47 protein-coding genes are annotated in these 54,039 nt (G+C 72.0%); 31 read left to right on the top strand and 16 right to left on the bottom strand.

Features of this window, described 5'->3' with window-relative positions:
* The first annotated feature begins 229 nt into the window (after nucleotides 1-229).
* From AB4091_RS21255 to AB4091_RS21270, 4 genes are read left to right on the top strand one after another with little or no spacing between them, the layout of a single operon-like run.
* A complete protein-coding gene (locus tag AB4091_RS21255; RefSeq protein ID WP_442294780.1) occupies nucleotides 230-982 on the top strand; it encodes a dienelactone hydrolase family protein in 753 nt (250 codons plus the stop codon).
* Between the two features lie 48 nt (nucleotides 983-1,030).
* Entirely contained in the window at nucleotides 1,031-2,728 is a 1,698-nt protein-coding gene (locus AB4091_RS21260) for an alkaline phosphatase D family protein (protein ID WP_442294782.1), read from the top strand.
* Nucleotides 2,725-3,573 carry a hypothetical protein gene (locus AB4091_RS21265; protein ID WP_442294784.1) on the top strand — a complete coding sequence of 283 codons (849 nt, stop codon included), beginning with the start codon at nucleotides 2,725-2,727 and terminating at the stop codon, nucleotides 3,571-3,573. Before AB4091_RS21260 ends, AB4091_RS21265 begins: the two co-directional genes overlap by 4 nt.
* A gap of 19 nt (nucleotides 3,574-3,592) precedes the next feature.
* The gene (locus tag AB4091_RS21270) at nucleotides 3,593-4,012 is read left to right on the top strand and encodes a PPOX class F420-dependent oxidoreductase (RefSeq protein WP_442294786.1); all 420 of its coding nucleotides are present in this window, start codon (nucleotides 3,593-3,595) and stop codon (nucleotides 4,010-4,012) included.
* A gap of 41 nt (nucleotides 4,013-4,053) precedes the next feature.
* Here AB4091_RS21270 and AB4091_RS21275 read toward each other — a convergent pair whose 3' ends face one another.
* A complete protein-coding gene (locus AB4091_RS21275) occupies nucleotides 4,054-5,346 on the bottom strand; it encodes a PQQ-dependent sugar dehydrogenase (RefSeq protein ID WP_442294788.1) in 1,293 nt (430 codons plus the stop codon).
* Between the two features lie 226 nt (nucleotides 5,347-5,572).
* On the opposite strand from AB4091_RS21275, the gene dnaK reads away from it, so the two are divergent.
* From dnaK to AB4091_RS21300, 5 genes are all read left to right on the top strand, one after another.
* Nucleotides 5,573-7,483, top strand: a complete 1,911-nt coding sequence (gene dnaK / locus AB4091_RS21280) for a molecular chaperone DnaK (protein ID WP_442294790.1) — start codon at nucleotides 5,573-5,575, stop codon at nucleotides 7,481-7,483.
* Complete coding sequence (locus tag AB4091_RS21285) at nucleotides 7,480-8,199, top strand: nucleotide exchange factor GrpE (protein WP_442294792.1); 720 nt, start codon at nucleotides 7,480-7,482, stop codon at nucleotides 8,197-8,199. Before dnaK ends, AB4091_RS21285 begins: the two co-directional genes overlap by 4 nt.
* Nucleotides 8,200-8,288: 89 nt before the next feature.
* Nucleotides 8,289-9,305, top strand: a complete 1,017-nt coding sequence (locus AB4091_RS21290) for a DnaJ C-terminal domain-containing protein (protein ID WP_442294794.1) — start codon at nucleotides 8,289-8,291, stop codon at nucleotides 9,303-9,305.
* 73 nt (nucleotides 9,306-9,378) lie between these two features.
* Nucleotides 9,379-9,840, top strand: coding sequence for a heat shock protein transcriptional repressor HspR (locus AB4091_RS21295; protein ID WP_442294796.1), 462 nt, complete (start codon nucleotides 9,379-9,381; stop codon nucleotides 9,838-9,840).
* 183 nt (nucleotides 9,841-10,023) lie between these two features.
* Nucleotides 10,024-13,161, top strand: a complete 3,138-nt coding sequence (locus AB4091_RS21300; RefSeq protein WP_442294798.1) for an ATP-binding protein — start codon at nucleotides 10,024-10,026, stop codon at nucleotides 13,159-13,161.
* 24 nt (nucleotides 13,162-13,185) lie between these two features.
* Here the strand turns inward: AB4091_RS21300 and AB4091_RS21305 are convergent, their stop codons facing one another.
* Entirely contained in the window at nucleotides 13,186-13,581 is a 396-nt protein-coding gene (locus AB4091_RS21305) for a DivIVA domain-containing protein (protein ID WP_442294800.1), read from the bottom strand.
* A gap of 142 nt (nucleotides 13,582-13,723) precedes the next feature.
* Here AB4091_RS21305 and clpB point away from each other — a divergent pair, with 142 nt between their 5' ends.
* Complete coding sequence (gene clpB, locus AB4091_RS21310; protein WP_442294802.1) at nucleotides 13,724-16,285, top strand: ATP-dependent chaperone ClpB; 2,562 nt, start codon at nucleotides 13,724-13,726, stop codon at nucleotides 16,283-16,285.
* Here clpB and AB4091_RS21315 read toward each other — a convergent pair.
* Nucleotides 16,272-16,871 (bottom strand): HAD family hydrolase, encoded by a 600-nt coding sequence (locus AB4091_RS21315; protein WP_442294804.1) that lies wholly within the window; start codon nucleotides 16,869-16,871, stop codon nucleotides 16,272-16,274. The genes clpB and AB4091_RS21315 overlap by 14 nt on opposite strands.
* On the bottom strand, nucleotides 16,868-17,458 hold the full coding sequence (locus AB4091_RS21320; RefSeq protein WP_442294806.1) for a hypothetical protein: 591 nt from the start codon (nucleotides 17,456-17,458) through the stop codon (nucleotides 16,868-16,870). Before AB4091_RS21320 ends, AB4091_RS21315 begins: the two co-directional genes overlap by 4 nt.
* A 121-nt stretch (nucleotides 17,459-17,579) precedes the next feature.
* On the opposite strand from AB4091_RS21320, the gene AB4091_RS21325 reads away from it, so the two are divergent.
* Nucleotides 17,580-18,290, top strand: coding sequence for an LppX_LprAFG lipoprotein (locus AB4091_RS21325; protein ID WP_442294808.1), 711 nt, complete (start codon nucleotides 17,580-17,582; stop codon nucleotides 18,288-18,290).
* A gap of 4 nt (nucleotides 18,291-18,294) precedes the next feature.
* A complete protein-coding gene (locus AB4091_RS21330; RefSeq protein WP_442294810.1) occupies nucleotides 18,295-20,031 on the top strand; it encodes an MFS transporter in 1,737 nt (578 codons plus the stop codon).
* A 114-nt stretch (nucleotides 20,032-20,145) separates the two neighbouring features.
* Here AB4091_RS21330 and AB4091_RS21335 read toward each other — a convergent pair whose 3' ends face one another.
* Both AB4091_RS21335 and AB4091_RS21340 read right to left on the bottom strand, forming a co-directional pair.
* A complete protein-coding gene (locus tag AB4091_RS21335; RefSeq protein ID WP_442294812.1) occupies nucleotides 20,146-21,036 on the bottom strand; it encodes an alpha/beta fold hydrolase in 891 nt (296 codons plus the stop codon).
* Nucleotides 21,033-21,833 (bottom strand): exodeoxyribonuclease III, encoded by an 801-nt coding sequence (locus AB4091_RS21340; protein WP_442294814.1) that lies wholly within the window; start codon nucleotides 21,831-21,833, stop codon nucleotides 21,033-21,035. Before AB4091_RS21340 ends, AB4091_RS21335 begins: the two co-directional genes overlap by 4 nt.
* Before the next feature lie 52 nt (nucleotides 21,834-21,885).
* On the opposite strand from AB4091_RS21340, the gene AB4091_RS21345 reads away from it, so the two are divergent.
* The 4 genes from AB4091_RS21345 to pyrE are packed head-to-tail and all read left to right on the top strand — an operon-like array spanning nucleotide 21,886 to nucleotide 26,898.
* Complete coding sequence (locus tag AB4091_RS21345) at nucleotides 21,886-22,689, top strand: SDR family NAD(P)-dependent oxidoreductase (RefSeq protein WP_442294816.1); 804 nt, start codon at nucleotides 21,886-21,888, stop codon at nucleotides 22,687-22,689.
* Nucleotides 22,690-22,731: 42 nt separating this feature from the next.
* Nucleotides 22,732-24,879 carry a bifunctional lysylphosphatidylglycerol flippase/synthetase MprF gene (locus AB4091_RS21350; protein ID WP_442294818.1) on the top strand — a complete coding sequence of 716 codons (2,148 nt, stop codon included), beginning with the start codon at nucleotides 22,732-22,734 and terminating at the stop codon, nucleotides 24,877-24,879.
* Complete coding sequence (locus tag AB4091_RS21355) at nucleotides 24,876-26,315, top strand: alanine--tRNA ligase-related protein (RefSeq protein WP_442294820.1); 1,440 nt, start codon at nucleotides 24,876-24,878, stop codon at nucleotides 26,313-26,315. Before AB4091_RS21350 ends, AB4091_RS21355 begins: the two co-directional genes overlap by 4 nt.
* Nucleotide 26,316: 1 nt before the next feature.
* Nucleotides 26,317-26,898: an orotate phosphoribosyltransferase gene (gene pyrE, locus AB4091_RS21360; protein ID WP_442294870.1), complete on the top strand. Its 582-nt coding sequence runs from the start codon at nucleotides 26,317-26,319 to the stop codon at nucleotides 26,896-26,898.
* Here pyrE and AB4091_RS21365 read toward each other — a convergent pair.
* Together AB4091_RS21365 and AB4091_RS21370 are read right to left on the bottom strand one after the other, a co-directional pair.
* A complete protein-coding gene (locus AB4091_RS21365) occupies nucleotides 26,862-27,527 on the bottom strand; it encodes a hypothetical protein (protein WP_442294822.1) in 666 nt (221 codons plus the stop codon). The two genes, pyrE and AB4091_RS21365, sit on opposite strands and share 37 nt — an antisense overlap.
* The gene (locus AB4091_RS21370; RefSeq protein ID WP_442294824.1) at nucleotides 27,524-27,817 is read right to left on the bottom strand and encodes a DUF1905 domain-containing protein; all 294 of its coding nucleotides are present in this window, start codon (nucleotides 27,815-27,817) and stop codon (nucleotides 27,524-27,526) included. Before AB4091_RS21370 ends, AB4091_RS21365 begins: the two co-directional genes overlap by 4 nt.
* A gap of 227 nt (nucleotides 27,818-28,044) precedes the next feature.
* On the opposite strand from AB4091_RS21370, the gene AB4091_RS21375 reads away from it, so the two are divergent.
* Complete coding sequence (locus tag AB4091_RS21375) at nucleotides 28,045-28,794, top strand: LemA family protein (RefSeq protein ID WP_442294826.1); 750 nt, start codon at nucleotides 28,045-28,047, stop codon at nucleotides 28,792-28,794.
* A gap of 36 nt (nucleotides 28,795-28,830) precedes the next feature.
* On the opposite strand, the gene AB4091_RS21380 is transcribed toward AB4091_RS21375, so the two are convergent.
* Nucleotides 28,831-29,778: a TIGR03086 family metal-binding protein gene (locus tag AB4091_RS21380; protein WP_442294828.1), complete on the bottom strand. Its 948-nt coding sequence runs from the start codon at nucleotides 29,776-29,778 to the stop codon at nucleotides 28,831-28,833.
* Between the two features lie 83 nt (nucleotides 29,779-29,861).
* Nucleotides 29,862-30,587, bottom strand: a complete 726-nt coding sequence (locus AB4091_RS21385; RefSeq protein ID WP_442294830.1) for a DedA family protein — start codon at nucleotides 30,585-30,587, stop codon at nucleotides 29,862-29,864.
* Between the two features lie 293 nt (nucleotides 30,588-30,880).
* On the opposite strand from AB4091_RS21385, the gene AB4091_RS21390 reads away from it, so the two are divergent.
* Nucleotides 30,881-31,507 (top strand): TrmH family RNA methyltransferase, encoded by a 627-nt coding sequence (locus AB4091_RS21390; protein WP_442294832.1) that lies wholly within the window; start codon nucleotides 30,881-30,883, stop codon nucleotides 31,505-31,507.
* Between the two features lie 17 nt (nucleotides 31,508-31,524).
* Here AB4091_RS21390 and AB4091_RS21395 read toward each other — a convergent pair whose 3' ends face one another.
* Nucleotides 31,525-32,700: a citrate synthase gene (locus AB4091_RS21395; protein ID WP_442294872.1), complete on the bottom strand. Its 1,176-nt coding sequence runs from the start codon at nucleotides 32,698-32,700 to the stop codon at nucleotides 31,525-31,527.
* Nucleotides 32,701-32,803: 103 nt separating this feature from the next.
* Between AB4091_RS21395 and AB4091_RS21400 the strand changes: the two genes are divergently transcribed.
* The 4 genes from AB4091_RS21400 to AB4091_RS21415 all read left to right on the top strand — a co-directional run bounded on the left by AB4091_RS21400 (nucleotide 32,804) and on the right by AB4091_RS21415 (nucleotide 38,223).
* Nucleotides 32,804-33,961, top strand: a complete 1,158-nt coding sequence (locus AB4091_RS21400) for a citrate/2-methylcitrate synthase (RefSeq protein WP_442294834.1) — start codon at nucleotides 32,804-32,806, stop codon at nucleotides 33,959-33,961.
* A 337-nt stretch (nucleotides 33,962-34,298) separates the two neighbouring features.
* Nucleotides 34,299-35,051: a histidine phosphatase family protein gene (locus AB4091_RS21405; RefSeq protein WP_442294836.1), complete on the top strand. Its 753-nt coding sequence runs from the start codon at nucleotides 34,299-34,301 to the stop codon at nucleotides 35,049-35,051.
* Nucleotides 35,044-35,973: an NAD(P)H-hydrate dehydratase gene (locus tag AB4091_RS21410; RefSeq protein WP_442294838.1), complete on the top strand. Its 930-nt coding sequence runs from the start codon at nucleotides 35,044-35,046 to the stop codon at nucleotides 35,971-35,973. Before AB4091_RS21405 ends, AB4091_RS21410 begins: the two co-directional genes overlap by 8 nt.
* Nucleotides 35,974-36,111: 138 nt before the next feature.
* Entirely contained in the window at nucleotides 36,112-38,223 is a 2,112-nt protein-coding gene (locus AB4091_RS21415) for a catalase (protein ID WP_442294840.1), read from the top strand.
* An 18-nt stretch (nucleotides 38,224-38,241) separates the two neighbouring features.
* Here AB4091_RS21415 and AB4091_RS21420 read toward each other — a convergent pair whose 3' ends face one another.
* Genes AB4091_RS21420 through AB4091_RS21435 form a run of 4 tightly spaced genes read right to left on the bottom strand, consistent with a single transcriptional unit; the run spans nucleotide 38,242 to nucleotide 42,570 of the window.
* Nucleotides 38,242-39,480: an ABC transporter permease gene (locus AB4091_RS21420; protein ID WP_442294842.1), complete on the bottom strand. Its 1,239-nt coding sequence runs from the start codon at nucleotides 39,478-39,480 to the stop codon at nucleotides 38,242-38,244.
* Nucleotides 39,477-40,454, bottom strand: coding sequence for an ABC transporter ATP-binding protein (locus tag AB4091_RS21425; RefSeq protein WP_442294844.1), 978 nt, complete (start codon nucleotides 40,452-40,454; stop codon nucleotides 39,477-39,479). The genes AB4091_RS21420 and AB4091_RS21425 overlap by 4 nt, the downstream gene beginning before the upstream one ends.
* Before the next feature lie 35 nt (nucleotides 40,455-40,489).
* Entirely contained in the window at nucleotides 40,490-41,206 is a 717-nt protein-coding gene (locus AB4091_RS21430; RefSeq protein WP_442294846.1) for a response regulator, read from the bottom strand.
* Nucleotides 41,203-42,570, bottom strand: a complete 1,368-nt coding sequence (locus AB4091_RS21435) for a sensor histidine kinase (RefSeq protein ID WP_442294848.1) — start codon at nucleotides 42,568-42,570, stop codon at nucleotides 41,203-41,205. Before AB4091_RS21435 ends, AB4091_RS21430 begins: the two co-directional genes overlap by 4 nt.
* A gap of 82 nt (nucleotides 42,571-42,652) precedes the next feature.
* On the opposite strand from AB4091_RS21435, the gene AB4091_RS21440 reads away from it, so the two are divergent.
* Complete coding sequence (locus AB4091_RS21440; protein WP_442294850.1) at nucleotides 42,653-43,780, top strand: M24 family metallopeptidase; 1,128 nt, start codon at nucleotides 42,653-42,655, stop codon at nucleotides 43,778-43,780.
* Between the two features lie 32 nt (nucleotides 43,781-43,812).
* Here AB4091_RS21440 and AB4091_RS21445 read toward each other — a convergent pair whose 3' ends face one another.
* Nucleotides 43,813-45,225 carry an NAD(P)/FAD-dependent oxidoreductase gene (locus AB4091_RS21445; RefSeq protein ID WP_442294852.1) on the bottom strand — a complete coding sequence of 471 codons (1,413 nt, stop codon included), beginning with the start codon at nucleotides 45,223-45,225 and terminating at the stop codon, nucleotides 43,813-43,815.
* 106 nt (nucleotides 45,226-45,331) lie between these two features.
* Here AB4091_RS21445 and AB4091_RS21450 point away from each other — a divergent pair, with 106 nt between their 5' ends.
* From AB4091_RS21450 to lysS, 8 genes are all read left to right on the top strand, one after another.
* Nucleotides 45,332-46,135 (top strand): GNAT family N-acetyltransferase, encoded by an 804-nt coding sequence (locus tag AB4091_RS21450; protein WP_442294854.1) that lies wholly within the window; start codon nucleotides 45,332-45,334, stop codon nucleotides 46,133-46,135.
* 20 nt (nucleotides 46,136-46,155) lie between these two features.
* Entirely contained in the window at nucleotides 46,156-46,935 is a 780-nt protein-coding gene (locus AB4091_RS21455) for a hypothetical protein (protein ID WP_442294856.1), read from the top strand.
* 112 nt (nucleotides 46,936-47,047) lie between these two features.
* Entirely contained in the window at nucleotides 47,048-48,076 is a 1,029-nt protein-coding gene (gene fbaA / locus AB4091_RS21460) for a class II fructose-bisphosphate aldolase (RefSeq protein ID WP_442294858.1), read from the top strand.
* Nucleotides 48,073-48,480, top strand: coding sequence for a DUF3151 domain-containing protein (locus AB4091_RS21465; RefSeq protein ID WP_442294860.1), 408 nt, complete (start codon nucleotides 48,073-48,075; stop codon nucleotides 48,478-48,480). The genes fbaA and AB4091_RS21465 overlap by 4 nt, the downstream gene beginning before the upstream one ends.
* A 19-nt stretch (nucleotides 48,481-48,499) precedes the next feature.
* Nucleotides 48,500-49,303, top strand: a complete 804-nt coding sequence (locus tag AB4091_RS21470) for a Cof-type HAD-IIB family hydrolase (RefSeq protein ID WP_442294862.1) — start codon at nucleotides 48,500-48,502, stop codon at nucleotides 49,301-49,303.
* A gap of 204 nt (nucleotides 49,304-49,507) precedes the next feature.
* A complete protein-coding gene (locus AB4091_RS21475) occupies nucleotides 49,508-50,419 on the top strand; it encodes a type IV toxin-antitoxin system AbiEi family antitoxin domain-containing protein (RefSeq protein ID WP_442294864.1) in 912 nt (303 codons plus the stop codon).
* 195 nt (nucleotides 50,420-50,614) lie between these two features.
* Nucleotides 50,615-51,925 carry an adenylosuccinate synthase gene (locus AB4091_RS21480; protein ID WP_442294866.1) on the top strand — a complete coding sequence of 437 codons (1,311 nt, stop codon included), beginning with the start codon at nucleotides 50,615-50,617 and terminating at the stop codon, nucleotides 51,923-51,925.
* Between the two features lie 58 nt (nucleotides 51,926-51,983).
* On the top strand, nucleotides 51,984-53,789 hold the full coding sequence (gene lysS, locus AB4091_RS21485) for a lysine--tRNA ligase (RefSeq protein ID WP_442294868.1): 1,806 nt from the start codon (nucleotides 51,984-51,986) through the stop codon (nucleotides 53,787-53,789).
* Nucleotides 53,790-54,039 lie beyond the last annotated feature (250 nt).

Below are 54,039 nucleotides of genomic sequence, written 5' to 3' on the forward strand. Positions count from 1 at the left end.
GCCCTCCGGGTCCTGAAACGTCACCTCATCGACGTCATCTTCCACGCCATGACAGAGGACCACGTCCGCCATCACGCCAACCCCGACCACCCCCTGAAACCAGCAGCCGCCGCCTGACCATTGACATAGGAGCTTCAGTTCCCGACGTCGTGGACGCCGGCAGCCGGCATACGCGAGGCCGTGGGATGCGCTGCTGCCACGACGCCGGGTGAGGGAGTAGGACTGTGCCATGGGTACGATGACCGACTTCCCCGACCACGACCTCACCGCCTATCGCGCCGAGCCGCCGGGCCGGGCCCGCGGGGCCGTCGTCGTCATCCAGGAGATCTGGGGCCTGACCGACCACGTCAAGGACGTCACCGACCGCGTCGCCGCGCAGGGCTACGTGGCCGTCGCGCCGGACCTGCTGCGCCACGTCGGGCTGACCCCCGACGTCGGCGGCCGCCTCTTCGACCTCGTGACGCGAGGCACCGAGGAGGAGCGTCTCGCCGCCCAGCCGCAGCTGCGCGCGGCCACGACGCCGGCTCGCCAGCCGGAGTTCGCCGCGTGGGCGGTGCCGGCCCTGACGGCCGTCGTCGACGCGCTCGTGGACGAGCCGGGGGTCGAGGGCAGGGTCGCCGTGGTCGGCTTCTGCTTCGGCGGCACGTACGCCTTCGCCCTCGCGGCCGCCGACCGGCGGCTGCGCGCGGCGGTCCCCTTCTACGGCACCTTCCCCGAGCTCGCCGACCCCGCCACGATCGGCTGCCCCGTCCTCGCCTTCTATGGTGAGGACGACCACGGCATCACCGACGGCGTCCCCGACCTGGAGGCGCGGATGGCCGCCGCCGGCGTCGACTTCACGGCGCGGGTCTACCACGGGGTCGGGCACGCGTTCTTCAACGACGCCTCACCGTCGAAGTACAACGCCGAGGTGGCCGCCGACGCGTGGCAGCGCACCGTGGACTTCCTCGACGCGCACCTCGGCGGCCGCACAGCGACCTGACAGGCGATTCGTCCCACTGGCAGGCCCGGGTGCAGTAAGCCTTGGGGTATGACCGACCAAGAGCACCCCCTCGTCCTCGGCCCCATGCTGCGCTACGTCGGCGAGACCGACGCGACGGTGTGGGTCGAGACCGCGGCGCGGGGCCGGGTCTCCGTCGAGGCCGACGGCCGCACCTGGGCCGCGCCGACCTTCTCGGTCAAGGGTCACCACTACGCGCTCGTCGTCGTCGACGGCCTCGAGCCGGGCGGCAGCTGGGACTACTCGGTGACCGTCGACGGCGCTCTTGCGTGGCCCGAGCCCGACAGCCCGTTCCCGCCGTCGCGGATCCGCACCCTCGACCGTTCGCGGCCGACGCGGCTGCTCTTCGGCTCGTGCCGCACAAGCGTGCCGCACGACCGCGAGGGCCATCGCACCAACGGTGTGGATGCGCTGCGCACCCTCGCGCTCGCACTCTCCCGCGGCGAGGAGGAGTGGCCCGACCTCGTGGCCTTCCTCGGCGACCAGGTCTACGCCGACGAGACGTCCGACGCGATGCGCGAGTTCATCGCGAGCCGGCGCGACATCGAGCAGCCACCGGGCGAGGAGATCAAGGACTACGAGGAGTACGCCCACCTCTACTGGCTGGCCTGGAACGACGACGCGAACCGCTGGCTGCTCTCCACGGTGCCGAGCTGCATGATCTTCGACGACCACGACATCCGCGACGACTGGAACACCTCGTGGACCTGGCACGAGGAGATCAACCGGACGGCGTGGTGGCACGAGCGGCTGATGGGCGGGCTCACGTCCTACTGGGTCTACCAGCACATCGGCAACCTCTCACCGGGTCAGCTCGCCGACGACGAGATCTACGCGAAGGTCCTTGCGCAGTGGGCGAGCCCGGGCGACGTCGGTCCCGAGCTCGACCTCACCGACGCCGTCTTCGACCTCGCACGCCGCTCCGACCGACACCCCGAGGTCTACCGCTGGAGCTTCTGCCGCGACCTCGGCGACAGCCGTCTCGTCGTCGTCGACTCGAGGGCCGCGCGAGTGCTCGAGCCGCACCACCGGTCGATGCTCGACCCTGACGAGATGCGGTGGTTCGACGAGCAGCTCACCGGCGGCGTCGAGCACCTGCTCATCGGCACGTCCCTGCCGTTCATGCTGCCCCCGGGCCTGCACGACTTCGAGGCGATCGACGAGGTGCTCGCCATGGGAACGCACGGCCGGCTCGTCGCCCAGGTCGGTGAGAAGGCCCGGCAGTCGATCGACCTCGAGCACTGGGCGGCCTTCAACGACGGCTTCGTCGAGGTCTTCGAGTCGGTGATGGAGGTGGCGCGTGGTGAGCGCGGCAAGGCGCCGGCGACGATCGTGTTCCTGTCGGGCGACGTGCACAACTCCTACGTCGCCGAGGTCGTCGACGCCAAGGCTCGCCACGGCGCCCGGTCGCGCATCGTGCAGGCGGTCTGCTCGCCGATCCGCAACCCCATGCCGCGGGGGGTGCGCGTCATGATGTCGCTCTTCGCGCGCGGCCTCGTGCGGCCGATGCGGTTCGTGGCCGGCCACTCGAAGCACGTGCCCGACCCGGCCTACCCGTGGCGGGTCACCGACGGCCCGTGGTTCGACAACTGCCTCGCCGAGCTCACCGTCCAGGGCCGCGACCTCTCGATCGTGTGGCGCGGCGGCGCGGTGCGTGACGGTGACGATGCGCACCCCGTGCTGACGAAGGTGTCCAGTGTGCGCCTCCCGGGGCCCGCCTCGTCATGACCACGGCGCACGGCGGCGATGAGGTGACACGCCGGATCGACATAGCGCACAACGCAGTTCGGGCGTATGCCGCCAACGACCGTGTCGCGGCAGCGCTCGTCGCCGGGTCGGTCGCCCGGGGGCTCGCCGACGCGTCGTCCGACATCGAGCTCGACGTGTACTGGTCCTCGCCGCCGACGGCGGCCGACCGCGCGGCGGCCGTCGAGGGTGCCGGGTTCGAGCGCGTCTACGCCGAGGAGGACGAGCACGAGTGGGCAGACGGCCTGCTCGTCGACGGCGTGAAGATCGACGTCAGCGGCTTCGTCACCTCAACCATCGACACGTATGTCGACCGCGCGTTCGAGGGCGACACCGAGGCGGAGCTGCAGGTGCGCGTCACGGCGCTGCGCGACGGCATACCCCTGCACGGCGCAGCCGTCATCGACGCGTGGCGCTCGAGGTGCGCCGACTACCCCGAGGCGCTCGCCGTCGCGATGGTGCTCGAGGGGCTCGACCTCCGCAGCCGCGAGCGTCTCGAGATGCTGGCGGAGCGCGACGACGTGCTGCTCCTGCACCGCGACCTGCTCGACGGGGTGCAGGGCGTGCTCGACGCGCTCTTCGGGCTCAACCGGGTGTGGATGCCGCACCCGTTCCACAAGTGGCTCGACTGGGAGGAGTCGCTGCTGGCGCACCGGCCCGAACGGTTGGTCGCGCGCATCCGGTCGCTTCTCGTCACGCCACCGCAGGAGGCGGTCGAGATCCTCGTCGGGCTGGTCGACGAGACGTACGCCCTCGCGCGCACCCACGTCCCGGGCGCCGACGTGGCGCCTCTCCTTGAGGCCTTCGACCTGCGCCGGGTCCGGTGAACGGGCCTACGCTCGAGCGGTGACCACCATCCCTGACTCCTTGCGTGAGCTCGTCGAGAGCGGGCCGCTCGCCCACGTCGCCACGACCAACCCCGACGGCAGCCCCCAGCTGACCGTCGTGTGGGTCGGCTTCGACGGAGACCACCTCTACTCGGGGCACATGCACGAGTCGGTGAAGGTGCGGAACATGCGCCGTGACCCCCGCGTCGTCATCTCGATGCAGGGCCCGCGGGTGCGTGGCCGCTTCCTCGACGAGTACGCCGTCCTGAAGGTGCGCGCCACGGTGACCGAGGGCGGCGCCTGGGACGCGCTCGACCGGCTCGCGAAGACGTACGTCGGGCCCGACACCACCTTCCCGGCGCCGCGCGCGGAGGGCGGCTTCGTCGTGCGCTACGAGGTCGAGCGCATCGGCGGCGTCGGCCCTTGGGTGGCGGGCTGACCCTGCGGCCACGGCGCTGACCGAGACAGCAGCGCGTCGGCTCAGGTGACGCGCACGAGAAGGATGCGGTCGTCCCCGGCGCCGGGGCTCTGCCTGCCGTCGCGGTTGCTCGTCGTGACGAGCAGGGTGTCCGCACCCACCGCGAGCACGCTGCGCAGCCGCCCGTAGCGGCCGACGAGGAGGTCCTGGGGAGCCGCCGCCGTGGCGCTGCCGTCGAGCGGGATGCGCCACAGACGCTGACCGCGCAGCGCCGCCATCCACACCGTGCCCCGCGCGATGGCGATGCCGCTCGGCGAGTCCTCGGGCGGGCCCCACTGGGCGACCGGACCGGTCACGCCGGCACGGCTCGTGCGTCCCTCGGTCTGCGGCCACCCGTAGTTGCGGCCGGGGCGGATCAGGTTGAGCTCGTCCTCGCTGTGGTCGCCGAACTCGGAGGCCCAGAGACGCCCGGCAGCGTCCCAGGCGATGCCCTGGACGTTGCGGTGGCCGTACGACCAGACGAGGGTGTCGAACGGGTTGCCCGGCGCCGGGCGCCCGGCGGTCGTCATCCTCAGGATCTTGCCGCCGAGCGAGCCCTTGTCCTGGGCGAGCGACGGCTGCTGCGCCTCGCCGGTGGTGGCGTAGAGGTAGCCGTCGGGGCCGAAGGCGATGCGCCCGCCGTTGTGGTGCACGTTGTGCGGGATCCCCCTGACGAGCACCCGCGGGGTGCCGAGCTGGCGACCCGTCGGTGCGGACTGGTCCCACGGGATCGCCGCAATCCGGTTGTCGCCGGACGTGGAGTAGTACGCGTACACGAGGCGGTCGCGCGTGAACGCCGGTGACACGGCGATGCCGAGCAGACCCGCCTCGCCCTGCTGGGCGACGTTCGAGACGACGCCGGGCACGGTGCCCACGCGGGTGAGGCGACCCGCGGCGACGTCGAGGCGTGAGATCTGGTAGGTGTCGCGCGCCGAGACGAGGACGGTTCCGTCGGGCAGCCGGGCCAGGCCCCACGGCACGTCGATCCCGGTGGCCAGGGTGCGCAGGACCGTCGCCGTCCCCGTCGGCCGTCCCGGCGCCGACGTGGGTGGCGCGCTCGTCGGGGTGGTCGGCCTGCTCGAGGTCGCCGGGGGCGTACGCGTCGTTGCCCCGGTCTCGGAGGTGGTCACCGCGCTGGTGGTCGCGACCGTCGCGGCCGGCGGTGACGACGGTGACGACGTCGAGGACGGGCCCGCTGTCGTGGCGCCGGTGGTCGGTGGGGCTGACGAGCAGGCGGTCACCGCCCCACCGGTCAGGCCGAGGGCGATGGCCGCCGCGAGTGCGGTGCGTGCCGTGCGGGTCGTGTGCGTCGCCATGGGGCACCTCCGTTGTCGAAGGTAGCGACCGCGCCTGTGCATGCCGAGCCGCCGTCGTCGGGAACAATCCCTCCGAACCGAGAGTTGAGTCTGGTGAGCGCAAGATTTGCGAGTCCGGCTTTGACAATCACGGCCCGGTCGGAGCACATTGAGCGAGGGCCGGTTCCGGGGCAGTCAGCCCGGACCGGCATAGACCGGATCCACCCAGACCATCAAGGAGTCACCCATGGCACGTGCCGTCGGCATCGACCTCGGTACCACCAACTCGGCCGTCTCCGTCCTCGAGGGCGGCGAGCCGAGCATCATCGCGAACGCCGAGGGCGGGCGCACGACGCCGTCCGTCGTCGCGTTCTCCAAGAACGGCGAGGTGCTCGTCGGCGAGGTCGCCAAGCGCCAGGCCGTCACCAACGTCGACCGGACGATCCGCTCCGTCAAGCGCCACATGGGCACCGACTGGAAGTCGCCCGAGATCGACGGCAAGACCTACACCGCGCAGGAGATCAGCGCCCGCATCCTCCAGAAGCTCAAGCGTGACGCCGAGTCCTACCTCGGCGAGACCGTGACCGACGCCGTCATCACCGTCCCCGCGTACTTCGACGACGCCGAGCGCCAGGCCACCAAGGAGGCCGGCGAGATCGCGGGCCTCAACGTGCTGCGCATCGTCAACGAGCCCACCGCTGCGGCGCTCGCGTACGGCCTCGACAAGGGCAAGGAGGACGAGCTCATCCTCGTCTTCGACCTCGGCGGCGGCACGTTCGACGTGTCCCTCCTCGAGGTCGGCAAGGACGCCGAGGACGGCTTCGCCACGATCCAGGTGCGTGCCACCAACGGTGACAACCACCTCGGTGGTGACGACTGGGACGACGTCGTCGTCCAGCACCTCATCACCCAGGTCAAGAACAAGACGGGCCAGGACCTCTCCAAGGACAAGATCGCGATGCAGCGCCTCCGCGACGAGGCCGAGCGCGCCAAGAAGGAGCTCTCCACCGCGACGAGCACCAACATCTCGGCGCAGTACATCTCGATGACGCCCGAGGGCCCGATCCACCTCGACGAGAGCCTCACCCGTGCGCAGTTCGAGCAGATGACGAAGTCGCTCCTCGACCGCACCAAGGCGCCGTTCCACAAGGTCATCGAGGACGCCGGCATCAAGGTGGCCGACATCGACCACGTCGTGCTCGTCGGCGGTTCCACCCGTATGCCGGCCGTCACGAACCTCGTCACCGAGCTGACCGGCGGCAAGGCCCCCAACAAGGGCGTCAACCCCGACGAGGTCGTCGCCATGGGCGCGAGCCTGCAGGCCGGTGTCCTCAAGGGTGAGCGCAAGGACGTCCTGCTCATCGACGTCACGCCGCTCTCGCTCGGCATCGAGACCAAGGGTGGCCTGTTCACCAAGCTCATCGAGCGCAACACCGCCATCCCGACGAAGCGCTCGGAGATCTTCAGCACCGCCGACGACAACCAGCCGTCGGTCCTCATCCAGGTCTTCCAGGGTGAGCGCGAGATCGCCCAGCACAACAAGTCGCTCGGCACCTTCGAGCTGACCGGCATCGCGCCGGCGCCGCGCGGCGTGCCGAAGATCGAGGTCACCTTCGACATCGACGCCAACGGCATCGTCAACGTCAGTGCCAAGGACCAGGGCACCGGCAAGGAGCAGAAGATGACGATCACCGGCGGCTCGGCCCTGTCGAAGGAAGAGATCGACAAGATGGTCAAGGACGCCGAGGCGCACGCCGACGAGGACAGGAAGCGTCGCGAGGAGGCCGAGGTGCGCAACCAGGCCGAGCAGCTCGTCTTCTCGACCGAGTCGTTCCTCAAGGAGTCCGGCGACAAGGTCCCGGCCGACGTCAAGACGCCGGTCGAGGAGTCGCTCGCCGACCTCAAGGCCGCGATCGCCGAGGGTTCCGAGGCGAGCGCCGACGACATCAAGGCCAAGGTCGAGGACCTCAACACGAAGTCGCAGGCCATGGGCCAGGCGGTCTACGCGTCCGAGCAGGCGAACGCCGGTGCAGCGGGTTCCGCTGAGGCGCAGGACGGTTCGCACGCCGGCGGGTCGGCCGGCGAGTCCGCTGGCGCCGACGACGACGTGGTCGACGCCGAGGTCGTCGACGACGACGAGGCCAAGGAAGCCAAGTGACCGAGTCGACCGGGCCCGCGAGCAACGGCACGACGGGCGAGCAGCCCGACGTGACCGCCACGGGTGCGCAGGGTGCCGGCAGCGGTGACGCTGCCGGCACCCCGGCGCCCGGCACGCGCCCTGCTGCTTCCGAGCAGGGGCAAGCGCCGGCCGGTGACAAGCGCCACCACACGTACTACGAAGGGGGCGCCGGCGCCTCGTCGGAGCCGGGCGGCGAGGACGAGTACGACCACGCCCCAGACGGTTCCGCTGCATCGGCCGAGTCCGAAGGTGTCGCCCTCGCCGAGGAGGACACCATGGCCGCGACGCTGCTCGCCGACCTGCAGCGCCTGCAGGCCGAGTACGTCAACTACAAGAAGCGCGTCGACCGCGACCGTGAGGTCATTCGCCACTCGGCGGTCGGCAGCGTCGTCGAGTCGCTGCTGCCGGTGCTCGACGACATCCACATGGCCCGGCAGGCCGGCGACCTCTCCGGGGGTCCCTTCGCGGCCATCGCCGACAAGCTCGAGGCGACGCTCGGCCGCTACGGCGTCGAGCGCCTCGGCGAGGCCGGCCAGGAGTTCGACCCGAAGGTGCACGAGGCCCTCATGCACGTCGAGGCCGAGCTGCCCGAGGGGGCGACGGGCACCACCGTCGTCCAGGTGCTCCAGCCGGGCTACCGCATCGGTGACCGGCTCGTCCGCGCCGCGCGGGTGTCGGTTGCCGACCCGGCCTGACACGTCCGCCGCCGGGCTGCACGCGCAGCCCGGCGGCATACCCGATGATGGGAGCAGGGTGAAGCCCACCGAGACCAAGGAGGTGCGCCATGGCTAGCCAGGACTGGTTCGAGAAGGACTTCTACGGCATCCTCGGCGTGCCCCAGGACGCCGACGCGGCGACGATCAAGAAGACCTACCGCAAGCTCGCCCGCACGATGCACCCCGACCACAACGTCGGTGACGCCAAGGCGGAGGAGCGCTTCAAGGAGATCGGCGAGGCGTATGCCGTCCTGTCCGACCCCGAGCAGCGCCGCGAGTACGACGCCATCCGTGCCATGTCGCACGGCGGCGCCCGCTTCACGGCGGGTGGCCCCGGCGGCGGCGGCGCCGGCTTCGAGGACATCTTCTCCGCGTTCGGGGGTCCGGGCGGTCCCGGCGGACAGCGCGTGCGCTTCAACACCGGCGGTGCCGGCGGCCAGCCGAACCTCGAGGACATCCTCGGGCAGATGTTCGGTGGCGGAGCGGGCGCGCCCGGTGCGGGCTACGGCGGCTACGGCGCCCCCGCAGGGCCTCGTGCCGGTGCCGACGTGCAGGCCAGCACGCGCATCGGTTTCCGCGACGCGGTCGAGGGCTCGACCGTCTCGCTCAGCTCTCCCGATCTCGGCCGCGTCAACGCCCGCATCCCCGCCGGTGTCAAGGACGGCCAGCGGATCCGCCTGCGCGGCAAGGGCCGTCAGGGCGACCCCGGCGCTCCGGCCGGTGACCTCATCCTCACGGTGGCCGTCGACAAGCACCCCGTGTTCGGTCGCGACGGCGACAACCTGACGATCGACCTGCCGGTCACCTTCGCCGAGGCCGCCCTAGGCGCGACCGTGGCGGTGCCGACGCTGGACGGCGGCCAGGTCAAGGTGAAGGTGGCTGCGGGCACCCCGAGCGGCCGCGTGCTGCGGCTCAAGGGACGAGGCGTCAAGCGCGGCGACCACACCGGCGACCTGCTCGCCAAGGTGCAGGTCGTCGTGCCGCAGCGGCTCACCGACGAGGCCCGCGAGGCCGTCGAGAAGATGGCGGCGGCCGAGAGCGGCCACGACCCACGGGCCGAGCTGTTCGAGCGCGCCCGCGCCTGACGGCATACGCCCCGGGTGACCGTGGGCGACGACTGACGACCGACGACTGGCGACCGAGATGGAGGTGACGAGGATGGCTCGCAGGAGCGCCAGGCCCGGTGGGCACGACGACGACGCACCCGTCTTCGTCATCTCCGTCGCGGCCGAGCTGGCCGGCATGCACGCGCAGACCCTGCGCCAGTACGACCGGCTCGGCCTCGTCTCGCCCTCACGCACCCGCGGCGGCGGTCGGCGCTACAGCACGCGCGACGTCGCTCTGCTGCGCGAGGTCCAGCGGCTCTCCCACGAGGGTGTCTCGCTGGCCGGCATCCAGCGCATCCTCGACCTCGAGAACCACGTGAGCGCGCTCCAGTCCCGGGTCGACGAGCTCACCGCCGAGGTGTCCGCGACCCGGGCAGCGCTCGCGGCGGGGGTCTCGGGCACCCGGGTCTTCGCCGTCGGGCCCAGGGGTGAGGTCGTGGCGGTGCGCCCGGGTCAGCGGCCGCCGCGCACGCCGGCTTCGCAGGCGCTCGTGGTCTGGCGCCCGGAGCGCTAGGCGGGGCCCGACCGCCGGCCGCACGGCAGCCCGGCTCGAGGCCGCCGCGATGACGGTGCCGTGTGCAACACTGTGCCAGCCTCGAGCAGACGGGGTGTCATCACCGCTTGATGCCGCCGGAGGCAGTTGCGTGTTCCATTTTCCGGAGGTCGTGTGACCCCTCACCACCCTGACGGTGACGCCGTGGACGGTGTCACGGGGGCCGAGTTCGGCGTGCCCGTTTCGCGCTCGGCCGAGATGCAGGAGCTCTTCCTCCGCACCGACTGGTCCACCACGTCGCTGGGGCCGGTCGAGACCTGGCCCGCGAACCTCCGCTCCATCGCCGACATCTGCCTGTCGTCGGGCTTTCCCATGCTCGTGTGCTGGGGTCCCGAGCTGGCCATGGTCTACAACGACGGCTACCGCACCCTGCTCGGACGGAGCAAGCACCCTGCGGCCTTCGGCCGGCCCGTGGCACAGGTCTGGCCCGAGGTCTGGGACGTCATCGGCCCCATGTTCGACGGCGTCCTCGACGGCGGGCCGGCGACCTGGGTCGAGGACGAGCTGCTCGTCGTCGACCGCTCCGGCTTCCTCGAGGAGGCCTACTTCACGTGGTCCTACGGCGCCATCCACGACGCTGAGGGCAACGTCGCCGGCATCCTCAACGTCGCCGTCGAGACCACCGACAAGGTGTTGGCAGTGCGCCGGGCCGGTGCCGCGCTCGAGCTGTTCCAGTCGCTCACCAGCGGTCCGGCGCCGGAGACCCGGGAGCAGGTGCGCGACCGCGCCCTGGCGGTGCTCCGCGCGCGCACGGCGGACCACCTCGACGCCGACCTGGTCTGGACGGAGGGCGACGCCGGCGTCGCCGCCACGGAGCCGTCAGCGGTCGGTGCCGACCTCGTCGTCCACGTCGTCCCCGTCCTCGAACCCGGGTCGGCAGAACCCGCCGCGCTGCTGCGGCTGGACGCCAACCCACGCCGCCCCTGGGACGCGCAGCTGCAGGCATACGCCGAGCTCTGCGCCTCGCACGTCGCGATGGCCCTGAGCGGGGTCCGCCGACGCGCAGACGACCGGCAGCGCGAGGAGGCCCTCGCCGAGCTCGACGTCGCGAAGTCCGACTTCTTCGCCAACGTCAGCCACGAGCTGCGCACGCCGCTCGCCCTCATCGCCGGACCGGTCCAGGACGCCCTCGTCTCGGACGGCCTCGACCACGACACGCGTCGTCGGTTCGAGATGATCGCCCGCAACACCGACCGACTCACCGGCCTCGTCGACCGCATCCTCGACCTCACTCGTGTCGAGGCCGGCGCCGTCGAGCCGCACTGGGTCGCCGTCGACGTCATGACCGTGACCAGCGGCATCGCCGCCAACTTCCGTCCCGCGATCGAGCGGATGGGACTCGAGTTCGCCGTCGAGTGCGACGACCTCGGGCGTGAGGCGCACGTCGACCTCGACATGTTCGAACGCATCGTGCTCAACCTGCTGTCCAACGCGCTCAAGTTCACGCCACGCGGCCGCATCGGGCTGCGCCTCACGGGCGACAGCCGTGGCTACGAGGTGTCGGTGAGCGACACCGGCATCGGCATCCCCGAGAAGGACCGCGAGCACGTCTTCGACCGGTTCCGGCAGCTCGCCGGCAGCGACGACCGACGCTCGCGCGAGGGCGCCGGCATCGGGCTGTCCATCGTCCGCCAGCTCGTCGGGCTGCTCGGTGGCAGCATCAGCCTGCACTCCGCGGAGGGGCAGGGGAGCACCTTCTCGGTCCGTCTGCCGTGGGGGGTGCCCCCGACCCGCACCGCCAGCCGTCCCTCGATCACCCCGCGGACGGCACAGTCGTTCATCAGTGAGGCCGCGGCATGGGACGGGCCCGGTCCGGACGACGACGAGGCTGGGCCGCCCGAGCGGCACGAGGGGCCCGAGCAGGCCGCACGCGCCGGTGCCGGCGAGCCGGCCGTCGCGGTTCGCCCGACCCTCCTCGTGGTCGAGGACAACCCTGACATGCGCGAGCACGTCACCCGCCACCTCCGTGACGACTACGTGGTCGTCACGGCCCGCGACGGCGTCGAGGCCCTCGCGCTCATGCGCGCCCAGCCGCCCGCGATCGTGCTCGCCGACGTCATGATGCCGCGCATGGACGGCCTGGCGCTCGTGAAGGAGGTCCGCGACGACCCCGCGCTGCGCGACCTGCCGGTCGTCCTGCTCTCGGCCCGCGCGGGCGTCGAGGCGAGCACGATCGGGCTCACCATGGGCGCCGACGACTACGTCGTCAAGCCCTTCCACCCCGCCGAGCTACGGGCCCGGCTGGCCGCCAACCTCGCTCGCTCGAGGTCACGCTCGCGCGACGCCGCCTGGCTGCGGGCCATCATCGGCGCCATCCGTGAGCCGCTCATCGTCGCCGACGCCGAGGGCACCGTGGTCGAGCTCAACGACGCCTTCACGCGCGACTACGGCTGGTCGCTCGCCGACGGCCCGTTCTCACCGCCCTACCCGTGGTGGATCCCGGCCGGCGAGGCGCCCTCCGAGCACGAGGCGCATGCGCGGCGGGTCGAGCTGCTCCAGACCGGGCAGCCCTTCCTCGACGAGCACTACCGCATCCGCCGGCGGGGCGGAGGAGAGGCCTGGGTGCACACCCGGGCCGCCAGCGTTCCCGAGACGGCTGACCACGCCGGCTTCGTCCTCGGGGTGGCCCGCGACGAGACCCGCGAGCGCGAGGCCCGGATGCGCCGCGAGCTCGCAGGTCGGGTCGCCGTCGACCTCGCTGCCGCCGAGAGCCTCGACCAGGCCCTCGCCACCGCCGTCACCGGGTTCACGGTCCTCTTCGATGGCGAGGTGACGCTGCGAGTGGCCGACGACAAGGGGGCCGTCGTCGTGCTGTCCCCTCGAGGTCGGGTCCAGCCGTCGGACCTCGACGACGCCGTGCGCGCCGGTCTCGAGTCGGGGCCGCACGGCCACGACGCCCTCGTCGGCGACAAGCGTGAAGGCCTGCTGCTCCTGCCCACCTCGCAGGACTCCGAGTGTCGCGCGTGGGTGCAGTTCGACGAGCCACGCATCGTCGGCAGCGACGAGCTGATCGTCGGCGACCTGCTCGCCCAGACCCTGGGCCAGGCCGTCGACCGGGTCGTCAGTCGTCGGCAGCGGTCGGAGAAGGAGCACCAGCTCGAGCAGGCCATCGAGAGCCATCGGCTCATCGGGCACGCGGTCGGCGTGCTCATCGAGCGCCACCGCATCACGGCCAAGCAGGCGTTCGAGATGCTCCGGCAGGCCTCGCTCAGCCGCAACATCAAGCTGCGCGAGATCGCCGCTCGCGTCGTCGAGAGCGGACAGGACCCCGACTCCGCCTGACCGGCAGAAGCGGGCCGCCGAGCGTCAGCGCAGGGGCTGGTCGCCCCGCAGTGCCCCGAGCACCCGGGTGAGCAGCCCGGGTCGGGGGGCGTCGGGGACGGGCCGGCCGGGCTTCTGCTGCCCCCTGGCCGTCGAACGCCTCCGGGTGTCCGCGCCCGCGACGCCGCCCTCGAGGGTCGTGACCAGCGACTCGAGGGTCGCGTCGACGTCCGCGATGTCGTAGCCGCGCTGCAGCGACGTGGTCGTGAAGCGCACGTCACGCACCCGCGACGCGAGCCCTGCAGGGGAGGCCCCGGTCCGCAGCGCAACGACGACCTCGTCGATGAACCTGTCGACCTCGGCCATGTCGTAGCCCTGGCGGAGCTGGGTCGAGCCGAACCGGGCCTTGGTCAGCTCGGTCACGAGGCGGGCGGGGTCCATGGTCCCGAGCGTAAGGTCAGCAGCGTGCGCGGGTGCGCGTGACGGCATACGGCACCGGCGTGGCGCGCTCGAAGTTGAGCGGAATACACTCAACTTGCCACCGGTTGTCTCGAGTGATCCCCACCCCGCACGAGGAGAACGCATGGACCTACAGCTGACCAACAAGGCTCAGGAGGCCTTCGCCCAGGCCGCGACCACCGCGACCGGCAAGCACCACCCGAACATCGAGCCGGCTCACCTGCTGCTCGCGTTGGCAGCCCAGAGCGGCACCACCACTCCTGCCCTCCTGGCGGCGGGCGGCTCGAGCGTCGCCGCCGCCACCGCCGCGGCCGAGCGAGTGATGTCCTCCCTGCCCCAGGTGAGCGGCGTCGCCCAGCAGCCCCAGCTCTCCCCGGCGTCCCTGCGGGCGATCCAGCAGGCCCAGCAGTACATGACGTCGATGGGCGACTCGTACGTCTCCACCGACCACGTGCTCCTCGCCCTCGCGCGCACCGGCCAGTTCGAACTCGACGCCGACGCCGTCGAGAAGGCGATCCCCGGGCTGCGCGGCGGTCGCCCCGTCACCTCCGACAACCCCGAGGGCACGTTCGAGGCGCTCGCGAAGTACGGCACCGACCTCACGGCCCGCGCCCGCGACGGCAAGCTCGACCCCGTCATCGGCCGTGACGCCGAGATCCGGCGCGTCGTGCAGGTGCTCAGCCGCCGCACGAAGAACAACCCCGTGCTCATCGGCGAGCCCGGCGTCGGCAAGACGGCCGTCGTCGAGGGCCTCGCCCAGCGCATCGTCGAGGGCGACGTGCCCGAGAGCCTGCGCGACAAGACGCTCTACAGCCTCGACCTCGGCTCGATGCTCGCCGGCGCGAAGTACCGCGGCGAGTTCGAGGAGCGGCTCAAGGCCGTGCTCGAGGAGATCCAGGGCAGCGACGGGCAGATCGTTACCTTCATCGACGAGATCCACACCGTCGTCGGCGCGGGTGCCGGCGGCGAGGGCGCCATGGACGCCGGCAACATGCTCAAGCCCATGCTCGCCCGCGGTGAGCTGCGCCTCGTCGGCGCGACGACGCTCGACGAGTACCGCAAGCACATCGAGAAGGACGCCGCGCTCGAGCGCCGCTTCCAGCAGGTCTTCGTCGGCGAGCCGTCGGTCGAGGACACCATCGCCATCCTGCGCGGTCTCAAGGAGCGCTACGAGGCCCACCACAAGGTGACCATCGCCGACTCCGCCCTCGTTGCGGCCGCGAGCCTGTCCGACCGCTACATCTCGGGCCGCCAGCTGCCCGACAAGGCCATCGACCTGATCGACGAGGCCGCGTCGCGCCTGCGCATGGAGATCGACTCGAGCCCCGTCGAGATCGACGAGCTGCGCCGCGCCGTCGACCGCCTCAAGATGGAGGAGTTCGCGCTGGAGCAGGAGACCGACGCCGGGTCCCGCGAGCGCCTCGAGCGGCTGCGCAAGGACCTCGCCGACCGCAGCGAGGAGCTCGCGGCGCTCAATGCGCGGTGGGAGGCCGAGAAGTCGGGCCTCAACGCCGTCGGCGACCTCAAGGCCCGCGTCGACGACCTGCGCACCCAGGCCGACCGCCTGCAGCGCGAGGGAGACCTCGGGGCGGCCTCGAAGATCCTCTACGGCGACATCCCGACGCTCGAGAAGGAGCTCGCCTCCGCCCAGGAGCGCGAGGCGGCCGCGACGGCCTCCGACGAGGGGCCGATGGTCAAGGAGGAGGTCGGCGCCGACGACATCGCCGACGTCATCTCGGCCTGGACCGGCATCCCCGCCGGACGGCTCATGGAGGGCGAGTCCGAGAAGCTGCTGCACATGGAGCAGCACATCGGGGGCCGGCTCATCGGACAGGCCGACGCCGTGCGCGCCGTGTCCGACGCGGTGCGACGCACCCGTGCAGGCGTGTCCGACCCCGACCGCCCGACGGGCAGCTTCCTGTTCCTCGGCCCGACCGGCGTCGGCAAGACCGAGCTCGCCAAGAGCCTCGCCGACTTCCTCTTCGACGACGAGCGCGCCATGGTGCGCATCGACATGTCGGAGTACTCCGAGCGTCACTCGGTCGCGCGCCTCATCGGTGCCCCGCCGGGTTACGTGGGCTACGAGGAGGGTGGCCAGCTCACCGAGGCCGTACGCCGTCGGCCCTACTCGGTCATCCTGCTCGACGAGGTCGAGAAGGCCCACCCCGAGACCTTCGACATCCTGCTCCAGGTGCTCGACGACGGTCGTCTCACCGACGGTCAGGGCCGCACCGTCGACTTCCGCAACGTCATCCTCGTGCTGACCTCCAACCTCGGATCGCAGTTCCTCACCGACCCGACGCTGGGCCCCGAGGCGCGACGCGAGTCGGTCATGGGTGTCGTGCGGTCGGCGTTCAAGCCCGAGTTCCTCAACCGTCTCGACGAGGTCGTCGTCTTCGACGCCCTGAGCCGCGACGACCTCGCCCACATCGTCGACCTGCAGGTGCGCGCCTTCGGGGCGCGGCTGTCCGACCGCCGGATCACCCTCGAGGTGACCGACGCTGCCCGCCAGTGGCTCGCCGAGCGGGGCTACGACCCGGCCTACGGTGCCCGGCCCCTGCGTCGGCTCGTGCAGCGCGAGATCGGCGACCGGCTCGCACGCGGCCTGCTCTCGGGCGACGTGCGCGACGGGTCGACCGTCACGGTCGGTGTCGACGAGGCCGGCGAGCAGCTCACGCTCGGCTGAACACCTCTGCGGCCCAACCGAACTCGCGTGCCGCTTCCACGTTGTCCGCGCGGTCGTCGGTGAACCACACCTCGTGGCGGGCCAGCTCGCGCCCGAAGTCACCCTCGATCGCGCGGTGGGCGGCGGCATACGCGAGGGGGTCGGGCTTGGCGACGCCGAAGTCGGCGGTGTTGAGCAGCCCGTCGAAGAGCCGCGTCAGGCCGAGCAGCTCGAGCTCGGCGGGCACGTGGTCGGTGCCGTTGGTGAACACGTAGGTGCGGTGGCCCGCCGACCGCAGGGTCTCGAGCCGCTCGACGGTCTCGTCGATGACGGTGCCCCGGTTGGCGCGCCACCGCTCCATGTGGTCACGGACCCGATGGGGCTCGGCGGCGGCGTCCTCGAGCGCGGCGCAGATGGCGGCATACCAGTCGTCGAACGTCTGCCGCCCCGTGATCGTCGGCGTCAACAGGTCGCTGTGGAACGCCGTTGCCGCGACGTGGCCCGGGGGCAGGCTCAGCGCGGCCTCGATGGCCGCGCTGGGGTCGCCCGGCGCGAAGTCGCGCACGACACCGTCCAGGTCGAAGACGTATGCCGTGTGCCCGGTCACGCCGTCGTGTCGCGGTGCGCGCGCTCGTCGATGCGGTCGGTGCTGCCGGGCTTGTCGGACCCGGCGGTCGAGCGGCCGTCGTCCGCCCACGAGGCCGTGCCGTCGGCCACGCTGCCCTCGGCCCGACCGGTGACGACGTCGGCACGCGACGGCCCCTCGCGCTCGCGCCACTCGGCCTCACGACGCGCGAGCTCGGCCTCACGCGTGTCGAGGCCCTCGTGGCGTGCGGCCAGCTCGCTCTCGCGGCGACGCAGGTCGTCGTCGCGCAGGCCGGCCTCCTCGAAGCGGCGCTCGTGCTCGAGGCGGGCGGTCTCGGCGCTCTCCTCGACCTCACCGATGCGGGCCGAGGCACGCTCCTCACGGCGCAGGCGCGCACGCCGACGTGCCGAGGCGGACAGCAGGGCCCAGCCGAGTGCGAAGAGCAGCACGGCGATGGCGCCGTACAGCACGAGCTCGAGCGGCGAGGCGTCTCGAGACAACCCGAAGGCAGTGACCGTGACGGGACCGGCCGCCGCGCGGGTCGCCAGGTAGGCGGCGACGCCGGCTCCGGCGCCCGCCAGCAGCAGGATGACTCCGAGCAGGGCCATGGGTGGTGCTCCTTCGTCAAGGGGCGGGGTTCTCCCGCCGTGAACGTCCCCGACCCTAGCCATACCCACATTCGCCTGGCGGTCCGAGAACAGGACGGCGCGCTCGGTTAGCCTGACCCCCATGCGCTCCACGGGAAAGCTCGCCGCCGCCGTCCTCTCGGCGCTGTGCGCCGTCACCGTGGCGTCCTGCTCGAGCAACGGCGGCGACGCGGCGCCGGGGCAGACCCAGCTCTCGCCGGCCCAGCGACTCGCGGCCGCCAAGGCCAAGGTCGACGCCGCGACCTCCGTGCACCTCAAGCTCGCCAGCGCCAACGTGCCGCAGGGCGCGAGCGGCGTCGTGTCGGCCGACGGCTGGGGCAAGCACCCGCCGGCGTTCAAGGGCACCTTCAAGGTGACGCTCAAGGGCATCCAGGCCGACGCCGACATCACCTCGGTCGACGGCAAGGTCTACGCGAAGCTGCCGCTCATCCCCGGCACCAACGAGATCGACCCCAAACAGTTCAACCTGCCCGACCCCGCGGTGCTCTTCTCCACCGACAAGGGCCTCACCACCCTGCTCACCGCCACCAGCGCGCCCACGGCCGGCGCGCAGGTGCGCCAGGGCTCCGAGGTGCTGACGACGATCAAGGGCACGGTGCCGGGCAAGGCCGTGACCGACCTCTTCCTCATCGGCGACAGCAGCGGGTCGTTCACGGCAACCTACGGCCTCACCGACTCCCAGGAGCTGCGCCAGGTCGCGATCGCGGGCCCGTTCTTCGGCGCCGGCTCGTCGTCGACCTACACCCTCACGCTCGACCAGTACGGCCAGCCCGTCACGATCACCAAGCCCTGACGCGGTGACGCAGCCCGCCGGCACCCACCGGCTCGCCCTCCTCTCGGCCGCTGCCGCGGCCGTGGCCCTCGCCGCGGCCGACACCTACGTCGTCGTCCTCGCGCTGACCGACATGATGGCCGGGGTGGGCATCGGCATCGACGCCCTCCAGCGTGCGACGCCGATCATCTCCGGCTTCCTGCTCGGCTACATCGCGGTGCTGCCCCTCATCGGCCGGCTCTCCGACCTGCTCGACCGTCGCCGCATCCTGCTCGGGTGTCTCGTCGTGTTCGTGCTCGGCTCGGCGGTCACCGCGCTCGCGGTCGAGATGCCGGTACTCGTGACCGGGCGCGTGCTCCAGGGCATCGGGGGCGGAGGGCTCGTGCCCGCCACGCTCGCGCTCGTGGCCGACCTGTGGCCCCCCGACAGGCGCGGCACCCCGCTCGGGGTCGTGGGTGCCGTGCAGGAGCTCGGCTCGGTGCTAGGGCCCGTGCTCGGCGCGATCGTGCTCGCGTGGTCCGGATGGCGGGCGATCTTCTGGCTCAACGTCGCCGCCGCCCTCATCCTGTATGCCGTCATCCACCTCCTCGGGGCACGTGGGCACTCGCCCGGGGCCGTAGAGGAGGGGCCTGCTCGGGCCCGGGGTGGGCTCGCACGGGCCCGCACTGCGGTGGCCGCGGTGCTGGCAGTGCTCGGTCTCGGCGTGACCGGGCTGGCGCTCGCGGCGCCCGAGTCACTCGTCACCGACGTCGCCCTCGGCGGTCCGTTCGTCCCGTTCGCGGGCCAGTCGCGGGTGCTGACGCCGATCGGGGTCACCGGTCTCGGGCTGCTCGTCGTCGTGGCCGTCCTGACCGCGCCGCGCTGGTGGGCGGTGTTGCGCCGGGCCGACCTCTTCGGGGCGCTGCTCGTCGCCGTCGCGCTGGGCAGCCTCGTGCTGACGTTCGCGTCGTCCGACCCCGAGAAGGAGGTCGTCGGCCCGCTCGGCTACACCCTGCTGCCGCTGGGGGCTCTCGCTCTCGTCGTCCTCGCGTGGTGGCACCGCACGGCCGCGGACCCCATCGTGCCCCGGGGCATCGTCGGGGGGCGTGGCCTGCGCTCCCTCGCGGTCAGCCTCCTCGTCGGCGCCGCCCTCGTCGCCGTCGTGGTCGACGTGCCGCTGCTGGCCCGCCTCACCGACAGCTACGACGAGACCGGCGCCGCCCTCGTCCTCGTCCGGTTCCTGCTCGCGGTCCCGGTCGGGGCGCTGCTCGGCGGCTGGTCGCTGCACCGGCTCGGCGACGGCTCCGCCTCCGCCGCCGGGCTCCTGCTCGCGGGCGGCGGCATGCTCGTGATGTCGCGGTGGACCCTCGACTCGGTCGGTGACACCCTGCCCGCCACCGTGGTGCTCGTCGTCGTCGGCTTCGGCATGGGGCTGGCCCTGGCGCCCGTCAACAACGCAGCCCTGGCCGACTCGCCGGCCCACGCGCACGGGGTGGCGAGCTCGCTCGTCGTCGTGGCCCGCATGGTCGGCATGGTCGTCGGCCTGGCCCTGCTCACCTCCATCGGCCTCAGCCGCTACTACGACGCCGTGCGGCGGCTCCCCGACCCGCTCGACACCGACGCCCTCATCGGCGCCGGCGTGGTCCAGGTGCAGACGGTCTTCCTCGGCGGCGCCCTGGCCGCCCTCGCCGGCGCGGCGGTCGCCCTCACGCTCGGGGTGCGCCGCCGCGATCACCGCGAGGCACTGCGCGACGTCGACAGTCCCCGCTTCGTCGGTCTCTGACCGGAGCGTCCTGCGCGTCTGCCGGCTCGCGAACGCGGCCCCATCGTGCGCCCTGGGGCTCGTGCCCTGGGCTCGAGCGGTGGAGCTCACGCGGCGGAGCTCAGGCCGTGGAGCTCAGACGGTGGCGCGCCGGGCCTGGACCTCGGCGAGCAGCTCACGCACCTCGTCGGCGACGACGTCGGTCGCCTCCCACGGCAGCATGTGGCCGGCCGTGGGCAGCTCGGTGAAGGTCGCGTGCGGCAGGGCGACGCGCAGGGCCCGTGCCCGCGCCACCGGCATGAGCGGGTCGAGCCGTCCGGCGATGATCCCGACCCGGACCCGCGTGAGGGCGGCGAAGCCGGCCTGCTGGTCGGTGACGAGCAGCGCTCCGTAGAACGCGCCGAAGGTCGCGAGCTTCGTCGAGGCGACCTGCGCGCGAGCCGCCTCGACCGCCGTCGGGTCGGGGTCCTCACCGAAGAGGCCGCCCACGAGCGCCCGGATGCGACCCTGACCGCCGGGCGGCAGGGGCATCCCGCGGGCTGCGAGCCGCATGACGGCCGCCTCGCCGACGCGCTCGCCGAGGGCGACGCCCGAGGACGCGGTGCCGACGAGGAGCGCGGCCCTCACGCGGGACCCGAAGAGGTCGGGGCGCTGCTCGGCGAGGGCCATGACCGTCATGCCGCCCATCGAGTGCCCGGCGAGGACCACGGGGGAGGCAGGGGGCACGACGGCACGGAGCACGACGTCGAGGTCGCGGCCGGTGTGCTCCACCGACACCGACGCGATCTCGGCGCGACGCAGCCCGATCGTGGAGCGGCCGTGCCCGCGCTGGTCCCAGGCCACGACCCGCGCCGGCTCGTCGGCGAGCGCCTCGACGACCGGGAGCCAGCTCTCGTGGTTGACGGCCCAGCCGTGCGCCAGCACCACCGTCGGCGCGTCGGGCGCGAGGTCCGGGTCGGCCCAGCAGTGGACCGACAGCACTGCTCCGTCGGGGGTGACGATGCCGCGGAGGTCGTGGCGCCTCACGCCCGACCCTCCTCGACCTCGAAGACGACCGGCGCGTGGTCGGACGCGCCCTTGCCCTTGCGCTCCTCACGGTCGATGGCCGCCCCGACGACCCGGCCGGCGAGGGCGGGGGAGCAGAGAGCGAAGTCGATCCGCATGCCCTGCCGCTTCTGGAAGCGCAGCTGGGTGTAGTCCCAGTAGGTGAAGGTGCCGGGCTCGCTGGTGTGGGGACGCACCACGTCGCTGTACCCGGCGTCGACGACGGCCTGGAACGCTGCGCGCTCGCGCGGTGACGTGTGGGTCCGGCCCTCGTAGTAGGGCACGCTCCAGACGTCGGCGTCGGTCGGCGCGATGTTCCAGTCGCCGAGCAGGGCGACCTGCGCGTCGGGGTCGTCGGCCAGCCAGGTGCGGCCGGCGGCGGCGAGCGCGTCGAGCCAGCCGAGCTTGTAGTCGAGGTGCGGGTCGTCGAGCGCGCGGCCGTTGGGGATGTAGAGCGACCACACGCGTACGCCACCACAGACGGCCCCGATGGCACGGGCCTCGGGCCCAACGGGCTCACCCCAGCCGGGCATCCCGTCGAAGCCCACGCGTACGTCGTCGATGCCCACCCGCGAGGCGATGGCGACACCGTTCCACTGGCTCAGGCCGTGGTGGGCCACCTCGTAGCCGAGGGCCTCGAAACGGTCGAGAGGGAACTGGTCCGCGCGGGCCTTGGTCTCCTGGATCGCGAGCACGTCGACGTCGGTTCGCTCCAGCCAGGCGGCGACCCGGTCGATGCGGGAGCGGATGGAGTTGACGTTCCAGGTGGCGATTCGCACAGTCGGCCACCCTAGACCGCCCTGCCGACGCGGTGTGCCTAGGGTGAGCCGCATGCCTGCCGACCCGACGACGACCACCCGCACACGACCCACGGCCCTCGTGACAGGGGCCAGCGCCGGAATCGGCCGTGAGTTCGCGCGCCAGCTCGGGGCCACGCAGCACGACCTGGTGCTTGTCGCTCGGGACGCCGCCAGGCTCGAGGCCCTCGCCACCGACCTGCGCCGTGACCACGCCGTCGAGGTCGAGGTGCTGCCGGCCGACCTGTCCGACCGCGGCGCCCTCCAGCGCGTCGCCGACCGCCTTGCCGACCCGGGTCGTCCGGTCGACCTGCTCGTCAACAACGCCGGCTACGGCCTCAAACGGCGCTTCCTGCGCAACACCGTCGCCGTCGAGGAGGCCGCCTTCGACGTACTCACACGCGCGGTGCTGGTGCTCTCGCACGCGGGCGCCATGGGCATGGTCGAGCGTGGGCACGGCGCGATCGTCAACGTCTCCTCGGTCGCCGGCTACATCGCGTCGGGCACGTACTCCGCCGCGAAGTCGTGGGCCACCGTGTTCACCGAGGGGCTGGCCGTCGAGCTGGCCGGCACCGGTGTGACTGCCACCGCGCTCTGCCCGGGGTTCACCAACACCGAGTTCCAGCAGCGGGCCGGCATCAGCAAGCTGGGTCCCGACTTCATCTGGCTCGACGCCTCGAGGCTCGTCGGCGACTGCCTCGCCGACGTCGCGAAGGGTCGCGTCGTCTCGGTGCCGGGCTGGCAGTACAAGACGGCGGTCGGGCTGCTGCGAGTGCTGCCTCGACCGTTGCTGAGGCGCGGCCTCAGAGCGCCCCGGAGGCAGGCTTCTGCTCGCTAGCCTTGGGTGACCGGGCGGCATCGCGACCATCGAAGGGGCGGCATGGCAGTGCAGCAGGCGCCCACCGCCGCGGGACGCAGGTCCGTGGCCGACATCGCCCGACGCGTGCCGTTCACCGTCGTCGCCGTCGGGACCATGCTCGTGCTCGGCGTGCTCACGTCGTCGCTCTGGCAGTCGTTGCAGGACCGGTCGCTGTTCCAGGCCGTCGCCTACGGGCTGCCGGCGCTCGAGCAGGGCCGCGTCTGGACACCCGTCACCGGCGCCTTCTTCGCGCTGGTGCCGGCGCAGTACCTTCCCGTCGCCGGCGGCGCCCTCGTGCTCCTCGGCTGGTCCGAGTGGCGGCTCGGCACGCGACGCACCGTCGTGGCGGCCATCGGCTGCCACCTGGTCGGGGTGCTGGGGGCCTCCCTCTTCCTGCTCGCCTTCCGCACCGTCGGCTGGGACTGGGCCCAGCGCCTCTCCAAGACCCTCGACGTCGGCCTCAGCGCCGGGGCCCTCGGTGCCGTGGCGGCGGCGTCGGCCACCCTCACCCCGCCCTGGCGCGGCCGGCTTCGGCTCGTCCTCGGGCTCTACGGCGGCATCGCCCTGCTCTACATCGGACTGCTGTGGGACGTCGAGCACTTCCTGGCGATCGCGTTCGGGCTGGCCCTCGGCCCGTTCCTGCTCGGCTCCCGGCCCCGGTTGCGACCGCTGCGGCTCACCCGGCACGAGTGGAGGGTGGTCTCTTCGACGATCTTCGTCGTGTCGGCGGCGATCAACGCCGTCCTCTACTTCACGCCCTCCAACGGCCCGCTCGGGGCCACCACCGACGACTCCGACGCCGCGACCGTCTGGGTCAACGCGGCGATCTCGGTCGCCCTCGCGTGGGGGCTCAGCAGGGGCTCCCGCCGCACCTGGCAGGTCGCCTGCGGTCTCACCACGATCGCCGTCGTCGCCGGACTGCTCGTCCTGGGTCTGGAGGTCGCGGCGCCCGACCAGCTCGACCCGAGCGGGCAGGTCGTCTCGTCGGTGCCCGAGCTGGCCGTCGCGGCGCTGCTCTCGCTCGTCCAGCTCGCCGTGCTCGTCGCTGGCCGGTCGGCGTTCCAGGCGCGGTCGGCGCGGCATCGTCGCGCCACCCTCGCTGCCGGCGCGAGCGACCGCGACACGGCGGTCGCGCTGCTCGAGCAGCACGGCGGCACGACGACGGCGTGGATGGGGACGTGGCCCGACAACCACTGGCACGTCCTGCGCGACGCCTCGGGACGCCCCGCCGGCTACGTCGCCTTCCAGGTGCACCGCGGCATGGCCGTCGCACTGGGTGACCCGGTCGCAGCCGACCCGGCGACCCGGGCCCAGGCCCTGCAGGCCTTCGTCGACGAGCAGGAGACGCACGGCCACAAGGTCTGCTTCTTCTCCGTCTCGCGCGAGGTGGCGCAGTGGGGACGGGCGCACGGTCGTCGCGTGGTCCCCGTCGCCGAGGAGGCGGTCATCGACCTCGCGACGCTCGAGTTCCGGGGCAAGCCGTGGCAGGACGTTCGCACGGCGCTCAACCGGGCCACCAAGGAGGGCATCACCTACCGTGAGGGCCGCCTGGCCGAGATGCCCCGGGGCGTCGTGACGCAGGTGCGCGCCATCTCCGAGCTGTGGGTGTCCGACAAGGGGCTGCCCGAGATGGGCTTCACCCTCGGCGGAGTCGACGAGGCGCTCGACCCCGCCACGGTGGTCGGGCTCGCGGTCGACGGCGACCACACCGTGCACGGAGTCACGTCCTGGCTGCCCGTGCACGCTCCCGGTGGCGAGATCCGCGGCTGGACGCTCGACATGATGCGACGGCTGCCCGAGGGCTTCCGGCCGGTCACCGAGTTCCTCATCGCGAGCGCCTGCCTCTCGTTCAAGGAGGCCGGCGCCTCCCTGGTCTCCCTCTCGGGAGCGCCGCTGGCCCACTCCGGCGACGGCACGAGCGAGCGGGCCGCCCTCGAGCGCCTCCTCGACCAGCTCGGCGAGGCCCTCGAGCCGCTCTACGGCTTCCGGTCCCTCGAGAGCTTCAAGCGCAAGTTCCAGCCGCGCCACGAGCCGCTCCACCTCGTCTTCGCCGACGAGGCCGCCCTGCCGCGCATCGGCCTCGCCCTCACCTCCGCCTACCTGCCCGGCGCGACGCTGCGCGACCTCGCCCGCGCCGGTCTCGGCGGCGACAAGGGGTCACGGCCATGACGGGTCGCCGCCCGATGGACGCCGACGAGATCCGCGACGCCTTTCTCGAGGTCATGGTCGAGGGCGGGCACGTCGTGCTGCCCCGCGCCACGCTCGTGCCGGAGGGCGACCCGACGACGCTCTTCATCGGCAGCGGGATGCAGCCGTTGCTGCCCTACCTGCTGGGCGCCGACCACCCGGCGGGGACCCGGCTCGCCGACAGCCAGACCTGCCTGCGGGTGCAGGACATCGAGGAGGTCGGCGACAACCGTCACACGACGTTCTTCGAGATGCTCGGCAACTGGAGCCTCGGCGACTACTTCAAGGCAGAGCAGATCCCCCAGTTCTGGCACTTCCTCACCGAGCGGGTCGGGCTCGACCCCGGCCGTCTCTACGTGTCGTGCTTCATCGGCGACGCGGCGAACGGCATACCCAAGGACGACGAGTCGGCCGCCATCTGGGCGCGCCTCCTCACCGAGGCGGGGCTCACGGCAGACCGGGTCGAGCTCGACACTGAGGAGCGGGCGGCGCAGATCGGCACCGGCGGTGCGCGAATCGCCTTCTACGGCAAGAAGAACTGGTGGTGCCGAGAAGGTGGGCCGGAGGACATGCCCGTGGGCGAGCCGGGCGGCCCCGACTCCGAGGTCTTCTACCTCTTCCCCGACGTGCAGCACGACCCTGCCTACGGCCAGCACTGCCACCACAACTGCGACTGCGGCCGGTTCATCGAGCTCGGCAACTCCGTCTTCATGGAGTACATCCGCACGGAGTCCGGCTTCGCGCCGTTGCCGCGCCGCAACGTCGACTACGGCGGCGGCCTCTCGCGCATCGCGGCCGCCGCTGCCGACACGAGCGACATCTTCCGCATCAGCCTGCTGTGGCCCCTCGTCGAGCGGCTCCAGGAGCTGACCGGTAAGGCGTACGCCGACGAGACCATGGCGATGCGCGTCATCGCCGACCACCTCTGCGGCGCAGCGTTCCTCGCGGTCGACGGCGTGCGGCCGGGCAACAAGACGCACGGCTACGTGTTGCGGCGGCTGGTGCGCCGGGCCGTGCGCTTCGCCCTCGACCTCGGACTCGAGCATGATCTCGCGCTGCTGCTCGTGCCGACCGTCGCGACGGTCTACGAGCGTGCCTACCCCGAGGTGGCCGAGCGCGTCGACGACGTCGTCGCGATCCTGTCGCGCGAGGAGCGCGCCTTCCGTCGCACCCTGCACCGTGGCATCAGCCACCTCGAGGACTACCGGGAGTCGGGTGTGACCGGCGCCGAGCTCTTCGTGCTGCACGACACCTACGGGTTCCCGGTCGAGCTGTCGACCGAGGAGGCCCGCCGCAAGGGCATTGCCGTCAGCGACGCCTGGCGTGCCGAGTTCGACGCGCAGATGGCGGCGCAGCGGGCCCGCTCCCAGCAGGCCCGCCCCCGGACGCCGGGTCCGTCCGCCGACCCGTCGCACTAGCATCGGGGGCGTGACCGCAACGAACACGACCGACGTCGCCGCTGCCCGCGCCCGCCTGCTCGAGATCATCAAGGACAAGGCGATCGTCCACGGACGCGTCACCCTCAGCTCCGGCAAGGAGGCCGACTACTACGTCGACCTGCGCCGCATCTCGCTCGACGCCGAGGCCGCGCCGCTCGTCGGTGTCGTCATGCGTGAGCTGACCAAGGACCTCACGTATGCCGCCGTCGGTGGCCTCACGCTCGGGGCCGACCCGGTGGCGACCTCGATGCTGCACGCGGCTGCGGCTGCCGGCGAGCGCCTCGACGCCTTCGTCGTGCGCAAGGCAGGCAAGGCCCACGGCCTCCAGCAGCGCATCGAGGGCCCGTCGATCAAGGGCCGGCAGGTGCTCGTCGTCGAGGACACCACCACGACCGGCGCCTCGCCGCTGGCCGCCGTCGAGGCCGCGCGCGAGGACGGCGCCGAGGTCGTCGCGGTGGCGACGATCGCCGACCGTGCCACCGGGGCCGGTGAGAAGATCACCGCCGAGGCCGGGGTGGAGTACCGCTACGCGTTCTCGCTCGGGGAGCTCGGGCTGGCGTAGCCGGCCCGCAGCGCCGCGAGGCTCGACGGGGGAGTGACGACCGAGGCGGTGCCCCGGGTGGGCCGCGCCACGGGGAGCACGGCATACGTGTTGTCGGGCTGCCACAGGCGTAGCAGGTCGCCGACGACGAGCGCGGGCTGCGGGTGTGGCGCCTCGACGACGACGAAGGTGCCGTCGGGCACGTCGCTCCACGCGTACGCGTGCAGCCGCCGGGTGCGCGTCGCCGGGTCCCAGCGCTCGTCGTGGAGCAGCCGGTCGAGGTCGGGGGCCGAGAGGGGGTCACGACCGTCGGCGCGCGCGACGAGGTCGCGGAAACGGTTGAACTCGGCCCGTCGGCACTCGGCGCAGGGGCGGTGGCCCGCGGCGAGCGCGAGCGGCTCGTCGAGGAAGAAGAGCGGCGTGTAGTGGTGCGGGTGCCACTGGGCGGCCCGGCGGCCGCGGAAGTCGAGCACGCACGTGATCCACGCCCGCCCGACGTGGTGCCGGCGAACGTCGCGGGTGCCCGAGCCGTCGTGCAGCCGGCCGCGGTTGCCCATGAGGGAGCCGCGCCCCGGCGCCGCGACGATGTCACCCAGGGGCGTCACACGGTTGCGGGCCGGGCCCGCTCGACCGCTTGCCGGCCGGGTCACTCGAGCACCTCGAGCACGACCTCGGCCGGGTCACCCTCGTCGAGGCCCTCTGCTCGGCGCACCGCCTTCTTGACGGGCAGCACGTAGGCGCCCCGGGTCGCGTCGGGAAAGACCGACGTCGTCCACGTGGTGCCACCGACCGTCGCGCGCACCCGCACCGAGCCGAAGCCACGTGGCGCCCGCGGCACCTCACGGATGCGGGCCGAGGCGTCGCGCTCGACGGTCACGAAGAACCAGCCGGTCTGCGCCTCCCACCTCCAGAGCTCGGCCGTGAAGCGCAGCGTCGTCATGCGACCACGCTACGGCGGCCGGCCGACAGGCAGCGCCCGGTCCGTTGGTCTGCGCCCGGTCCCCTCGTACGTGGTGCAACCCGTACGAAGGGACCGGTTCGCTCACCAGGTGACCGAGTGCGCACCCGCGGACCGGTCCGGCCCGGCCCGGACCACGGTGCGCGCGCACCCGCCCGGACTAGGATCGGCACAGCCGACTCACTGACCGCCTCTTCAGGGGAGAACCCATGATCATCGTCTGGATCCTGCTCGGCCTCGTCGTGCTCCTCGCCGTCGTGGGCGTCGTGATGTACAACGGCCTCATCGGCCTGCGCAACAAGGTCGAGGAGGGCTGGCGGCAGATCGACGTCGAGCTGAAGCGCCGCCACGACCTCATCCCCAACCTCGTCGAGACGGTCAAGGGCTACGCCTCCCACGAGCGCGGCACCCTCGAGGAGGTCATGCAGGCCCGGTCCGCCGCGATGTCCGGCGCGTCGACGCCTGCCGCCGCGGCCCAGGCCGAGGGTCAGCTGAGCCAGGCGCTCGGTCGGCTGATGGCCGTCGCCGAGGCCTACCCCGACCTCAAGGCCAACCAGAACTTCCTCGCGCTGCAGTCCGAGCTGACGAGCACCGAGGACCGCATCGCCAGCTCGCGCCGCTACTACAACGCCCTCGTGCGCGAGCTCAACACCAAGGTCGAGTCGGTGCCGTCCAACATCGTCGCCAACATGGCGGGCGTGAAGCGGGCCGAGTACTTCGAGACGCCCGCCACCGAGGCGGTCGTGCCGAGCATCTCGTTCGGTGACAACGCCCCGTCGGGCGGCGCGCCGGCCGTGTCCCCGTCGACCCAGCCCGGCGCGGTCGGTGGCCCGTCGACCGCACCCGGCGCCGCGCCGGGCGCGCTGCCGCAGGCGCAGGCCCCCGGCGCGGGACAGCCCGACCCGACCACCGACTCGAACGTGCCGCAGCCGAACCCGCCGACCACGCCCGGCGCCTGAGCGTCGGCCGCGCCTCGCTCAGCGGGCGCGAACAGGTCAGCCCTTGACGTACGAGAGCTTCTCGCAGACCTTTCCGTCACGCAGGCGCATGGCGTCGATGCCGCGTACGTGCCCGGGGTTGTCGCCACCCCAGTCGAACCGCCAACGCAGCACGGCCCGGTTGCCCGTGACGAACGACTCCTCCTCGGTGAAGCGCGGGTCGGGCGTGCTGCCGAACAGCCGCTCCCAGACCGCGCGCACGGCTTTGGCTCCTTCGTGCCGCTGGCCGTCGGGTGCCGGGCCCGTCGCCTCGAAGACGCAGTCCTCGGTCATGCAGGCCATGATCGCGTCGACGTCACCCCGGCCGAACGCCGCGTTGAACCGGGCGAAGCCGGCGTGGTTCGGACCCCAGTCGGCGTCGCGGCCGAAGCGGGCGAGCAGGTCGGCCTGCGGGTCGCCGGTCAGCTCGCCGCGCGCCGCGATCGCCCCACCGGAGCGGTAGGCCTCCTCAGTGGCGTCGAACCAGGCCGCCACCGACGAGAGCAGGTCGGGGTCGAGGTTGCGCTCGCGGCCGGTCGCGACCGCGAGGTCCCACCCGTGCACGAGGTGGTCGGCCAGCAGCTGGCGCACGTACTCGTCCATCGACTCCTCGCCGTAGGACAGCTGGACGCTGCCGTGGGTGTGCAGCGTCTCGTCGACGATCCCCTGCGCCTCCGTGGCGGCCGAGGCCGCCGTGGCCCGTGGGTCGTCGCCGAGCAGGTCGCCGTCGAGCCGACTGCCGACGTCGGCGATGGTGTGCCCACGCATGAGGGGCGAGGTCCACAGGTCCTCGCCGACGACGTGGTTGACGAGGTCGCGCACGCTCCACTCGCTGCACGGGGTCGGCAGGTCCCACTGGTCGTCGGCGACGGCCGACACCTGTCGCGCCCACCACTGCACGCTGCGGTGGTACATCCCGCTGAGATCGGTCGCGGGAGCCTGCGAGCCCACGGTCTCCGTGTCCATGACGCCTCCGTCCGCCCAGCCCCTCGCACCCAGTGTGCTCCGGTGACGACGGGGCGTCCGGACTTCGCCGGAACGGGCCGTCGTCAGGGCCTGTGGTCGGACTTCGGGGCGCGGTCGGTGAGGTCGCTCGCCGCCTCGCCCACCTCGGTGGCGACCGCCTTGGCCTCACGGCGGTGCTTGAGGAACTCGTAACCCATCGGCAGCAGCGACACGAGGACGATGGCCAGGATGGCGTACTCGATGTTCTTGGTCAGGCCCGGGAACGCCTGACCGAGGAAGAAGCCGAGGAGCGTCACCCCCACGACCCAGGCGACGGCGCCGACGGCGCTCCACGCGAAGAACCGACGGCGCTCCATGCGTCCGATGCCGGCCACGACGGTGATGAAGGTGCGCACGATCGGGACGAATCGTCCGAGCACGAGGGCCCGGTTGCCGTACCGGTCGAAGAACGCGTTGGTCTTGTCGAAGTTGGCCGTGTTGATGAATCGGCCCTGCCGTTTGTAGAGCGGTCGCCCGACGGCCCGTCCGATCTCGTAGCCGACGACGTTGCCGAGGAACGCCGCGGCGAAGAGGGCCGCCATGGCCACCCCGAGATTGAGGTCGATCTTGTCGGTGGCGATGAACAGCCCGATCGCGAAGAGCAGCGAGTCGCCAGGGAGGATCGGGAAGAGGAGTCCGCACTCGATGAAGATGATGAGCAGAGCGATCACGAAGAAGGCCCCCTGGTACTGGTCCAGAAGGTAGAGGGGGTCCATCCACCTGGGCCCGAGGGCCGGTGCGGCGGCCGGCAGGGCAGCGAGTGCGTACATGCGTCACAGGGTACGGGCTCTGCCGTGCATCGCCTGAATCGTGGCTGTTGCGCACCTGAGGGTCACGGCGGCTGCGGCCCGGTCTCGGGCGGGTCTCGAAGGCGTATCGATGCGCTGCCGTGCCTTCCTTCTGCAGGTCGGCCGACCGACGATGGCTGTGGGAGCGCAGGAGGAGGGCCGCACCGGCCCGGCCACGACGACGGGGTCGTGGAACGGGTGGCGCCGTCCTCCTCCTGACCGACGCCTTCGTAGACTCGGCAGGTCCCGCCGCCCCGCCCTCCGGAGGATCCGTCATGCACGAGATCGGTGTCGGCCCCTGGGTCGGGCCGTGGCCCTCGGGCGACCACTGGGACCCCGAGCTGCTCGAGCTGGGCGATCGGCGCAACGTCGTGGACGCCTACCGCTACTGGCGCCACGAGGCGATCGTCGCCGACCTCGACACGAAACGGCACGACTTCCACGTCGCCGTCGAGAACTGGGGCCATGACTTCAACATCGGGTCGGTCATCCGCACGGCCAACGCGATGGGCGCAGCGGCCTTCCACATCGTCGGCAGGAGGCGATGGAACCGACGCGGGGCGATGGTCACCGACCGCTACCAGCACGAGCACCACCACGCCGACGCCGCGGCGCTCGCGGACTTCGCCCGGGCGCACGGCCTCGTGCTGCTGGGCGTGGACAACCTGCCGGGCTCGGTGCCGCTCGAGACCTACGACCTGCCGCGCGGCTGCGTGCTCGTGTTCGGGCAGGAGGGCCCGGGCCTCTCCGAACCCATGCGCGCCGAGTGCGAGGCGGTGCTGCACATCGAGCAGTTCGGGTCGACGCGCTCGATCAACGCCGGTGCCGCGGCGGCCGTGGCGATGCACGCCTGGGTGCGGCGGCACGTCTTCGACCAGCTCGTCCGCGACCCACAGGGCTAGCCGCCGGCCCTGGTCGCTCACCCCTGCGGGTCGCGACCTCTCCAGCGCAACGGCTCCTCGGCGTACTCCTCGACGACATGGGCCGCGACGCCGACCGAGCGTGCCATCTGGAAGACGACCTCGCCCGACTGGGCCGGCAGGCGCAGCGCGTGCAGCACCGCGGCGCTCGCCAGGTCGATGTTCGGCAGGTGCCCGGTGCGCTCGGCCACGACGTGCGCCACCGCCTCCACCCGGCGTCGCAGCCGGGTGGTGCCCCGTCGACGCCACAGCGCCCCGAGCACGACGTCGGCGCGGGGGTCGCCGTCCGGGTAGAGGAAGTGGCCGAAGCCCGGCACGTTTCCGTGCCGGCGGAGTGACTGCGCCACCAGCCCGGTGGGGTCGTCGCCCTCGGCGAGCAGCGCGTGGGCGGCCACGGGCGCGGCGCCGTGGAGGGGACCGGCCATTGCGGCATAGGACGCCGACAGACAGTCGTGCAGACCCGCGCGGGTCGACGCCGCGACCCGCGCCGCGACGGTGGAGGCGGTCAGGCCGTGGTCGAGCAGGGCGATCAGCAGGACGCGGAGCACGGCCACGTCGGCCCCGGCCGTCGGGGTCCCGCCGAGAGCCTCGAGCGCGAGCGGGGCGAGGTCGGCGGACGGCGCGGGGGGCGTCGTACGCCCAGCGACGAGCGTCACGGCGTCGCGCACCGTCGACAGGGCGGAGCGGCATACGCGCCCGGGGTCGGCGTCGGAGGCGAACGGATCGGCGGCCGCGAGCAGCTGGACGGCGACCGGCATACGTCGTTCGAGCGGGAGCGCGCCCAGGTCGAAGGACGGCAGGGGGGTCTCGCGCGAAAACGGTTGTGCTGCAGACGAACCGAGGACGATCGATGCGGCCTCGTCGAACGACCCGAGTGCAACGACCTCGCCCAACGGGGTGCCGCGGTAGTGGAGGTCGCCGTCGACCTGGCTGCTCACCGCCGTCGCGATGCTGCGGAAGCGCAGCACGGGCGGCGGGCTGCCGGGAGCCCTCGTCGCCGATGCCATCGCGTCGATCTGCGCACGCTCGAAGAGGCTCTCCTGCTGCCCGGGACGCCGCTCGCTGCGGAGCACCCCACGGCTGACGTACGCGTAGAGCGTCGCCCGCTTGACACCGAGCCGCTGCGCGGCCTCGGTGGTCGTGATCCACGGGCCGACGGGGTCGGTTGTCGACATCACGGGGCCTCCGGGTTGATGCGGTCAATGGTTGATGCGATCAACATTGACGATGTTGATCAACATGTCTGACAGTGACGAGTGAACCCGAGAGGAGCACACCATGTCCACCACCACCGACTTCATCACCGTCCCGAGGGGACTCGCCAAGGTCGTCGTCACCGACACCAAGCTCGGCGACGTCCGCGGCGACGAGGGCTTCTTCCACTACCGGCAGTACTCCGCGGTCGAGCTCGCCGCGCAGGTCGGCCTCGAGGAGGCCTGGCACCTCCTCTTCCACGGCCACCTGCCGACGGACCACGAGCTGAGCGCCTTTCGGGCGCAGATCGGGCGTCTGCGTGTCATGCCAGCCGGCCTGGCCGAGCTGCTGCCGGCGCTCTGCGCCACGACGAACGACTCGCTCCAGGTGCTGCGCACGGCCCTGTCGGCATGGGGTGGGGTGGCCGGCCTCCGCACCCTCTACGACAGCGGCGAGGACGAGAGGACGGCCGCTGCCATGGCCGCGGCTGCGGTCACGCCGAGCATCCTGGCTGCTGCGCACCGCCTGCACCACGGCCTCGAACCCGTCCCTGCCGATCCGTCCCTCGGGCACGCCGAGGACTACCTGCGGATGGTGAGCGGCGAGCGGCCCTCGGCGCGCGACGTCCGGGCCGTCGAGCAGTACCTCGTCGCGACGATGGACCACGGCTTCAACGCCTCGACGTTCACGGCGCGAGTCATCGCGAGCACAGGCGCCGACCTGGCGGCCTGTCTCGTCGGCGCCATCGGGTCGTTCTCGGGTCCGAAGCACGGCGGCGCTCCGAGCCGTGCCCTGGAGGCGCTCGACGAGATCGGAACCCTCGACCGGGCCGACGCGTGGGTGCGCCGCCACGTCGGAGCGGGCGACCGCATCATGGGCTTCGGTCACGCCGTCTACCGCACCCGCGACCCACGCTCCGAGATGCTCAAGGCCATCGCCCGCGGCTGGGACGACCCGCTCGTCGACCTCGCCGTCGGCGTCGAGGACGCCGTCGAGGCCGCGCTCGCCGAGCTCAAGCCGGGCCGCGAGCTGCACGCGAACGTCGAGTTCTATGCCGGCGTGGTGATGCGGCTCGCCGGTCTCGACCCGTCGATGTTCACACCGACCTTCTGCGTGGCCCGCGTGGTCGGGTGGACCGCGAACGTGCTCGAGCAGAGCCGCGACCCGAAGATCATCCGGCCTGCGGCGCGCTACGTCGGACCTCCGCCGCCCCAGCCGGTGCCGGTGCGAACGGCCTCCTGACCCGGCCGACATGAGGCCGGACATGAGCAGGCCCCGACGCATCCGGCGGCCGGGGCCCGCTCGTCGCGAACGGAGGGAGCGACCGCCGCGACGTCCTTCATGACCCAGCACTCACCGGGCCCCTCAACGCTAGGCCGATCCAGAGGCGCCCGCTGCGTTTCTTGGTCAGGAGTCGGCAAGGATCGGTCTGGAGTGCGTCGGCACGTCGTAAGGAGGGCACAGGCGGCTCGGACAAACCTGGCATTGGGTGCATTTCGGGCCGCAGGCTCGGCGCGAGTGCGCGGCTCGTCGACGGCAGGATTGAGGCGCACCGGCGAATCCGCAATAACCTCGTGACATGACTGCGAGCCATCTCATCCTCGTTCGCCACGGCCAGTCCGAGGGCAACCTGGCCGCAGAGTCCGCCGCGAGGAACAGCCTCGAGCGGATCGTCGTGCCGGCACGCGACCCCGACGTGGAGCTCTCCGAGGTGGGACGGCAGCAGGCGGCTGCCGTCGGACGGTGGCTCGCCGGGCTCCCCGAGGAGGAACGGCCGGGAATCGTCTGGACGAGCCCCTACCGCAGGGCACGGGAGAGCGCTGAGATCGCACTCGAGGTGGCAGGGACCGAGCTGCGCGTCCGCGTCGACGAGCGCCTCCGCGACCGCGACATGGGGATCACCGACATGCTCACCGTCCCGGGCATCAGGTCGAGGTACCCCGAGGAGGCAGAGCGGCGCGAGTGGATCGGCAAGTTCTACTACCGGCCGCCGGGCGGCGAGTCCTGGGCCGATGTGGCGCAGCGGGTGCGCGGCGTGCTCACCGACATCGCCAACACCGAACGCCACGAGCGGGTGCTCATCACCGCCCATGATGTCGTCATCCTCATGTTCACCTACGTCGCAGAGGGCCTCGGCGAGGAAGCGGTCCTCGACCGGTCCCGGAACGACCCTCTCAAGAACGCTGCGATCTGCCGGCTCAGCCGTGACGAGGAGGCACCCACCGGGTGGAGGGTGGACGACTACAACATCGACACGCACCTGAGAGAGCTCGGTGTGGCGGTGACGGCCCAGCCCGGCGCCTCCGACGAGGTCGGTGCCGGCCGTGGCTGAGGTGCCCGAGGCCGTGCGGGGCGGCACTCGGCGGTCGCCGCGTCTGGTGACGCCCCACCTCCTGCACGACTGGCCGCTGCCGGAGCCGAGCGGCACCAAGTACAGCCGGGGCCAGGCGGTGGTCGTGGGCGGTGCGCGGGCGACGCCGGGCGGGGTGCTGCTGGCCGGACGCGCGGCCTTGCGCACGGGGGCCGGGCGGCTCAGCGTCGCCGTGGCCGACAGCATCGCCCGACACGTCGCCGTGGCCCTGCCCGAGTGCGGGGCGCGAGGGCTGGCGGAGGACGAGCGCGGCTCCGTCACGGGCGTGGGGGCCGGCCGGGCACTGGCAGGTGAGCTGGACCGTGCCGATGCGGTGCTCGTGGGACCCGGTCTCGACGACGTCGCGGGAGCCGTGCGCTTGGTCGAGGAGGTCGCGCAGGAGGTCCCGGCCGGGACCCCGGTCGTGCTCGACGCCTACGGGCTCGCGAGCCTTCCGGACGTGGCACGCGAGGCGAGCCGTGCCCTGCGAGGTCGGCTGGTGCTCACGCCCAACACGGGCGAGCTCGCCCAGCTCCTCGAGCGCGAGGCGCCACAGGGCGAGGAGCTGGAGGGCGACGACGTCAGCGACGCCGCGGTCGAGGTGGCGCGTCGCTTCGACGCCGTCGTGGGCTGCGGCACCGTCGTGGTGGCCGACGGACGCATCTGGCAGGTCACGACCGGTGACACCGGCCTAGGCACGTCGGGCAGCGGCGACGTCGTGGCCGGTGCCACCGTGGGCCTGCTGAGTCGTGGGGCGACGCCGGCGCAGGCGCTGGTGTGGGCGAAGTACATCCACGCGGCAGCCGGTGACGACCTCGTGATGACGTTCGGTCGGGTCGGCTACCTCGCGAGCGAGCTCGTCGACCAGCTGCCACGCGTCATGCGCTCACTGCGCGGCAACTGACACACGGGCTCGGAGCCGGACGTCTCCTTGTCCCTCAGGGGTGGCGAGATGCCCGGGCGCGACATAGTGTCCGGAAGACGTCCGCGTGCTCGCGGAGTGGTCGCTTCCGGGCACTGAGCCGCACAAGGGAGCACCAGCATGGCGACGAAGAGAAAACCGGCACAGCGAGCCAAGGCGGCAGCCGCGAGGGATGCCGTCGAGGAGGTTGGCAACGGCGGCGAGCTGCACCAGCTCGCCGGTGCCGACACCCCGGTGATGACGACCGCACAGGGAGCGCCTGTCCAGGACGACAACAACTCGCTGCGCGCCGGCGACCGCGGACCCACCCTGCTGTCCGACCACGCCTTCCGCGAGAAGATCTTCCACTTCGACCACGAACGCATCCCGGAGGGGGTCGTCCACGCTCGCGGCTACGGAGCCCACGGAGTCTTCGAGTGCCACGAGTCGCTGGCCGACATCACGCGGGCCAGCGTCTTCGCGGAGGCCGGCAAGCAGACCGAGACCTTCGTGCGGTTCTCGACCGTCGCCGGCAACCTCGGCTCGTTCGACCTCGCCCGCGACGTGCGCGGGTTCGCGACGAAGTTCTACACGGACGAAGGCAACTGGGACCTGGTGGGCAACAACATCCCGGTCTTCTTCATCCAGGACGCGGTGAAGTTCCCGGACCTCGTGCACTCCGTCAAGGAGGAGCCGGACCGTGGCTTCCCGCAGGCGCAGTCGGCCCACGACACCTTCTGGGACTTCGTCTCCCTCATGCCCGAGGCGACGCACATGACGCTCTGGCAGATGTCGGACCGCGCCATCCCCCGCTCGTTCCGGATGATGGAGGGCTTCGGTGTCCACACCTTCCGGCTCGTCAACGCCGCCGGCGAGAGCCGCTTCGTGAAGTTCCACTGGAAGCCGGTCCTCGGCATGCAGTCCGTCGTGTGGAACGAGGCGGTCAAGATCAACGGGGCTGACCCCGACTTCCACCGGCGCGACCTCTTCGACGCCATCACCGCCGGCGACTTCCCCCAGTGGGAGCTCGGGGTCCAGGTGTTCGACGACGCCTTCGCCGACGAGTTCGACTTCGACGTGCTCGATGCCACCAAGATCATCCCCGAGGAGCTCGTGCCCGTCCGGACCGTGGGCACCATGACGCTGAACCGCGTGGTGGACAACGTCTTCGCCGAGGTCGAGCAGGTCGCGTTCATGACCCAGAACGTGCCGCCGGGCATCGACTTCAGCAACGACCCGCTGCTCCAGGGACGCAACTTCTCCTACCTCGACACCCAGCTCAAGCGCCTGGGCAGCACGAACTTCTCCCAGCTCCCCGTCAACGCACCCCGCTGCCCTGTGGCGCACTTCCAGCGCGACGGCCACATGCAGATGTCCACGCAACCGGGGAGGGCTGCATACGAGCCGAACTCCTTCTCGGGGGGCGACCGGGGACCGCGCGAAGCCGGCCCCGAGGGTCACGTCCCCTTCCCCGCCCCCGTCGACGGTCAGACCCGGCGAGTGCGGGCCGAGTCCTTCAAGGACCACTACAGCCAGGGGCGCCAGTTCTGGCTCAGCCAGACCGCCGTGGAGCAGGACCACATCGTCGCCGCCTACGTCTTCGAGCTCGGCAAGTGCGAGATCCCGGCCATCCGCGAGCGCATGCTCGCGAACCTGCGCAACGCCGACGAGTCCCTGGCCGCTCGTGTGGCCGACGGACTCGGTATGCCGTTGCCCGCGGCCTCCCACCCCGCCGCACCCGTCGTGGAGACCGAGCCGTCTCCCGCGCTGAGCATCCTGGCCAACGCCAAGGACACGTTCGAGGGTCGCAAGCTCGGTCTGCTGGTCGGCGACGGCGCCGAGGTGGCCGTCGTCAAGCGGTTGACCAGGGCGGTCGAGAAGGTCGGCGGCACGGTCGAGGTCATCGCGATCAAGGTCGGCGGCGCGACCCTCTCGGACGGCTCGGCGCTCCCCGCGAAGCATGCGATCGCCGGCGCGCCCTCGGTGCTCTACGACGCGGTCGCGATCGTCACGGGCACCCAAGGTGGTTCCGCACTCGCCGACGAGCCGGCGGCCCGCGACTTCCTCACCGACGCGTTCACCCACTTCAAGGTCATCGGACTCGGTGGTGCGACCGAAGCCCTGGTCGAGGCCGCGGCTCTGGTCGGGAAACTCGACGAGGCGTGCCTGGCCGTGGGCACCCCCGCCGAGACCACGGCATACGTCGGTCGTCTCGCGGGGCCGCGGCATTGGGACCGGTCGGTGACGGCATGACGGCCCCTGCGGAGCCTGTCAGTCCTGCGCGGTGAGTGCCTGCTTCCACGACACCCGGCCCCGGGTCTGCAACAGCGACCGACGGTAGATCCGCTCGCTGAGCACGATGGTTGCCACCGAGAACCCGGCCATGAGGAACAGCGCCAGCGGGGGCTCCCACCAGGCGGCGTCACCGGCCAGGATGCGTCCCGGCATCGAGACGACCGAGGCGACCGGGATGAACGAGGCGATCTTGAGGGCGGTGCCACCGAGCCCGAAGCTCAGCACGTAGACGAGCATCAGGATCGTCGTCATCGGTGCCGTCGTCGACTGCAGGTCCTCGGTGCGCGAGGCGAGGGCGCCGGCCACGGCGAAGAGACAGGCCAGGGCGAAGAACCCCACGGCGAAGAAGAGCACGAACCAGACGACGGCGGTCGAGAGGGTCGGCAGCAGCTTGGCCATGTCGGTGAACGAGACCGCGACGAGCCCCACCCCCGCGAAAAGGAGCACCTGCCCCAGCGCGATCACCGAGTTGCCCACGATCTTGCCTGCGAGCAGGGCGCGCAGCGGGATGGCGGTCACGAGGATCTCGACGAGGCGCGACTGCTTCTCCTCGACCACGCTGGCGGCGATCTGCTGACCGAACATCATCGCCGCCATGAAGAAGAGCAGGGCGAAGGCGAACGTGGCGCCCTTGACGAAGCCGCCATTGCCCTGCTTGCCGCCGAACTGGTCGGTCGAGAGCGTCGCCCCACGCTCGAGGGCCGCGACGGTCGTGCCGGCCGCGGCCGCGTTGGTCGTGAGCGCGTCGGTACGCACCGCGGTCTCGAGGGGGCCGGTCAGGGCCGGGTCGGCCTCGTCGGACGACGTGAGCGTCCAGCCGCCGGAGGCGTTCTGGTGCAACCAGGCGTCGGCGTCACCGGCCTCGACCATTGCGCGAGCGGGCGCCTCGCCACTCACCGTGCGCGCCTGGATGACGACCTTGTCGTCCTCTGCCCGGGCCGACGCGGCCGCCTGCCCGACGAGACGCGTCGCCTCGCTGTCGGCGACGGCGACGGTCCACGTGGTCGTGCGACCGGCCTGCCACACCGAGAAGGCGCCGTAGCCGGCGATGAACACGAGCGTCACGAGCGTCGAGACGAGGAAGGCGCGGTTGGTCAGGCGCACGACGATCTCGCGGAGCGCGACGATGAGCCAGGGCCGCTCGGTTCGGGCCGAGTCGTGGGCAGATCCGGTCCCGTGCACGCCGGGCGCCGAACGGTGCTGGGTCGTGGTCATGCCGTCACCTCGCGGTAGATCTGGGCCAGGCTCGGCCGCTGGGGGGAGAACTCGTGCACGTCGCCGCGGCGCAGCGCCTCCTCGAGCAGCCGGCGCTCGGCCGCGGGCTCGACGACCTCGAGCAGGGCGGTGTGGCCCTCGACGTCGACGGCGTGGACGCCCGGGACGCCACGCACCCAGCCCGCGTCGCCCGACAGGACGAGCCGGTGCCGCAGCACCGAGTTGCGGCGCAGGTCGTCCGGCGTGCCCGCCGCGACCACGCGGCCACGAGCCAGCACGACGAGGCGCTCGCAGAGACGCTCCACGAGGTCGAGCTGGTGCGAGGAGAAGAGCACCGGCACTCCGCGGGCCGTGTGCTCGCGCAGCAGGTCGGCCATGTTGTCGACGGCAGTCGGGTCCAGGCCGCTGAACGGCTCGTCGAGCACGAGCGCCGACGGCCGGCCCATCAGGGCGGCGATGATCTGCACGCGCTGCTGGTTGCCGAGCGACAGCTTCTCGACGTGGTCACGGGCCCGGTCGGCGAGCCCGAGGCGCTCGAGGTGGGCGGTGACCGACTGGCGGGCGGCCACGGCGCCCATGCCGCGCAGCCTGCCGAGGTAGACGAGCTGGTCGAGCACCGGTTGCTTGGGGTAGAGGCCGCGCTCCTCGGGCATGTAGCCGAAGGAGCGCCGGTCGAGGGCCGTGATGGGCCGGCCGTCCCAGAGCACCTCGCCGCCGGAGGGAGAGAGCACGCCCATGACCATGCGCATCGTCGTCGTCTTGCCCGCGCCGTTGCCACCGACGAAGCCGGTGAGCAGGCCGGCACCGACGGTGAAGCTGACGTCGTCCACGGCGCGCACGTCCCCGAAGCTCCGGGTCAGGTGGCGCACCTCGACGTCCGCCGAGGCCACTCCCGCCCCCGTGGATGTCGCTCTCGTCACTCGCTCCTCGTGGTCGTGCCGGTCCTGCCGGCCCTGCCGGTCCTGCTGCGTCATGACGTCCACGCTAGCCACGGGCCGGCCCCGCAGGATCAGCCGGACGGGTGACCCTCCGGCTCCCCCGGGAGGATGAGCCCCGCCTCGTAGGCCAGCACGACCGCCTGAACCCGGTCGCGCAGGTGGAGCTTGCTGAAGACGTTCGACAGGTGCGTCTTGACCGTGGCCTCGCCGACGAAGAGGCGCGCGGCGATCTCGGCGTTGGACAGCCCGCGGCCGACGAGGCCCAGCACCTCGAGCTCGCGCGGGGTCAGCGTGTCGAGCCGGTCGGCCACAGCGTGCGTGACACCTGCGGGCCGGGACGCACCACTGGCGTTCGATCGAGAAGCCTCGGCGCCCGCGGTCATCCGCGCGATGACGCGCCGAGTCACCTCCGGCGCCAGCAGCGCGTGGCCGTCGGCGACCGCGCGCACCGCCTCGACCAGGTGGTCGGCGTCGGCGTTCTTGAGCAGGAAGCCGCTCGCACCCGCCGACAGCCCGGCGTAGACGTAGTCGTCGCGGTCGAACGTCGTGAGGATGACGACCTTCGCGAGGTCGTCGGCCACGATGTGGCGGGTCGCCTCGATGCCGTCCATCTCCGGCATCTGGACGTCCATGAGCACGACGTCCGGGCGCAGCTGCCGGGTCAGTCGCACCGCCTCCGCGCCGTCGCTCGCCTCGCCGACGACCTCGAGGTCGGGCTCGACCGAGAGGATGAGGGCGAAACCCGAGCGGACCAGCTTCTGGTCGTCGACGAGCAGGATGCGCGTCACGAGGGCTCCCCGGGCAGCGGCATGCGCACCCGCACGCGGTAGCCGCCGGTGACACGCGGCCCGATCTCACTGACGCCGCCGTGGGTCGAGAGCCGCTCGCGCACTCCCAGCAGACCGAGCCCGGTGCCCGACGTGCCCGACCTCGGGCTGCCGGCGTCGAGCACCTCCACCTCGACGTAGCCGTGGGCGAATCCCGGCTCGGGCCGACGGTCGATGCGCACGAAGACCGTTGCGGCAGAGGCAGTCGAGTGTCGGCGTACGTTGGACAGCGCCTCCTGGACGGTGCGGTAGAGCGAAAGGCCGACCGGGTCGGGCACCGTCGCGATCGCCCCGGGCGAGTCCTCGACCACGCGGCACTCCACGTCCAGCCCCGCGGCCGCCGACTGCCCGGCGAGGGAGGGCACGTCGGCCAGCCGGGGCTCGGGCGCACGGGCGCTCGCGGCCGTCTCGTCGTCGCCCGAGCGCAGCGTCCCCAGCAGCCCGCGCATCTGCGACACGGCGTCGCGCGACGAGGTCTCGACCGAGCGCAATGCGCCCTCGGCGGCCTCGGGATCGCGACGCAGCACCCGGCGGGCAGCGGCGGCCTGGATGCCGATGACCGATACGTGGTGGGCGACGACGTCGTGCAGCTCGCGCGCGATGCGCAGCCGCTCCTCGACGACGGCCCGGCGCTGCAGCTCGTCCGCCTGGACGGTGATGGTGCGCGCCTGCTCTGCGACACGGTCGCGCTGCAGGGCCGAGCGCCAGGCGAACTGCCCCCCGACGATGGCCCCGCCGAAGTAGACCGAGTTGAGCACGGCGGAATAGATGACGTATGCGACGAGAGGCGAGAACAGGCCCTGGCGGGGGAGTGGCTTGCCGTTGTCGGTGAGGAGCCCTTCGAGGCCAGAGCCGACGGCGAACTGCCAGACGAGCCACACCGTCATCGCGACGACGACGCCGCTGACGACCACCAGCATCGCCCGCCGGTCCCGCGCCCATGCCACGCCGGTGAAGAGGGCGAGGAAGTAGACGACCTGCATCGAGATCGTCATGGCAACGGCGGTCAGGGTGAGCCCGACGACGAGGAAGTGCAGGGAGCAGACCGCGGCGACGACGAGCGGGTAGCGGCGGCGCCACACCAGCGGGAGGGTGCCCGCGACGACGGCGAGGTGGGGGAGGAACGCGGGGCCCGGGGGGTCTCCGAGGCCGTCGAGGCTACGAATGAGCTCGATGCCCAGTAGCCCCGAGAGCATCAGCGCCAGGGCCACCGCCGTGTCGGTGCGCTGGGTGCGGTCGGGGTCGGCCGGCACTCGCTCCCAGTCGGAGTCGACGCCGAACCACGCCGTCACCCGGGAGCGAAGGGTGCTCGTGCCGCCGTCCATGGGCACAGCCTAGGCAGCCGACCGAGGCAGCCGGCTCCACCTCCCGGGGGAGGGTCCGCAGGGTGGGCGGTAGCGTCGCCCCATGGCCGTGAGCTCCTCCACCCTCGACGTCACGACGAGGCGTTCCCGGCTCGACCGGCTGCGGGAGCAGGCGGACCGCGCGGGCGTCGCCGCGCTCGTCGTCGCCCCCGGCTCGGACCTGCGCTACCTGACGGGCATCGGCGGCTCGTCGTTCGAGCGGCTCACCGCTCTCGTCGTGCCCTCCGACGACGCCGTGGCGCCCGTCTTCGTCTCGCCCGCCCTCGAGTACGCCGGCCTCCGGCACGTGCCGCTCGCCGACCTCGGCGTCGAGGTGCGCACCTGGGTCGATGGTGAGGACCCGTACGCCCTGGCGCTCGCGGGAGCGCCGACCGGCCCGGTCGCGGTCAGCGACCTCCTTCCGGCCCTGCACCTGCTGCGGCTGCGCGATGCCGGAGCGGCCGACCAGCAGCTCGCCGGGCCGATCCTCCGTGAGCTGCGGATGCGCAAGGACGATGCCGAGCTGGCCGAGCTGCGCGCCGCCGGTGCCGGCATCGACCGCGTGCACGCGCGAGTGGGCGAGTGGCTGCGGGCGGGGCGCACCGAGGCCGCGGTTGCTGCCGACATCGCCGCCGCGATCGTCGAGGAGGGCCACGCCATCGCGGAGTTCGTCATCGTCGGCTCCGGCCCGAACGGCGCGAGCCCGCACCACTCCGTCAGCGACCGGGTCGTCGGGCAGGGCGACCTCGTCGTCGTCGACATCGGCGGTCCGCTCGCGTCGGGCTACAACTCCGACAGCACGAGGACGTATGCCGTGGGCGCACCCCGTGAGCCCGACGTGGCCACCGCCTACGCAGCGTTGCAGGCCGCCCAGCAGGCCGCGGTCGACGCCGTGCGTCCGGGTGTGACCTGCCAGGACGTCGACCGGGCTGCGCGAGCGGTGCTCGCCGACGCTGGTCTCGCCGAGCACTTCATCCACCGCACCGGTCACGGCATCGGGCTCGACGTGCACGAGGAGCCCTACGTCGTCGAGGGCAACGACCTGCCGCTCGAGGCGGGAATGACGTTCAGCATCGAGCCCGGTGTCTACCTGACGGGCCGCTGGGGCGCGCGCATCGAGGACATCGTCGCCGTCACCGCGGACGGCGTCGAGCGCTTCAACACCCGCCCCACCGACCTCACCACCCTCTGACCCCCGCATCGAGTGCTCAGTTTCCGACGGGGTCAGGAGTCGAAGCCGACGCCCATCCGGTCGAGCGTCCTGAGCCACAGGTTGCGTCGGCCGGTGCGGTCCTCGGCAGCCAGCGATGACCGCGTGGCGCGCACGGCGGCATACCGGATCGGCTCTGGTGGGAAGGGAATCGGCTTCCGGCGCACCATGCCGAGACGGGTCAGCTCGGAGTCCGTGCCGTCGACGAGGTCGAGCCCGACCGCCGCGCCGAATCGGGTCGAGGCGACGCCGAGACCGGTGTAGCCGACCGCGTACGCCATTCGCCCACCGAGCGCGGTCCCGAACACGGGCGTGAAGCGCGAGGTCGTGTCGATCACGCCGGCCCAACGGTGGGTGAACCGGATGCCCTCGAGCTGCGGGAAGATGTCGAGGAAGTGGTCGGCCAGCAGTCCGTGCGAGGCGTCCGACTGCTCGAGGGCCGGGTCGATGCGGCCGGGGAAGTGGTAGTTCGCGTCGTAACCGCCGAAGAGCACCCGATCGTCGAGCGTCCTTCTGTAGTAGTGGAACTGGTTGCCGGCGTCGGTGAGTCCCTCGCGGCCCTCCCAACCGATGGCGGCCAGCTGGTCCGGCGTCAGCGGCTCGGTCATGAGCACGTGGTCGTAGACGGGCAGCACCCACGCGCTGAAGCGGCGGAGCACCCCCTGCGAGGCGTTCGTGCCGATCACCACGCGGCGGGCATGGATCGACCCGTCGGCGAGGCGCACCCGGACGCCGGAGCCCTCGGTGTCGAATCCCGTTGCGCGCGTGCGCTCGTGGAGCCTGACACCGAGCGACTCTGCGGCCCGGGCGAGCCCCCAGACCAGCCGCGCCGGGTCGACGAGCGCAACCTCGGGGTCGTACATGCCGGCCAGGTAGCGCGGCGATCCGACCCGAGCGCGGGCCTGCTCCGCGTCGAGCAGCTGCACCGGCACCCCGTGCGCGCGATGGAGTTCGTAGGACTCGCGGACGGAAGGCAGCTGGTGGTCGGTGAGGGCGAGGGTGAGCTCACCCGGCACGTGGAAGTCGGCGTCGACGGCATACGTCGAGAGCGTCCGTTGGATGCCAGCGAAGTTCTCCGCTGCCAGGCGCTCCAGCGTGGCGAACTCGTCGGGCCAGCAGGCCACGCCCTGGGCGAGCCCGTGCGTGAGCGACGGTGCCAGGAACCCCCCGTTGCGACCTGACGCCCCGTCGGCGATGCGCCCGGCCTCGACGACGACCACGTCGCGGGAGGGGTCTGCCTCCTTGGCCTGGATCGCGGTCCACAGGCCGGTGAACCCGCCGCCCACGACGAGCAGGTCGGTGCGCGGCGCAGCGCCGGTCAGCACGGGCCGTGGGTCGGGTCGTTCCGGCCGGTCGGTCCAGAACGGCACGGGCCGGGCGTCGGCGAGGGCCGCGGCGGCGCGGGACGAGAGCGTGGAAACAGGCATGACGAGACGGATTCGACCATGCTTGGCTGGTGCTGTGAACCCCTCTTCGTTCCAGAGCGATCCACCGACCCCTCCCGATGCGGGTTCCGATGCCGGTCTCGATGCCGTGGCCGAACTCACGCCCGACGACCTCTTGCGCGTCTTCCACGACCAGACGCGCGGCCCCATCCCGGTGGGCTCCGCCGAGCGACCGGTCGAGCTCGACGGGCTAGTGCGCAAGCAGTACGACCTCGACCCCGCGGGCCACTTCGCGATGGTGGAGAGCCCCGACGGCCTCGGCGACGACCCCGACGCCGTCATCGCGCGGGTGCGCGACTTCTTCGCCGAGCGCGGCCAGCGGGTCGAGTGGAAGACGTACGACTACGACGGCCCGAAGGGCCTGGGTGACCGTCTCGTCGCGGCTGGTTTCGTGCGCGAGGACGACGAGGCGCTCATCCTCGGCGAGGCGGCGCCGCTCGCCGCCCAGGCCATCGACCTGCCGGACGGCGTGGTCGTGCGGGCGGCCGACGGCTTCGAGGACTTCGTCCGGATGCGCACCATGTCCGAGACGGTCTGGGGCGAGGAGCACGCCTGGGTCACCGAGTCCCTCTATCCCGACTGGGTGGCCAGGCCCGGCTCGATGGACGTCGTCGTGGTCGAGGAGTCGCGCGAGGGGCCGGTGCTGTGCGCGGCGCGTGGGGAGTACGACGCGAGCGGCTTCACCGGTCTGTGGGGCGGCTCGACCCTGCCCGAGTGGCGCGGCCGTGGCCTCTACCGCGCGACCCTGCTCCACCGGGCCAGGCTGGGCCTCGACCGCGGCAAGGAGTACGTACGCGTCGATGCCTCCCCGGACAGCGAGCCCATCCTGCGCCGGCTCGGCCTCCACCGCGTCGCGACGACGACACCGTACGTCTTCGACCCCGGGGCCTGACGCCCTGCCAGACTCGTGACGTGACGCGAGGACGCACGTGGTGCGACGTCCTGGCCGCCGCGGTGCTGGCGGGGTCAGTGCTCGGCGCGTGCACCACGGCTGGTCTCGACCCGGTGACGGGAGGTTCCACGACGTCGACCGTCGCGCGCGGAGCCGTCTCCGGCGCTCCTCCCGGCCCCGTGATGACGCCCGTCGAGGCGGCGGCGCGGTGCACGACCACGCGCCCGCTCACCGGCAAGGGGCGGCTGCCTCTCGATGCGGTCTTCCCGGGGGCGGAGTCGAGCGCCTCCTCCGGCCCGGAGGAGGTCGTCCCGGGTGCCGACGCCGCCGACCGCGCCCGGTGCCCCGGCGAACTGCCGACCGAACCGCGGTGCGACGGCCTCGTGCCGTGGACGGGCCTGCTGCCCGACGGGTTCGTCACGGCGAGTGGGGCGCGCCGCCTCGTCCAGGGCTACCTGCTCACGATGCCGAAGCAGGCAGGCAACCAGGCCCCACCCGAGAGCTCGGCCGGCACGAAGGCCGTGACCTACGGTCTCGTCGACCTCGCGGCGGACGACCCGGCGGGGCTCCTCGACCACCTCGAGGCCGGGTTCGCGGTGTGTGCGAAGGCGACGTCGCGCACGGTGGCTGGTCAGAACGCCCTCGTGGGGACCGTGCGCTCGGAGTACGGCGCCGGCACGGCCGAGGTCGTCCTGCTGCATGCCGGCACCCACGTCGTGTGGGCCAGCCTCGACGGCAGCGGATGGAAGGCCGGGGAGCAGCAGCGCGCCCTCACGGTGCTCGCCGGACGACTCCTCTGAGCGGGCGCTCACCGGTGGGTGGGCACCCGTGGGCACGCGACGGCATACGTGGCAGGATTTCGGAGGATCGAAAACCCGCTCAGCTCCCGACGCCAACCCAGCAGGAGACGCAATGCCCATCGCCACCCCCGAGGTGTATGCCGACATGCTCGACCGCGCGAAGGCCGGCTCCTTCGCGTACCCCGCCATCAACGTCTCGAGCTCGCAGACGCTGAACGCCGCGCTCAAGGGCTTCGCCGACGCGGGCTCCGACGGCATCATCCAGGTCTCAACCGGCGGCGCCGACTACCTGTCCGGCCCGAGCATCAAGAACATGGTCAGCGGCTCGCTCGCCTTCGCCGCCTACGCCGAGCAGGTCGCGAAGAACTACCCGGTCAACATCGCGCTGCACACCGACCACTGCCCCAAGGACAAGCTCGACGGCTTCGTGCGCCCGCTCCTCGCGGCGTCGACCGAGCGCGTCAAGGCCGGCGGCACCCCGTGGTTCCAGTCGCACATGTGGGACGGCTCGGCCGTGCCGCTCGACGAGAACCTCTCGATCGCCCAGGAGCTGCTCGGGCTCGCCAAGGCCGCGAACGTCGTCCTCGAGATCGAGGTCGGCGTCGTCGGCGGCGAGGAGGACGGCGTCGAGGGCGCCATCGACGAGAAGCTCTACTCCACGCCCGAGGACGCCATCGCCACCGTCAAGGCCCTCGGCGCCGGTGAGAACGGCCGCTACCTGACGGCCCTCACCTTCGGCAACGTGCACGGCGTCTACAAGCCGGGCAACGTCAAGCTGCGCCCCGAGATCCTCCTGCAGGCGCAGCAGGCGGCCGCCAAGGAGCTCGGCCTGTCCGCCGACGCACGCCCGTTCGACCTCGTCTTCCACGGCGGTTCCGGCTCGCTGCCCGAGGAGATCTCGGCCGCCGTCGACAACGGCGTCATCAAGATGAACGTCGACACCGACACCCAGTACGCCTTCACCCGTCGCATCGCCGACTGGATGATCTCCGGCTACGCCGGCGTGCTCAAGGTCGACGGCGAGGTCGGCAACAAGAAGCAGTACGACCCGCGTGCCTGGGGCAAGGCGGCCGAGGAGGCCATGGCGGTGCGCATCGTCGAGGCCTGCACCGCACTGCGCTCGGCGGGCACGCACCAGTGAGCGACAACCTCCTGGGCATCCCCGAGACCCGGCTCGCCGTCGACCCGGCCGCCGAGAAGCTCGAGGCGGGCGTCGACCCGGTTCAGGTGGCGGCGGCCTACCCCGCGAGCTCGCTCGCGTGGGCGGTTCTCGCCGAGGACGCGCTGGCCGACGGTGACCGCGACGTCGAGGCGTACGCGTACGCCCGCACCGGCTACCACCGCGCCCTCGACAGCCTGCGCAAGTCCGGCTGGCGCGGGCAGGGTCCGGTGCCGTGGTCGCACGAGCCCAACCGCGGGTTCCTCCGGGCGCTCGCAGCGCTGGCCCGTGCGGCCCGCGCCATCGGCGAGAGCGACGAGGAGGCCCGCTGCACGCAGTTCCTGCGCGACAGCTCGGCCGAGGGCGCTCGCGAGCTCGGTCTGTGAGCCCAGCGGCTCGCATCGCATGACGCTCTTCTGCTCCGACGTCGACGGCACGCTGCTCGACCACCGTCGCACCCTCTCCGACCGCACCGTCGCCGCCATCCGGGCGGTGCGGTCGGAAGGGCACGCGTTCGTGCTCTGCAGCTCGCGCATGCCGGCGTCCCTGGAGGGTCTCGAGCGACTCTGCGGCGTCGAGCCGACCCCGCTCATCGCGTACAACGGCGGTCTCGTGCTGCGGGCCGACCGCACCGTCGTCACCGACGTGGCCATCGCGCCCGACGACGCCGAGGTTGCGTATGCCGTGTGCTCGCGTTTCGGGCTGCACGCGAGCTTCTTCGCCGGCGACGACTGGTACGCGTGGGGTCCCGACGAGTGGACCGAGCGAGAGGCCACCATCACGGCGGTCGACCCGAGCGAGACATCGGCTCACGACTACGTCGGTTCCGGGCGCGTCGACGAGCAGCCCCCGCACAAGGTCATGGCCATGGGCGACCCGTCTCTCGTCGACCGGCTGGAGGCGGCTCTCGCCGAGAGGCCCGGGCTCGTGGCCTACCGGTCGAAGCCCACCTACCTCGAGATCGCGAGCTCCTCGTGCTCCAAGGGCGACGGGCTGCGTGCCCTCGCCGCCGAGCTCGGGGTCGACCTCGCCGACACGGTCTTCTTCGGCGACAACCACAACGACGTCTCGGCCTTCGCCGTGGCCGGCACCGCCGTGGCCGTGTCCAACGCGGTCGAACCGGCGCTAGAGGCGGCGAACGTCGTCACGGCGCACCACCGTGAAGACGGGGTCGCCGAGTACCTCGAGGCCTGGCTCGCGGGTCGCTGATCGAACCATGGGCCGCTGCGGTTCGTACGCGTCGCGATCGTCTGGCTCGATCTGGTTCGTGTGTACGTGGTGCACCACGCATGAACGGACCGGACGCTCACCAGTGCACACGCCGCGTCCACACCCCTGTCCCGTGACGGGGCGGGATCCACAGCCGGCGACTCGGTCATGGCCGCTGCGTGAGCGCCGCAGGAGGGTCGGATCATGGACCCGACGCTCATCGCCCACCATGACGTCTTCTCGGCTGCTCGCGCCAGGGCCAGTGGCCTGACCCCTGCCGACCTGCGCCGGCTGCTCCGCGAGGGACGCATCGTCCGGCTCCACCGTGGCTGGTACGCGACGCGCCGGCCGCGCGACGACGCCGACCTGCACCGTATGCGTGTCGAGGCGCTGCTCGTCGAGTACGCCGGTCGCGCGGTCGCGACCGACGCGTCGGCCCTGCTGCGCCTGGGGATCGCCACGTGGCGGCCCGACCTGCGCCGGGTGCACCTCGCCCTGACCGACCCCGAGGTCAACCGGCACCGCAAGGGCGACCTGGTCGTGCACGCTCACCGGCCGACGCCGCCGCAGCTCGCGCCCCGGCCCGCGTCGGGAACCGTTCATCCGGCGGTCGCCATCGCCGCCGTCGGGCTGAAGGACCCACGGTCCTTCCTCGTCCCCGCCGACGACGCCCTCCGGCGAGGTCTGGTCACCGCGGCCGAGCTCGCTGCCGCGGTCGACGGGCTCGGTCGTCGTCACGGCGCCGCCGGCGTGCGGGCCGTGCGCGACTGGTGCGACCCCCGGCACGAGTCCCCGGGCGAGACGCTGGTGGCCCATCTCCTGAGGCTGGACGGGCACCGCCTCGAGCCGCAGTTCGTCGTGCGCGGCAGCGAGAGGTGGACCCGGGGCGGCCAGGGCTACCGCGCCGACCTGCGCCTCAGCGGGACGCGCGTGCTGGTCGAGTTCGACGGCCGGGTGAAGTATGACGACCGGCAGGTGCTCTGGGAGGAGAAGTTGCGCGAGGACCGGATCCGCTCGCTCGGGTGGGTGGTCGTGCGCGTGACGATGGCCGACCTGCGCGACCCGGCGACCGTGCGGGCCCGTGTGGACGCCGCCCTCGCGCTGGCTGCAGCGTGACCGGGAAGTCACACCGGACGCGATCGAGGCACTTGGTGCGTGGTCTGCCGCCCCCCAAAGGACGTAACGGTGACAGACAGGGGGCCACGACAGGGACAACGACGGGGGCGACGACAGGGCGGACGCGGTCCGGGGCAGTGGTCTCGAACCGATAACCTTGCGGTTGGCTCGAAACCACAACCGGAAGGCGGACTGATGCCCGCAATCGTGCTCGTCGGAGCCCAGTGGGGTGACGAAGGCAAGGGCAAGGCGACCGACCTGCTCGGCAGCAGCGTCGACTACGTCGTCAAGTTCAACGGCGGCAACAACGCCGGCCACACCGTCGTCATCGAGAAGGACGGCAAGCGCGAGAAGTACGCGTTGCACCTGCTGCCCTCCGGCATCCTCAGCCCGAACTGCGTGCCGGTCATCGGCAACGGTGTCGTCATCGACCTGTCGGTGCTCTTCGAGGAGCTCGACGGGCTCGACGCGCGCGGCGTCGACACGAGCAAGCTGCTCGTCAGCGCCAACGCGCACGTCATCCCCAGCTACAACCGCACCATCGACAAGGTGACCGAGCGCTTCCTCGGCAAGCGCCGCATCGGCACGACCGGCCGCGGCATCGGCCCCACCTACGCCGACAAGATGAACCGCATCGGCATCCGCATCCAGGACCTCTACGACGAGAAGATCCTGCGCCAGAAGGTCGAGGCGTCCCTCGAGTTCAAGAACCAGGTGCTCGCGAAGATCTACAACACCCGCGCCTCCGCGGTCGACGACGTCGTCGAGGAGCTGCTTTCGTATGCCGCCCGGCTCGCTCCCATGGTCGCTGACACCAGCCTCGTGCTGAGCCAGGCCCTCGACCGGGGCGACACGGTGCTCTTCGAGGCGGGTCAGGCGACCCTGCTCGACGTCGACCACGGCACCTACCCCTACGTCACCTCGAGCAACGCCGTCGCCGCCGGCGCGTGCACCGGCTCGGGCGTGCCCCCGACCCGCATCGACTCGGTCATCGCGATCCTCAAGGCCTACACGACCCGCGTCGGCGAGGGCCCGTTCCCGACCGAGCTGCACGACGACAACGGCGAGTTCCTCCGCAAGACCGGGGCCGAGTACGGCACGACCACCGGCCGGCCACGCCGTTGCGGCTGGATGGACACCGTCGTCGGCCGCTACGCGACGCGCATCAACGGCGTCACCGACTTCGTCATCACCAAGCTCGACGTCCTCACCGGCCTCGACAAGGTCCCGGTCTGCGTCGCCTACGACGTCCAGGGCGTGCGTCACGACGAGATGCCGGTCAACCAGACCGACTTCCACCACGCGACCCCGATCTACGAGGAGCTCGACGGCTGGTGGGAGGACATCACCCAGTGCCGCTCGTTCGACGACCTGCCCGCGAACGCCCAGGCCTACGTGCTGCGCGTCGAGCAGCTCATCGGCGCGCGCGTGTCGGCCATCGGCGTCGGCCCGGGCCGCGACGAGATCATCGAGCGGTTCCCGCTCAAGCCCGCCGTCGCGTCCTGAGCGCACGCGCCCGACGAGGCGGACGGCATACGCAATCGCCTGCAAGTGAAGGAAACCCATGACTGAAACGGTCGCCCCGCTCGACTGGGTCACTCGCCTGGCCGACGACGTCATCGCCAAGGCGCAGGAGCGCAACCCCGGCGAGACCATCGTCTGCGCGTCGGGCATCAGCCCGTCCGGCCCGATCCACCTCGGCAACTTCCGCGAGCTCATCACGCCGCACCTCGTCGCCGACGAGATCAAGCGCCGGGGCATCGCGTGCGAGCACATCCTCAGCTGGGACGACTTCGACCGCTTCCGTCGCGTGCCGAAGAACCTTGCGGGAGTGGACGACTCGTGGGAGCAGTACATCGGCATGCCGCTGACCGCTGTGCCGCCGCCGGCTGGTTCACCGCACGCGAGCTGGGCCGACCATTTCAAGGCTCCCCTTCTCGAGGCCATGGCCGCGACGGGCATCGAGGTGCGCCAGATCAGCCAGACCGAGCAGTACCGCGCCGGCGTCTACCGCGACCAGGTGCTGCTCGCGATGCGTGAGCGCTTCGCCATCGACAAGGTGCTCGACCAGTACCGCACGCTCGAGGCCGTCGAGGCTGCGCGCCAGAAAGCCTCCGGCAAGGGCAAGCCCGGCAAGGGCGGTGGCAAGGGCGGTGGCAAGGGCGGTGGCAAGGAGCCGAAGGTCACTGAGGAGCAGGCCGCAGCCGCGACCGAGGCCGAGCGCGGCTCCGGCGCTGCGACCGAGGACGACGGCAGCGAGGGCAAGGCGGGCTACTACCCCTACAAGCCGTTCTGCTCGTCGTGCGGCACCGACTTCACGGCCGTCACCGCCTACGACGACGACACGCACGAGCTCACCTACGAGTGCACCAGGTGCGGCCACACCGAGACCGTCGACCTCGACACGTTCACCAACGGCAAGCTCGTGTGGAAGGTCGACTGGCCGATGCGCTGGGGCCACGAGCACGTGATGTTCGAGCCGTCCGGGGTCGACCACCAGAGCCCGGGCTCGAGCTTCGTCGTCGGCAAGGACCTCGCTCCGATCTTCGGCTGGGAGCGCCCCGTCGGGCCGATGTACGCGTTCGTCGGCATTGCGGGCATGGCGAAGATGAGCTCGAGCAAGGGTGGCGTGCCCATCCCCAACGACGCGCTCGAGGTCATGGAGGCGCCGGTGCTGCGCTGGATCTACGCGCGCCGCAGGCCCAACCAGAGTTTCGACGTTGCCTTCGGGAACGAGCTGCAGCGTCTCTACGACGAGTGGGATGCCTTGAACCGCAAGGTCGCCGACGGTTCGGCCCAGGCCGGAGACCTCGCTGCGCACCTGCGGGCGACGTCGACGGCGGCAGCTCCGTTGCCGGCCACGCCCCGCCCCATGCCGTTCCGCACCATCGCGTCGGTCATCGACGTCACGCAGGGCGACGAGGAGCAGGCGGTGCGCATCCTGTCGGACCTCGACCCCGACAACCCCGTCGGGTCCACCGACGACCTGCGCCCGCGCCTCGACTGCGCCGAGCGGTGGATGCTCGGCTACGTCCCCGCCGAGGACCGCACGATCGTGCGCGAGAGTCCCGACGCCGAGCTGCTCGGCAGCCTCGACGAGCAGCAGGTGGAGTCGCTGCGATTGCTCGCCGCCGGCCTCGACGACCACTGGTCGCTCGACGGGCTGACCCACCTCGCGTACGGCGTGCCGAAGATCCAGCGAGGCATCGACCCCGAGGCCAAGGTCAAGGACCCCGAGCTGTCGGCGGCACAGCGCGCGTTCTTCGTGCTCGTCTACCGGCTGCTCGTCGGCAAGGACACCGGCCCCCGTCTGCCCACGCTGCTGCTGGCGGTCGGCGCCGACCGCGTGCGCACCCTCATCGGTCACTGACCCTCGTCGAGAACTGAGCACTCAACTCAGGCGTCCCGTCGAGTGCTCAGTTGCCGACGCCCCTCCCGACGTCGAATGCCCACTTCCCGACGTCGAGTGCCCCTTGGCGTCAGATCGTCTGCGCAACACGGATTGCGTGGAGGCAGGCGATGGGTGGAATCCCGGGGACGTACTCATTGGCTCAGCGGCAGCAGGCGTTGGGGCTGCTGGAGCAGGGGCTGTCGGTGTTGGAGGTAGCGCGTCGGATCGG

Source organism: Terrabacter sp. 2RAF25 (assembly GCF_052115265.1).
In the GTDB taxonomy this organism is placed as follows: Bacteria; Actinomycetota; Actinomycetes; order Actinomycetales; family Dermatophilaceae; genus Terrabacter.

Bases quoted from the DNA above. Each gene is read 5' to 3' on its own strand.
- AB4091_RS21255 (WP_442294780.1), top strand. From the start codon at position 230: ATGGGTACGATGACCGACTTCCCCGACCACGACCTCACCGCCTATCGC.
- AB4091_RS21260 (WP_442294782.1), top strand. From the start codon at position 1,031: ATGACCGACCAAGAGCACCCCCTCGTCCTCGGCCCCATGCTGCGCTAC.
- AB4091_RS21265 (WP_442294784.1), top strand. From the start codon at position 2,725: ATGACCACGGCGCACGGCGGCGATGAGGTGACACGCCGGATCGACATA.
- AB4091_RS21275 (WP_442294788.1), bottom strand. From the start codon at position 5,346: ATGGCGACGCACACGACCCGCACGGCACGCACCGCACTCGCGGCGGCC.
- dnaK (WP_442294790.1), top strand. From the start codon at position 5,573: ATGGCACGTGCCGTCGGCATCGACCTCGGTACCACCAACTCGGCCGTC.
- AB4091_RS21290 (WP_442294794.1), top strand. From the start codon at position 8,289: ATGGCTAGCCAGGACTGGTTCGAGAAGGACTTCTACGGCATCCTCGGC.
- AB4091_RS21295 (WP_442294796.1), top strand. From the start codon at position 9,379: ATGGCTCGCAGGAGCGCCAGGCCCGGTGGGCACGACGACGACGCACCC.
- AB4091_RS21305 (WP_442294800.1), bottom strand. From the start codon at position 13,581: ATGGACCCCGCCCGCCTCGTGACCGAGCTGACCAAGGCCCGGTTCGGC.
- clpB (WP_442294802.1), top strand. From the start codon at position 13,724: ATGGACCTACAGCTGACCAACAAGGCTCAGGAGGCCTTCGCCCAGGCC.
- AB4091_RS21320 (WP_442294806.1), bottom strand. From the start codon at position 17,458: ATGGCCCTGCTCGGAGTCATCCTGCTGCTGGCGGGCGCCGGAGCCGGC.
- AB4091_RS21325 (WP_442294808.1), top strand. From the start codon at position 17,580: ATGCGCTCCACGGGAAAGCTCGCCGCCGCCGTCCTCTCGGCGCTGTGC.
- AB4091_RS21345 (WP_442294816.1), top strand. From the start codon at position 21,886: ATGCCTGCCGACCCGACGACGACCACCCGCACACGACCCACGGCCCTC.
- AB4091_RS21350 (WP_442294818.1), top strand. From the start codon at position 22,732: ATGGCAGTGCAGCAGGCGCCCACCGCCGCGGGACGCAGGTCCGTGGCC.
- AB4091_RS21355 (WP_442294820.1), top strand. From the start codon at position 24,876: ATGACGGGTCGCCGCCCGATGGACGCCGACGAGATCCGCGACGCCTTT.
- AB4091_RS21370 (WP_442294824.1), bottom strand. From the start codon at position 27,817: ATGACGACGCTGCGCTTCACGGCCGAGCTCTGGAGGTGGGAGGCGCAG.
- AB4091_RS21375 (WP_442294826.1), top strand. From the start codon at position 28,045: ATGATCATCGTCTGGATCCTGCTCGGCCTCGTCGTGCTCCTCGCCGTC.
- AB4091_RS21380 (WP_442294828.1), bottom strand. From the start codon at position 29,778: ATGGACACGGAGACCGTGGGCTCGCAGGCTCCCGCGACCGATCTCAGC.
- AB4091_RS21385 (WP_442294830.1), bottom strand. From the start codon at position 30,587: ATGTACGCACTCGCTGCCCTGCCGGCCGCCGCACCGGCCCTCGGGCCC.
- AB4091_RS21390 (WP_442294832.1), top strand. From the start codon at position 30,881: ATGCACGAGATCGGTGTCGGCCCCTGGGTCGGGCCGTGGCCCTCGGGC.
- AB4091_RS21395 (WP_442294872.1), bottom strand. From the start codon at position 32,700: ATGTCGACAACCGACCCCGTCGGCCCGTGGATCACGACCACCGAGGCC.
- AB4091_RS21400 (WP_442294834.1), top strand. From the start codon at position 32,804: ATGTCCACCACCACCGACTTCATCACCGTCCCGAGGGGACTCGCCAAG.
- AB4091_RS21405 (WP_442294836.1), top strand. From the start codon at position 34,299: ATGACTGCGAGCCATCTCATCCTCGTTCGCCACGGCCAGTCCGAGGGC.
- AB4091_RS21415 (WP_442294840.1), top strand. From the start codon at position 36,112: ATGGCGACGAAGAGAAAACCGGCACAGCGAGCCAAGGCGGCAGCCGCG.
- AB4091_RS21420 (WP_442294842.1), bottom strand. From the start codon at position 39,480: ATGACCACGACCCAGCACCGTTCGGCGCCCGGCGTGCACGGGACCGGA.
- AB4091_RS21425 (WP_442294844.1), bottom strand. From the start codon at position 40,454: ATGACGCAGCAGGACCGGCAGGGCCGGCAGGACCGGCACGACCACGAG.
- AB4091_RS21435 (WP_442294848.1), bottom strand. From the start codon at position 42,570: ATGGACGGCGGCACGAGCACCCTTCGCTCCCGGGTGACGGCGTGGTTC.
- AB4091_RS21440 (WP_442294850.1), top strand. From the start codon at position 42,653: ATGGCCGTGAGCTCCTCCACCCTCGACGTCACGACGAGGCGTTCCCGG.
- AB4091_RS21445 (WP_442294852.1), bottom strand. From the start codon at position 45,225: ATGCCTGTTTCCACGCTCTCGTCCCGCGCCGCCGCGGCCCTCGCCGAC.
- fbaA (WP_442294858.1), top strand. From the start codon at position 47,048: ATGCCCATCGCCACCCCCGAGGTGTATGCCGACATGCTCGACCGCGCG.
- AB4091_RS21470 (WP_442294862.1), top strand. From the start codon at position 48,500: ATGACGCTCTTCTGCTCCGACGTCGACGGCACGCTGCTCGACCACCGT.
- AB4091_RS21475 (WP_442294864.1), top strand. From the start codon at position 49,508: ATGGACCCGACGCTCATCGCCCACCATGACGTCTTCTCGGCTGCTCGC.
- AB4091_RS21480 (WP_442294866.1), top strand. From the start codon at position 50,615: ATGCCCGCAATCGTGCTCGTCGGAGCCCAGTGGGGTGACGAAGGCAAG.
- lysS (WP_442294868.1), top strand. From the start codon at position 51,984: ATGACTGAAACGGTCGCCCCGCTCGACTGGGTCACTCGCCTGGCCGAC.